Origin of the sequence: Martelella alba (assembly GCF_006516955.1) — a bacterium.
GTDB lineage: Bacteria > Pseudomonadota > Alphaproteobacteria > Rhizobiales > Rhizobiaceae > Martelella > Martelella alba.
In genome coordinates, this window is record NZ_VHLG01000001.1 from 457586 (window position 1) to 515256 (window position 57671).

Below are 57671 nucleotides of genomic sequence, written 5' to 3' on the forward strand. Positions count from 1 at the left end.
CGAGAATACCAACGCTGAGGATCAGGCGAGGATCGATCGTCTCGCTCGCCTTGCCGACAATCGGGGCGGAGATCAGCGCCAATATGCCCATGATCCCTGTCGCATAACCGGCCCAGGTTGCCGTATAGCCCATATTCTGCTGCAGCCAGAGCGGCAGAATCACGATGGCGGCAAAGAAGGCCCCGAACCCGCCGGCAAAGGTGACAGCCGCTGCGGAAAAGCCGCGATAGCGGAAGATCTTCAGATCGACGATCGGATTGTCATCGGTCAGCTCCCAGATCAGGAAACTGGCGAAGCCGATTGCCGCGATAATCGCCAGAATGACGATTTCGCGCGAGGCGAACCAATCATGGTTGCGGCCCTCATCGAGCACGATCTGCAACGCCGCGACCCAGACGACAAGCAGGGCAAGCCCGACCTTGTCGATCCGTGCAGGACCACGCGGATCGGACAGTCCCCGCGTCAGCGAGAACACCAGAACGCCACCGACAAGCGCAATTGGTACCTTGATGAAGAAGATCCACTGCCAGCCGAAACTATCACAGATGACGCCGCCGAGGATCGGCCCGGCAATCGGACCGATCAGCGTCGTCATGGCCCACAAGACTGCAGCACCGGTGGCCTGTTTCGGCGGGAAGATCCGCATCAGCAGCATTTGCGACAGCGGCATGATCGGCCCGCCGCACAGGCCAAGCATTACGCGACCGGCGATCAGCATGCCCAGCGATTGCGACATGCCGCAAAAGACCGAGACAAGACCGAAGGCGAGGTAGCAGAAAATGAAGACCCGCAAGGCGCCGAATTTACGCGCCAGCCAGCCGGTCAACGGCACGGTGATGGCCTCGGCGACGGCATAGGAGGTGATAACCCAGGAGCCCTGGGACACCGATACGCCAACCGAGCCGGCAATCGTCGGCACCGAGACATTGGCGATCGTGCTGTCCAGCACCACCATGAAATTGCCGGTGCCGATCGCCAGCGCAGCGGCAATCAGCGCGAGGCCCGAGAGCGGCCTTACATCCGTCATTGCTTGTTCTGACATGGTCGCGCCGGGCTCAGAGATGAATGTCGACGTTCATCGACAGGCCAACCGCAAGCGGATGTTCCGTCAACTGTTGCGGCTCAAGCGCGATCCGCACGGGAAGCCGCTGCACGACCTTGATCCAGTTACCCGTCGCATTTTGCGCCGGGACCACGGAGAAGGCCGAACCGGTTCCCCCCGTGAAACCTACAACCGTACCATCATAGGTGACGTCAGAACCATAAAGATCAGCATGAAGCGTCACCTGCTGCCCCGGCTTGACGTCACGCAGCTGGATCTCCTTGAAATTGGCATCGACATAGACATCATTGACCGGCACCACAACCATGATGCGCTGCCCCGGCTGAACCCGCTCACCGATCTGCACCGACCTTTCGGAAACGATACCGTCAACCGGCGCCTGAATGACGGTCCGATCGAGATTGACCTTCGCCTGATCGCGGGCAGCCTTTGCTGCGAGAACTTCTGGATTATCGTCCACGCCGGTGCCTTCGATCAGCGTTGCGTTGACCTTCTCATTGCCAACAGAGGCGTCGATGGATGCTGCGGCAACGGCGAGACCGGCTTTGGCTGCCGCAAGATCGGCTTTGGCTGTCTTCATGGCTGTTTCACTCGCCGTCAATTCATCGCCAGAGACAGAGCCGCGCTCCACCAGATCCTTGCGGCGCTCATAGTCGATTCTGGCCTTGTCATAGCCGGCCTCCGCCGCCTCCAGACTGGCTTTTGCCTTGTCCAGCCCCGCCTCCTGAGCGGCTGTCTGCGCCTGAAGCGCCCTGTCACGCGCCTGATAGCCCTGGACCCGGCGGATGGCGCTCTGATAATTGGCCTCAGCCATGGCAAGCTGAAGCTTCGCATCGGTATCATCAAGACGGACAAGCACGTCGCCCTTTTTGACATGTTCGGCGTCGCTGACCAGAACCTCGGCTACCGGGGCTGCGACGAGCGGCGTGATCTCGGCCGTCTCAGCGCCGACATAAGCGTTGTCGGTGCTGACATGCTCGGAAGCATAGAACCGGTCATAGGCGGCAAAACCACCGGCGCAGGCGACAACGACGATCAACAGGCCGGCAAAGGCGGGCCCCCTGCGGGAGCGCTTGGGGGCTGCGGCTTCCATAGCCTGGGCTTCGGAAAGATTGGGCTCTTCGTTCTGGTTCATTTCGTCGTCTCCGTTGCGCTGTAGCCACCGCCAAGAGCGCGTATCATATCGATGTCGAGTGCAAAGCTGCGGGCAACCAGCGCTGCTTCAGCAGCTTCCGCGTCAATCAGCTGGTCCTGCGCCGTCAGCACTTCGAGATAATTGGCAAGCCCGCCCTCATAGCGGTCCTTGGTGACCTGCCAGGCCTTGCTGGCGGCCGTCACGGCGCGCTGCGTGTCAGCAATGCGCAGGCGAAGCTGTCGCTTGCTGACGACGGCGTCGGCCACCTCTTTCAGCGCCTCGGAAAGCGTTGCATCATAATTGGCAACGGCCAGATCATGATTGGCAACCGCCCTGCCCTTGGCCGCCTCAAGCCGGCCGCCCTCAAAGATCGGCAGCGAGATTGCCGGCCCTGCCGAACCAAAGGTCGAATCGGGATTACCGAAAAGATCAAGTCCCAGCGCCTGACGGCCAATCACCGCTGCAAGATTGATGTTGGGATAGAAATCAGCCTGGGCGACCTTGACCCGCTCACCCCCAGCCTCCACGCGCATGCGGGCAGCGATGATGTCCGGACGGCGGCCGACGAGCTCGAGCGGCAGATCAGCAGGAACGCCGCTCCAGCTCTTGCCCGAGACTTTCGGGGCCGTGATCGAAAGACCACGATCCGGCCCGGCACCGACCATGGCGGCAAGCTGGTTGCGGGTCAGGGCAATCTGCTCGTCGATGGCATCGAGATGGGCTTTGGTTGAAGCTTCGGCGGCACGAACACGCTCAAGCGCTGAATCATTCTCAAGACTTTGCTGCGTCCGGTCGGCAATCAGTGACACCGTTTGATGCCGCACATTCAGCGCCCGGCTCGTGGTATTGCGTTCGGCATAGAGCGCATCAAGCTTGGCATAGACGCCGGCAATGCCGGTGGAAAGCGCCAGTCTGGCAGCATCAGCCTCGGCGGCCGATGCCGCTGCATCACCCTTTGCCGCGGCAAGAGCTGCACGGTTACGGCCCCAGAAATCGATCTGCCAGTTGAAGCTGATGGCGGCAAGCCCGCCGTCATTCCAGCCCTTTGGCACGAAATCCGAGCCGATCAGATAGTTGTAGCTCTGGCGTTCGGTATCGACTGAAGCATTGGCGTTGAGGCTCGGCAGAAGCGCGCTTTTCGCCGTGCCGATGCCCGAATCGGCGATCGCAAGCCGGGCTGCAGCGGCACGCATGTCAGGCGCATCGCGAAGCCCCTCCTCAATCAGGGCGGAAAGCTGCGGATCGCCATATTGCGTCCACCAGCCTTCGCCTGGCCAGACAGAGGTTCCAGCCTTCAGCGACTGCGCCGTCTGATAGCTCGAAACGGGTTTTATCGTGGCGGCTGGAGGCTCGCCGCTGGTGGTGCAGCCGCCGGCAAGCCCGGCAACAGCCACAAAAAAGGCGGCTCTACCCAGAGTCGCATAATGACAATCAAGCATTGGCATTCCTATAACTAAACTGTACGGTTTAGTTATAACACGATTGCATTTGCGTCAATCCTGATTCAGATGCTAGAGCCAGTGCGTTTCGGGAGGCTGCCATGCGCGTGCGGACGGATGAAAAGAAACATGAGATCCTGCATGCGGCAGGTGAGCTTTTCCGTGAGCTCGGCCTTACAGGTGTGAGCATGGCGGCGATTGCTGGCCGTCTCGGCATCTCCAAGGCCACGCTTTACGGCTATTTCAGCTCCAAGGAGGAGCTCTTTGCCGAGGCGATGGTTTTCATCGTTCGCGATCGCGGCGAGGAAATGCTGTCGACGCTGAATAGCGATGAAGATGTGCGGCTTGTTCTCAGGCGTTTTGCCCGCGCCTATCTGCCCTTCGCCACCCAGCCGGATATCATCGCCCATGCAAGGGTCGCCATCGGCGACGGACCGCGTTCGGAACTGGGACCGATGCTCTACCGGCTGGGACAGCGCCGCGCGCTTGGCGCCATTGAGGGCTACCTCACCCGTGCGACGGCTGCCGGGATGCTGAACTGCCCCGATGTGGCGATCGCCGCCCAGCATCTGAAGGGCATGCTGGAGGCCGGCACCGTCATCCCCATGCTCTACGGTACGAAGCCGCAGCAGCCGTTCGACACGCTCGCCGATGCCGCTGTCGATGCGTTCATCAAGATCTACGGAAAAAGCTGAGCGCACCCACGCCATTGCACCGCGATATCGTCGCATCGCATCGGTCTTTGCGATGAAGAAAATCAATGAATTTAATAAATTAGCCCTGCTGCCTGTGGATGATTTCAAACTTCGTGACATTTTTTTTGAAAAGGGGCTTGGCAAATCGCCAAAGCATTTGTATTAACCCGCTCACACCGCGCAACACGGTTGTTCCCTGGTAGCTCAGCGGTAGAGCACTCGACTGTTAATCGATAGGTCGTCGGTTCGAATCCGACCCGGGGAGCCATTTTCCTTCATAAGTTATTTTTTATGACAAGGATTTGGCTACACTTCCGCTGAAGTATAAGCTCTTTCATAGTCGCACTCTCTGTTGACACTCTTGTCTATCCACAGCTCTTGAATTGATCGAGAGCTTCAGAGAAGCGATAATGCATGCGTCGGAAACAGAGGGCCGAACATGCATAAGAGCGAAAACCCTGCAATCATTCAGCAGAACCGTGAATATCGCGAGCAGCTTTTTTCACAGATCGATGATTTGCAACAAGATGTCGATGAAATGAAAGCTGGAAGACTCATACTTCGGAGGGGAACAGATGAAGGCTTCGAGCTCGAAGATGTAACCCAACTATGGATTGAGCGGAACACTAAGCACATAGAGAGCTTAAGAGTGATCATTGCCAGTATAGAAAATACCTATGACTTTGAGGCAATCTCTCGCTAACAACCGGCCCGTGAGTTCCACTCTTTGCCTTTGCCGCCACGTTAGCCTCACTGTGGACACGTCAACATTCCGGCTTTTTCAGCGCTCACCGACTGACCGGGTTCTTTTGAACTCAATCGCTAAGCGCGGGTGACCAGCTCAAATTATTCAGTCGAACTGACCAGATTCAGAGCATCGACAGGATCGATACCTGCCGCCATAATCTGCGCCAGTACTTGAGCTATCATAGAGGCGGCCTATTCCCTGCTGTCAGCGTTCTGAGTCTGTCGCAAACGCATTACATCGATGCGTAGCCGGCTGCCCCCGAGTTACCGAGCTATTTCTCGCTAACTGCGGCATCAACTGGAAACCTCCTTCGCCCTAAACCATCTGTACATTTCGATGCGCTATAAATGCTTCCGACACGAAGTCGCATAAGCATTGGGCAACACAGAAAATGACGCTTTCCTTTTCCGTAACAGACAATCCAGACAGCCGTGATTCGGATTTCATTGCCGAATCGCTCACAGCCTTTAACGATGCCGATGTCGGCAGCTCAAAACGGCGCGAGATCGCCGTTTTCGTGCGCGACGATTCGGACGCGATCATCGCCGGGCTGACTGGCTACACCGCCTGGGGCTGGCTGTTTGTGCAGCGCCTGTTTGTCAGCGAGGCGGCCCGCGGCCAGGATCTCGCCGGGCGCATGCTGCGGCAGGCAGAAGAAGAAGCGCTGCGCCGCGGCTGCAAGGGAGCCTTCATCGACACATTCAGCCCGACGGCTGAGAAAGCCTATACCCGCCAGGGCTACCGCCCGTTTGGCGCCATGGAGGATTTCCCGATCGGCTCCGGCCGCCGCCGCGTCTATCTGCAGAAGCGGCTGTGACGCAAGGAGGCGCAGACCTTTGCCAGCCTGCGCCTGCCTATTGTGAAAGACCGGTTGTTCTCAAAAGGACCTAACGCACCACCTTGCCGCCGGTCATCGCCACCGGTACCCCGGTGGTCGTCGGATAGCTGATCGGCAGGCCGCGCAGGGTTCTGACGGCGAGGAAGGCGAAGCATTCTGCCTCGATCGCATCCCCCCGCCAGCCGACCGCCTCTGCCGCGACAGCTTCGACACCGGCTCTTTCACCCAGCATCTTCATGATCGCCGGATTGCGGCGGCCGCCGCCGCAGACGATCAGCCGTTCAGGCCGCGCCGGCAAGAGATCGAGCGCCTTGCCGACGGCACTTGCCGTGAACGCGGTCAGCGTGGCAACACCTTCCTCAACCCCAAGCCCATCCGCCATGGCAGCGAGAAAATCGAAGCGGTCTAGTGACTTCGGATAGGGTGCCGTCAGATAGGGATGTTCGAGCAGTTCGTTCAGCCGCGCCTCATTGACCTTCGCCGAAAGCGCAATCTTGCCGTCGCGATCCATCTCGCCCAGGCCATGGGCCTTGACGAAATCATTGATCGGCGCATTGGCCGGGCCGGTATCAAAAGCGATCAGCCTGTCTGAACCATCCCACCAGGTGACATTGGCAACGCCACCGAGATTGAGCACTGCTGTCTTTCCACTCTCATCCAGCCCCTTCAGCAGCGCGCGGTGATAGACCGCCGAAAGCGGTGCGCCCTGCCCGCCGGCACGTACATCGGCTGTGCGGAAATCATAGACGACCGGGCATCCGAGAATGTCATGCATCAATTGCCCGTCGCCGAGCTGGCGGGTGTCACCGATCCGCATTTTCGTCGGCGCGCGGTGCAGGACCGACTGGCCGTGAAAGCCGACAGCGCCGATATTGGCCATCTGCAGCCCCTCGTCCTCCACCAGCGCCCGCACGGCTTCCGACTGCGCTCTGGTCAGCACCGCTTCGGCTTCAGCGAAGATGTCCGGTTCAGGGCCTTCGAAATTCCATTTGCGGGCAGATGCAAGCGCGTCTTCCAGAAGCATGCGGGTTGAGACCGGATAGGGCGCCAGTGTGTATGCACCGAAGCGCTCCACCGTCTCGCCATCGGTCTTCAGCAGCGCAACGTCGATATTGCCGTCCAGCACGGTTCCCGTCATCAGGCCGACGGCCCAGACAGGTGCGAAATCTTCTGTCATCTCAAGCTCCGTTGATGGCGTCGCTGACGCCGCGCCGCAGGGCCATGATGCCGCTGTCGAAATGCCGTGTGGGATGCACCCGGTTGGTCAGCAGCGTCCAGCCATAGCCATTGTCGAAATCGATCCACAGCGCCGTGCCGGTAAAGCCCGTATGGCCGATTGTGCCGGGCGAACAATGCCCGCCGCCGGACCACATTTCGAAAGGCCGCTCCCAGCCATGGGTGCGGTGGCCCTCAATCGGCGTCCGCATCAGTTCGACCACCTGGTCGCCCGCTTTGTCGCGTATCAGCATATCTGCGGTGAAATCGAGCACCGCACCGACCGTGCCGAACAGGCCGGCATGACCGGACCCCTGAAGCGCATAGCAATTCTCGTCATGAACCTCACCGGAGAGCACGCGGTGGCGGAACGCGCAGTCTTCCGTTGCAGCCGCCCTGTCCGGATCTGCGGAGAAGGCAAAGCCGGGGCCGGGATCCATCGCGCGGATCCATTTGCCCGCAAGCCGCTCCAGCGCGATGCCGAGCAGGATATAGTTGATATCGGAATAGACCGGCGGATCCTGATAGCGCCAGTCGCGCTGCAGCACGAATGTCCGCAAGAGATCGGGATCGCTGCCATAGGTGTAGATCGGCTCAACAGCGGGAAAATGCGTCTGATGGCCGAGGCACTGGCGGAAGGTCACCTTGCGCTGCCAGGCGTTCGGATCATATTGATTGAAATCCGGAATGACCGATGTCACCGGCGCATCAAGATCGATCACACCATCAACGGCAAGCTGAAGAATGCGGCTCGTGGTGAAGATCACCTTGGAGACGGATGCAAGGTCAAACCAGGTGTCCTCCCGCATCGGCCGGGGTTCAGGCTTCAAGGCCGCCTGACCCGTTGCCCGTGTGATGCGGCTGCCATCGGCCATGGTCAGCCCCAGCACGCCGCCGGGAATGCGCTTTTCATCGATCGCTGCCTGCAGCAGTGCGAAAGCACGATCGAACCGTGCGGAAAAATCCGTCATTCAAGCCTCCTCACGCACCAGATGATCAGCACTGAAACGGGTAAAGCGCGCCGGTTGCGGTTCAAAGCCCAAGGGACGAACCAGCGAGGGCACATCGGTCGTATCCACCCGGTAGTCAAGCCGTCGTCGGTCGATATTCGGCACCGCCTCAATCAGCCGTTTGGTATAGGGGTGCTGTGGCGCTGACAGGATCGATGCCGCATCGCCGATCTCGACGATCTGCCCGGCATAGACCACCGCGATCCGGTGGGCAATCCGCTCCACCACCGCCATGTCATGGGTGACGAACAGATAGGAGAGGTTCATCTCCCGCTGCAACTCGACCAGAAGATCGAGCACCATGGCCTGAACCGAAACATCAAGTGCCGACACCGCCTCGTCCAGCACGACGATCGAGGGATGCAGCATCAGCGCGCGGGCAATGCACAGACGCTGCCGCTGACCGCCGGAGAACTGATGCGGGTAGCGCAGCAGCGCCTCTTCCGGCAGACCGACGCGCTTCATGAGCTGCACCATCCGCTCCCGTGTTTCCGCATCGAGCCGCCCACCGGCGGCAATCACCGGCTCGGCCAGGATAGCATCAACGCGCAGGCGCGGATTGAGCGAGGCATAGGGGTTTTGAAACACCATCTGCACCGGATCGGCGGCAGCCCCGAGACTTGCGCCATCAATCAGCGAGAACGCGCCGCGCGTCGGCTTCACCAGCCCCATCACTGCACGCGCGGTGGTGGATTTGCCCGAGCCGCTCTCGCCGACAATGCCCAGCGTTTCCCCCGGCATAAGATCGAAATCGATCCCGTCAACCGCGTGGACCGCGCCGGTGCGCCGCTTGAAGAAGCCGGCCGTGACCGGAAAACGGACCGTCAGATCCTTCACCGCAAGCGCTGGCTTTTCCGTGCCATTGCGGCGATGGTCATCGCGAACCGCGCGGCCTGCCGAAAACAGCGGAACAGCACTCAACAGGTGTTGCGTATAGGGGTGCTGCGGATGATCGAGAACGTCATCCGTCGCCCCCTGCTCCACCACTTCGCCATTCTGCATCACCATCACCTTATCAGCGATGCCGGCAACAAGGCCGATATCATGGGTGATGAAGATCAGCCCCATGCCGGTCTCGCGTTTCAGCTCTGTCAGCAGCGCCAGGATCTGCGCCTGAACCGTGACATCCAGCGCCGTGGTCGGCTCATCGGCAATCAGCAGGCGCGGATTGCAGGACAGCGCCATGGCGATCATCACACGCTGCAGCATGCCGCCGGAAAGCTGGTGCGGATGTGAGGCAAGCCGGCGCGCGGCATCGGGGATACGCACCCGTTCCAGCGCCGCACGCGCCGCCTCCATCGCCGCTTTGCCCTTCAGCCCGTGATGCAGGCGAAAGCTCTCGGCGATCTGCTCACCGACCGTCAGCACCGGATTGAGCGAGGTCATCGGCTCCTGAAAGATCATGCCGATTTCCCGGCCCCGGATCTTTTCAAGCCGCGTTTCCTCAGTCGCGGCCAGATCGATGGTCTCACCGGAACCAAGCGTGAATTCGATGAGGCCGGAGGTCACCCGGCCACCGCCGAAATCGACGAGGCGGTTGACCGAAAGCGAGGTGACCGATTTGCCGGATCCGCTTTCGCCGACGATCGCCAGCGTTTCGCCGGGCGCAAGATCGAAGCTCACGCCATGCACAACCTCGTTTTTGACCGGATCCTTGCCGAAGCCGACATGCAGGTCAGTGACTGAAAGAAGTCCGCTCATGCTGTCACCTTCCGTGTGCGGGGGTCGAGGATATCACGCAGCGCATCGCCCAGGAGATTGAAGCCGAGAATGCCGATCATGATGGCAAAGGCCGGAAACACCAGCAGCCATGGCGCCATTTCCATCAGGTTGCGGCTGTCCGACAGCATCAGCCCGAGCGAGGCCTTGGGCGGCTGGGTGCCAAGCCCGAGGAAGGAAAGCCCCGCCTCGGTCAACAGCGCCCAGGCGAGCGCCAGCGTGATCTGCACCGTCAGCGGCGCAACGAGGTTCAGCATCAGGTGGCGCGTCAGAATATAGGAGCGCCGGGAATGGAAGGTTCGCGCCGCATCGACGAAATCACGCGTCTTGATCGACAACGCCGGGCCGCGCACCACGCGGGTGAAGATCGGCGTATAGACGATGGCAATCGCCATGACGCTGGTCCAGGTTCCCGGGCCGACAATGGCGATGATCAAAAGCGCCAGCAGGATCGCCGGAAAGGCTAGCAGCACATCCATGAAGCGCATCACCACGCCATCCCACCAGCCGCCGAACCATGCGGCCGTGAGCCCCAGCAGGATGCCGATCACCGCGGCAATGGCGACGGAGGAAAAGGCGACGATGAAGGATTGCGCCACGCCGATCATCAGCCTGCTTGCGACATCGCGGCCAAGCAGATCGGTGCCCATCCAATAGGTCATCGAAGGTGCATGAAGCCGGTCGATGCGGAACTGCATCAGCGGATCATGCGGCGTGACCCCGACAAGACCCAAAACGGCAATGACAAGATAAACGAGGACGATCGTGCCGCCGATGCGGCCGCTCGAATGCGAGAAGATGGAGCGGATGAGCGACATCAGTTGCCTCCGAGCCGGATGCGTGGATCAAGCGCGGCATAGGCGAGATCCACCAGAAGATTGACGATCATGAAATTGAGCGCAATGAACAGGACACTGCCCTGCACCAGCGCATAATCGCGTTGAAGGATGGCATCCAGGACCGTGCGGCCAAGCCCTGGCAGGGCGAATATCTGCTCGACAATTACCGCTCCGCCGAGAAGATAGCCGAACTCGACGCCCGAGAGCGTGACCACCGGGATCAGCGCATTGGGCAGCGCATGGTGCCAGATCACCTTGCGGGCGGGCACGCCCTTGGAACGCGCGGTGCGGATATAGTCGTCGGAGAGGATATCGAGCATGGCCGAACGCGAGATCCGGGTGACGGCTGCGGCAAAGGCAAAGCCGAGCGTGATCGCCGGCAGGATCAGCTGCCCCAGATTTTCCAGCGGATTTTCCCAGATCGGCGTGAATGCGCCCATGGTCGGCAGAACGCCGAAACCAACAGACAGAACGTAGATCATCAACAATGCAACGACGAAGCTTGGCGTCGACTGGCCGATCATGGCGATGATCCGGACGCCAAGGTCCTGCGGCCGCTCATTGCGGGTTGCAGCATAGATTCCGAGCGGCAGCCCGACAGCAATCGCGATGATCATCGACAGGATCGCCAGTTCCAGCGTCAGCGGAAAGACCTTGAGGATCACTGCAAGCACCGGCTTGCCATAAATGACGGAAACACCGAGATCACCGTGCAGCGCATCGGTCAGCCAGCTCCAGTATTGGGCAAGCCAGCCCTTGTCGATACCGAAATAGGCTTCCAGCGATGCCCGCTGGGCCGGCGTCAGAAGACCAGCCTCGGTCCCCAGCATCGCCGTGATGGCGTCACCGGGAATAAGGCGGATCGAGATAAAAACGAGGATGGAGACGCCGAGCATGACCAAGGGAAAGGTCAGCAGTCTCCGAGCGAGATAATTCATGGGCGTTCCATCCCCGGAATATCAGCCCCGGCCGGAAGCCGGGATGCATCGAGAGGGAAATGGCGGCATCCCGGTTCTTGACGGGCCGGAATGCCGCGGGATGTTATTTTGAAACCGTAACCTTGGTCAGGCCGAACAGCGAACCGGTCGGATCGGCCACAAAGCCTTCGACACTGTTCTGCTGGGCGGTGTAGCTGTAGCCGGTATAGAGCCAGATCCACGGCGACACTTCGGTGATGTGCTTGGAGAATTCGGCAAAGATTGCCTTGCGCTTGGCCGGATCGGTTTCAACGCGGCCCTCCTGCATCAGATTGTCGAGATCATCATCGATGTAATGCGCGACCTTCTGCAGATTGCCTGCCTTGGTCCAGTAGCGGTTATACATGGTATAGGGGTCGGTGCGGCCGCCATTCAGCGCCACCGCCATGTCGAAATCACCCTTCAGCCAGCGGTCGACATAGACGTTGAGCTCCATGGATTCGATATCGAGCTTGATGCCGATCTTGGCAAGCTGCGACTGCAGCACCTGAGCCTCGGCAATTGCCGTCGGCGGCTCGCCGGTGGCAACGATCACCTTGGCATCAAACCCATCCGGCGAAGAGGATTCGGCCATCAGCTGCTTGGCCTTGTCGAGATCCGGCGTGTAGCAGAACAGCGTCGACGGATCGGAGGCATAGGCCGGCATGGTCAGCGGGCCGGTCACTTTGCCCTCGCCCAGAAGCGCTGCATCCAGCACATCCTGGCGGTCAACGGCGCAGGAAATTGCCTGGCGGACCTTCACATCCTGCATCGCGCCGCGATCGGCATTGAGCTGCAGAACATGGTAGGACAGAACCGGTTCGCGGTTCAGCGTCAGGTTCTTTTCCTTCGGCACCAGCGTTGCCACAAGCGGGTCATTGATCAGCGCGAAATCGACCTGATCGGTGCGCAGAGCCGCAAGGATCGCGGTTTCGTCCGGCAGAACGGAGATGTCGATTTCGTCAACACCGGTCTTGCCGCCGGCCCAGTTCGGGTTTTCAACCAGCACTTCCTTGGCATTCGGTTCCCAGTCCTTCAGCTCGAACGGCCCCGAGCCAAGCGCTGCGGTGCCGATTGTGCCATCGGCGATTGCCTTGGCCGGAACGATGGCGGCATTAATCGAAGCCATGGCCGTCAGAAGCGGCACGTCCGGCTGCGACAGATTGAAGACGACGGTCTCGTCATCCGGCGTATCGATGCTCTCGATCGACAGGAAGTTCGAACGCGCCGAAGCGCCTGTTGCTTCGTCGAGAATACGCGTGAACGAGGCCTTGACGTCAGCCGGCGTTACCGGGCTTCCATCGGAGAACTTGGCGTTGGGATCAAGCTTGAAGGTCAGCGTCTTGCCGTCATCGGAGAAGGCCCAGCTCTTGGCAACAGCCGGCGCCAGATTGAGATCGCTGTCGGTGCGCAGCAAAGGCTCGTAGACGAGCTCGAGAAGGCGGATCGACGAAAAGGCCGTCTGCTTGTGCGGATCAAGACCCGTCGCATCCTGCGACCAGGCCATACGCAGCGTGGCCGCAGAGGCGGGAAGCGTTGCCGCACCCAGCGCGATGGTAATCGCCAGAGCGGAAACAATATTATGTTTCAGGAATTTACCCATGTTCTTTCCCTCAAGAGATGAAAGCGCTTCTGATGACATTTCATCGCCGCAGCGCCGGTTTTGAATTTGCGTCTTCGGTGCGGCTTCACGCCGTCTTGTTACTCAGTGCCAACCGCAGGAAGCCATTGGCGCGTTCAAGCGCCTGACGGGCCTCCTCCAGTTCCATGCCAGTCAATGCGATCAGGATCGCAAGCTTTACATTATTGCCGGTTTCATTCAGCAGGGCCTCGGCTTCACCGGCGGAAATGCCCGTCGCCTCGGTGACAATCCGCACGGCGCGGATGAAGAGCTTCTCGTTGCTCACCGAAACATCGACCATCAGATTCTGATAGACCTTGCCGGAGCGCACCATGCTGGCGGTCGACAGCATGTTCAAGACGAGTTTCTGTGCCGTGCCGGATTTCATCCGTGTCGATCCGGTCAAAACCTCCGGACCGACAACCGGCGAAATGGCGATATCGGCCATGGCGGCGATCGCCGAGCCGGGATTGCAGGAAAGTGCCACCGTCGTCGCGCCGACGCCGAGCGCATAATCCAGTGCGCCAATGACGAAGGGTGTGCGCCCGGAAACGGCAATGCCAACCACGACATCCCTGTCGCTTAGGCCAATCTGTTCCAGCATGGCCCTGCCCTCGGCGCGATTATCCTCGACGCCTTCGACGGCATTGGTCAGCGCATGTTCACCACCGGCCATCAGGCCGATGACCATGCCTTCGGGCACGGAAAAGGTCGGCGGGCATTCGGATGCATCCAACACGCCGAGCCGCCCGGATGTGCCTGCGCCGATATAGACAAGGCGCCCGCCACGCGAGAAAGCCTCGACAATGCTGTCAACGGCTCTGGCAATCGCCGGCAGCTCCGCTTCGACCGCAAGCGCGACCTTCTTGTCTTCACTGTTGATCAGGGAAAGGATGTTCGGGGTCGACAGAAGATCAAGCTCCGAAGATCCCGCATTGCGGCCCTCAGACACGAGTCCGTTCAATTCAGCCATCAAAGTCTGTTCTGTCATACCCCTCACACCTTCTTTAAGACAGCCATCTGGACTGTCTGGCGCACCGCCGGTTATCCGGTCATTTGCAGGGAGCGTAAAATTGATAATTCCAACTGTCAATCAATTTTCAGAATAATTTATTCCATATTCAGATTTTCCCACCAGGATTACACGGGAAAAGAAAGCGTTCGATTTTCGCAAAATTCCATTGTATTCCTTGAATCGGAATAGATTATTCCGCCCGCGGAGAGAAGGAATGTCATGTCGGTCCTGAAAGTCATAGAAGCCCAGCTTGACGGCATGGCCCCTGCTGACCGGCAGATCGGCTCTTTCATCCTGGAAAATCCCAGCAGCGTCGTCCGGCTATCCTCGGCCGAGCTTGCGACCCAGACCGGCCGCAGCCAGTCGAGTGTGGTGAAGTTCTCACAGAAGCTTGGCTTTGCCGGCTATCAGGATCTGAAAATCGCCATCAGCAAGGCCGAAGCGCGCGAATGGCACACGCCGCCGGGCATGATCCATGCGACGATCCAGCGTGGCGACGGTCCTGCGACCATTGCCCAGAAGCTGCTGGCCAGCAAGATCCAGTCGATGCAGCAGACGATTGCCGCCAATGACGAGCGCGAAATCACCCGCGCGCTCGACCTGATCGATAAAGCGGGGCGGATTTCGATTGCCGGAGTCGGTGCATCATCACTGGTGGCGCGGGATTTTTCCTACAAGCTGCAAAAGCTCGGCCGTTTCGCCCTGCATGACAGCGACAGCCATGTGCAGATGGCCAATGTTTCGGCCTCACGCGAGGGCGACCTGCTGTTCGCCCTGTCGCAATCCGGCACCAGTATCGAGACCGTGCGCATTGCCGAACTGGCAAAGGAGCGCGGTGCCACAGTGATCGCCGTGACCGGCCCGCAACAGAGCCTTCTGTCGCGGATTGCCGATTTCTGCCTCTATACCATCGCCGACGAAGACCGGGTGCGCTCCTCCGCCATCACCGCCCGCGATGCCCAGCTGACCCTGCTCGATTTCCTGTTCATCCTGCTGCTGCAACGCCAGGCTGACGCCAACCGCTATGTCAGCAACAGCGAAGCGGCCGTCGCCGCCCTCAAGTTCAGCTGAGCGTCTTTTCCGCGAGAAGACGCGTTCTCTCCGGTGCAGATCGCCCCGGAAAATCTGGCAGAGTAAACGGCAGCACTCAGGCGGCGTCGCTCGTTTCCGTCTTGTTGCCCGGCACATAGTTCAGCACCGGCCCGAGCCAGCGCTCGACCTCTTCGACGCTCATGCCCTTGCGGGCCGCATAATCTTCGACCTGATCGCGCTCGACCTTTGCGACACCGAAATAATAGCTGTCGGGATGGCCGATATAGATACCGGAGACGGACGACCCCGGCCACATGGCATAGCTTTCCGTCAGCGTCACGCCTGTGGCATTTTCCGCGTCCAGCAGCTTGAACAGCGTCTTCTTTTCGGTGTGATCGGGTTGTGCCGGATAGCCGGGTGCGGGCCGGATGCCATCATAGGCCTCGCCGATCAGTTCGTGATTGGCAAAAGTCTCGTCCGGCGCATAGGCCCAGAATTCCCGGCGAACGCGCTGATGCATGCGCTCGGCAAAGGCCTCGGCAAAGCGGTCGGCCAGCGCCTTGACCATGATCGAGGAATAATCGTCATTGGCACGCTCGAAACGTTCGGCAATGGCGATTTCCTCAAAGCCTGCGGTCACGACGAAGCCGCCGACATAGTCCGGCTTGCCGCTCTCAACCGGCGCAACGAAATCCGACAGCGCCACATTCGGCCGGTCACCGCGCTTGGACAGTTGCTGGCGGAGCGTGAAGAAGGTTGCAAGCTCTTCCGAACGGCTCTCATCAGTGAACAGGCGGATATCATCGCCCACCGCGTTGGCCGGCCAGAAGCCGATGACCGCACGCGGACGGAACCATTTTTCGTCAACGATCTTTTTCAGCATCGCCTTTGCATCGGCAAAAAGCTGACGCGCCGTCTCGCCCTGTTTCTCGTCCTCAAGAATATCAGGATAGCGCCCCTTCAGTTCCCAGGTCTGGAAGAAGGGTGTCCAATCGAAATATTCGGCAAGCTCGGCCAGATCATAATCGTCAAACACCTTCGTGCCAAAGAAGGTCGGCGCGACGGGCTTATAGGCATCCCAGTCCACCTTCACGTGATTGGCACGCGCTGCCGCCAAGGGCAGACGCAGTTTGGCAGCCTCCGCGCGGGCATGGGCGTCGGCGACCTTGGCATATTCCTCACGGATGCCGGTGACGTAATTGCCCTTCAGCTCCGGCGTCAGCAGATTGTTGACCACGCCGACAGCACGGCTTGCATCCGTCACATAGATCGCCTGCCCCTTGTCATAGGCGGGATGGATCTTGACGGCCGTATGCACCCGGCTGGTGGTCGCCCCGCCGATCAGAAGCGGCAGATGGAAGTCCTGGCGCTCCATCTCGGCTGCCACATGCACCATCTCGTCGAGCGAGGGAGTGATCAGGCCTGACAGGCCGATGATATCGGCATTGTGCTCCTTCGCGGCAGCAAGGATCTTTTCCGCCGGCACCATGACGCCGAGATCGATGATCTCGTAATTGTTGCAGGCCAGCACAACGCCGACAATATTCTTGCCGATGTCATGAACGTCGCCCTTCACCGTGGCCATGATGACCTTGCCGGCCGATTGCGCACCCTCGGCACCGCTGAGGCGCTTTTCCTCTTCCATGTAGGGCAGCAGAACAGCAACGGCCTGCTTCATCACGCGGGCGGACTTGACCACCTGCGGCAGGAACATCTTGCCGGCGCCGAACAGATCGCCAACCACATTCATGCCGGACATCAGCGGCCCTTCAATCACGTGCAGCGGCCGCTCGGCGGCCAGACGCGCCTCTTCCGTGTCGGCCTCGATAAATTCGGTAATGCCGTTGACGAGCGCATGTTCCAGCCGCTTTTCAACCGGGAATTCGCGCCAGGCCAGATCCTGCTTGCGCTCCTCGGTCTTGCCCGTGCCGCGGTAGCGCTCGGCAATGGCCAGCAGCCGCTCGGTGGAATCCGAACGCCGGTTCAGGACCACATCCTCGCAGGCTTCGCGCAGTTCAGGGTCGATGCTCTCATAGACGATCAGCTGACCGGCATTGACGATGCCCATATCCATTCCCGCCTGAATGGCGTGATAGAGGAACACCGCATGCATTGCCTGACGCACCGGCTCATTGCCGCGGAAGGAGAAGGACAGGTTCGAAACACCCCCGGAAATATGCGCATGCGGCAGTGTCGCCCGGATCTTCTTCGTTGCCTCAATGAAGTCAACGCCGTAGTTGTCATGCTCCTCGATACCCGTTGCAACAGCAAAGATATTCGGATCAAAAACAATATCTTCCGGCGGAAATCCAACCTTCTGTGTGAGGACGTTATAGGCCCGCGTGCAGATCTCGACCTTGCGTTCAAACGTATCGGCCTGGCCCTGTTCGTCAAAGGCCATCACCACGGTTGCCGCACCGTAATTGCGGATCAGCCTTGCCTTTTCGATAAACTGTTCCTCGCCTTCCTTCAGCGAGATCGAGTTCACCAGCGCCTTGCCCTGGGTGCATTTGAGGCCCGCCTCGATGATCTCGAACTTGGAGGAGTCGATCATCAGCGGAACGCGGGCAATGTCCGGTTCGGCTGCGATCAGGTTGAGGAATTCGACCATCGCCTTTTCGCTGTCGATCAGCCCCTCATCCATATTGATATCGATGACCTGGGCACCGGCCTCCACCTGATCACGGGCGACGTCGAGTGCGGTCGCGTAATCGGCATTGGTGATCAGCTTGCGGAATTTGGCCGAGCCGGTGACGTTGGTACGCTCACCGACATTGACGAAGGGGATATCGCTGGTCAGCACGAAGGGTTCGAGGCCCGACAGTGCCAGGAAAGGCTTATGCTCCGGCACCTGGCGCGGCTTGTATTGACCGACCGCCTCGGCAACGGCGGCAATATGTTCCGGCGTCGAGCCACAGCAACCGCCGACAATGTTGACCAGCCCCTGACGGGCAAAATTACCGACCTGACGCGCCATGTCATCCGGCCCCTGATCGTAAAGACCGAATTCATTCGGCAGACCGGCATTGGGATAGGCGCAGATGAAGGTATCGGCAACGCCGGAAAGCTCCTGCAGATGCGGCAGCATGGCGTCCGCGCCGAGCGCACAGTTGAGCCCGATGGTGAAGGGATCGGCATGGCGCAGCGAATACCAGAAGGCAGACGGTGTCTGGCCCGACAATGTGCGACCGGAAAGATCGGTAATCGTGCCGGAAATCATCAGCGGCAGTTCGATGCCCTTTTCCGCAAATGCCTCTCGCGCGGCGAAGACTGCAGCCTTGGCATTCAGCGTATCAAAGATGGTCTCGATCAGGATCAGATCGGAACCGCCATCAATCAATCCATTGATCTGCTGACGGTAAGCGACACGCAAATCATCAAAGGAAACAGCGCGAAAGCCGGGATTATTCACGTCCGGTGAGATCGACGCCGTCCGGTTGGTCGGGCCAACGGCACCGGCAACGAAGCGACGGCGGCCATCTTCCTTTTCGGCTCTCAGCGCCGCGCGGCGAGCCACGCGGGCGCCATCGCGGTTCAGCTCATAGACGATATCTTCCATCTGGTAATCAGCCTGGGCAATCGTCGTACCGGAGAAGGTATTGGTCTCGATAATATCCGCACCGGCGATGGCGTAGCGATAGTGGATCTCCTCCACCGCATTCGGCTGCGACAGGATCAGAAGGTCATTATTGCCCTTAAGCTGGCACGAACAGCCGATGAAACGGTCGCCGCGAAAATGATCCTCATCAAATTCAAGCCCCTGGATCTGCGTTCCCATGGCGCCATCGAGAATGAGAATGCGTTCACGTGCGGCCTTTTCAAGCGCGGCACGAATTTCTGCACCATCGCGCTTGGGCGCAACATCCCCGAACAGTTCATCCAACATCAGACAGGCTCCTGAATTTCTTCGCCACTGCAAATCACATAAAGATATCTTTATGTCAATATATGGCTTGAATTTGTGGGTGATGATTGCCAAAAATCGACGACCGCCAAAGAGGGCCACCCACGCTGGCGCCATGCGACAAGCCTGGCGGCAAAATCCACTTTTTACGGTCAACTGACTTGACCAGCATCAACAAAGTCTCACTCTAGGCCGATATGATGGCAATCGGTTCGCAAGGCAAGATGTTCCGCCACCAGCGCTTGCCGAAACGATGTTTTCGCGAGAAAAACCGTAAGCATTTCATTTCAGAATCGGCGCAGGCAATAAAATACCGGGACGCCGTCGGATTCGCAAAAATTGGAGGAGTTTCATGCAGCCCAAAGTCAACACAATGATCGCCCCGCCCCGCTGGATCCGTCGCCCCTATCATCGCGACTGGCTGATGGGCCAGGCCAATAACCTGTTCGACTATTTCCAGTATCGTTCGATCAACCCGAAGGGCGGTTTCTTCGAATTCGATGCGGATGGCAATCCGCTGGGTGGCGACAACCCGGTGCGCGGCATCCATACCGCCGCCCGCATGGTGCACTGCATGTCCATGGGCCACCTGCTTGGCCGGCCAGGCTGTGATGACCTGCTCGACCACGGCATGAAGTTCCTCTGGGAGCGCCATCGCGACAACGAGCGTGGCGGTTATTTCTGGCAGGTCGACAATGACGGCCCGCTGGGCGAGCCGACCAAGCAGGCATACGGCCACGCCTTCGTGCTACTCGCCGCCTCATCCGCTAAATTTGCCGGACACCCACAGGCCGATCAGATGATCGCTGACGTGACCGAAGTGATCGAGAAATATTTCTGGGAAGAGCAATACGGCGCTGTTGCGGAAGAATTCCAGACCGACTGGACCCCGGTTCCGGGTTATCGCGGCCAAAACTGCAACATGCATATGACCGAGGCGCTGATGGCGGCCTATGAGGTCACCGGCAAGGTGGAATATATCACCAAGGCCAAGCAGATCGCCGAGCTGATCATCAACAAGCATGCGCGGTCCTGCAATTTCCGCGTTGCCGAACATTTCACCGAGAACTGGGAAATCGATTACAACTACTCGGGCAACGAGATGTTCCGCCCCTCAGGCACCACGCCCGGCCATTGGCTGGAATGGTCACGCCTGCTGCTGCAGCTTTTTGCGCTGACCGGCCGCGCCCATGACTGGATGCCCAAGGCTGCCCAGGAACTCTTCGTCTCGTCGTTCAAATATGGCTGGGATCATGACAAGAAGGGCATGTATTACACGCTCGACTGGAGCAACAAGCCGCTCAACCGCTCGAAACTGTGGTGGCCGCATTGCGAAGCCATCGGCGCCACCCATTGCCTGTCCGAGCATTTCGGCGGCGATTTCCACATGCTGGCCTATCGCCGGCTCTGGAGCTTCATCACCAACCATCTGATCGACCACGAAAAGGGTGGCTGGCACGAGGAGCTGACAGAGGACCTCGTCCCGGCAAACAGCCTCTTCGCCGGCAAGGGCGATATCTACCACGCGCTTCAGGCCTGCCTGATCCCGCTCTACCCCACCACCGGCTCGATCGTTCAGATGATCTATAACGAGATCAAACACTACTAATCACTGTCCGGTAACAGCCATCCGCAACGATATGACGGGCAGACCTTCTGCCCGTTCTTTTTCGCTTTCTTCGCTCCGGGCGATGACGTTCGTTGCAAAGCACCGTCGACGAGGCACCATCAATGCATTTGATAGATCGATCTCAAGAAAGCGACAAAACTGCTCCTTTCGCGCCTGCATCATTATTGTGAGTAACGGCGCGAAGCCTTATAAGAAGGCGAAATCCGCCCCTTGAGACGAAACGGGACAACGAAAATGGCAGCAAAAATCTTCATTGACGGCGAACACGGAACCACGGGCCTGCAGATCCGCACGCGCATGGCCGAGCGCCGTGATGTCGAATTGCTTTCGATCCCGGCTGAGGAGCGCCGTAATCCGAAAATGCGCGAGGATCTGCTCAATAGCGCCGATATCGCCATTCTCTGCCTGCCGGATGATGCCTCGCGTGAGGCAATCTCCATGCTGTCAGGCAATAACAGCGTGCGGGTTATCGATACCTCCACCGCCTATCGCGTCAATCCCGACTGGGTCTATGGTTTTGCCGAAATGGACAAGACGCAGGGCGAAAAGATCCGTGCTGCACGCTTTGTTGCCAATCCGGGCTGCTACCCGACCGGCGCCATCGCGCTTTTGCGCCCGCTGCGTGCCAGCGGACTGATCCCGGACAGCTATCCGGTCACGGTCAATGCTGTTTCCGGCTATACCGGCGGCGGCAAGAACCTGATCGCCCAGATGGAGGACGAAGCCCGCGATGACCATATCGACGCGCCGCATTTCCTCTACGGCCTCAACCTCTCGCACAAGCACGTGCCGGAAATGACCGCCCATGGAATGCTGGCCCGCCCGCCGATCTTCTCGCCTTCGGTCGGCCGCTTCCCGCAGGGCATGATCGTGCAGGTGCCGCTTTACCTTGATGACCTGTCCGGCAGTCAGACGCTGGAAAGCATTCACGCGCTTCTGACCGACTATTATGCCGGTCAGGACATTGTCAGCGTCGTGCCACTTTCGGAAAGTGCTGCCCTTGCCCGCGTCAATGCGATTGAACTCGCCGGTAAAGACACAATGAAGCTTTTCGCCTTCGGCAAGCCCGGCAGCCCATATGTCAATCTCGTTGCCCTGCTCGACAATCTTGGCAAGGGCGCATCGGGCGCTGCCGTTCAGAATATGGATCTTATGCTTTCTGCCTGAAACGCATTTTGGTGAACAATCCGTCGCCGAAGGGCCGGTCGCGAAACGACCGGCCCTTCGCTATATTGCTGTCAACACACGAATTTATCGAGGTTTGACATGAGCAATTCCCGTCTTCCCGTCTATTTCATTCCCCATGGCGGCGGCCCGTGGCCGTTCATGGAAGATCTTTCCGGCGTGCTGCGCGACGATGATCCGTGGAAACCGCTTGAGATCTTCCTGCGCAGCGTCGATGCCGATGTCGGACGCCGTCCGAAAGCCGTCCTGGTGATCTCCGCCCACTGGCCGAACGTGCCGAAATTGACCGTTTCCACGGCCGCAAATCCGGGCATGTATTATGACTATGGCGGCTTCCCGGCCCATACCTATCAGCTGAAATACCCTGCCCCCGGTGCGCCAGATATCGCCGAACATGTGCGTAACGTACTGAAGGCCAAGGGCATCGATACGGAGGCCAATGACAGCCGCGGCTATGACCACGGCGTCTTCGTTCCCTTCATGCTGATCTATCCCAAGGCCGATGTGCCGATCGTGATGATGTCTCTGGATCCAGACCTGTCTGCCGAAACGCATTTCAGGATCGGTCAGGCGCTTGAGAGCCTGCGCGACGAGGATATCCTGATCGTTGGATCGGGGCTTTCCTATCACAATATGCGCATGTTCTTCCGCCGCAACGCCGAGCATGAGGCACAGTCAGCCAGATTTGACGAGTGGCTTGCCGATGCGCTTGCGATCAAGGACCCGGAAGAGCGGATCGCAAAGCTTGCGACCTGGACGGAAAATCCCGATGCCGTGGCGAGCCACTTCCCCGATCACGACCATCTCGTTCCGGTCTTTGCGGCTGCAGGTGCCGGCGGTGCAGACACTGGCGTGCCGGTGTTGAAAACCGATTTTTTCAACAAACGCTATTCAGCCTACCGATTCGGCTGATTCCCTGAATAGAGAAGGCCCGCTTCGCGCGGGCCAGACTGCTGACAAAGTCATTCAGATTGCCTATTTGGGGTGGAATAGCTCCCCTCCGTCGTCATCCCCGTGCTTGTCACGGGGATCCATGTTAGTCAGGGCATCTGATTATAAGAGTCTCTCGCCGCGCTGACGCGCGTCAGCTGGATGCCTGTGACAAGCACAGGCATGACGTTAGAGAGGGGCTTAGACTTCGTCAGCAATCTGAGGCCCGCTTCGCGCGGGCCTTTATTTGTCTGTTGCTATCAGTTCAGGACAGGACGAACATCGGCGGACGATAGCCACGCGCATGGGCGACCACTGCCGCCAGCACGATCAGCGCCATACCCTGATGGCTGAGCGCCAGCAAGAGCGGCACCTGAAACAGGAGCGTGAAAATGCCGAGGCAGGCCTGAACCAGCACCAGAATGAAGATCAGCAGTGCACCGCGCGCGTGCTGCGACAGTTCCAGATCAAGGCCTTTGGCAACGGCGCCGCGCCATTCAGCAACCATATGCAAAGCAGCAAGAATGAACACGGTATAGCCGCCACAGCGGTGAATGAACTGCACGGTCTTGGGATTTTCGAAGAAATTCAGATAGGCCGGATGCTGAACGAGAAGGCCGCCGGGTACCAAAGCGCCGTCCATCAGCGGCCAGGTATTATAGCTGAACCCGGCATCAAGCCCGGCAACCAGCGCGCCAAGATAAATCTGCACCAGAACAGCCAGCACCAGAATACCGGCAAAACTGCCCGAACCAAACGCCGGTGACGGCTGGACTTTGCGTGGCTTCAGTCCAGCGGCGATATAAACACAGGCCGAAAAGATCAGACAGGCGGTGACGAGATGGATCGCCAGCCGGTACTGGCTGACATCGGTGCGCACCGACAAACCGGACGAGACCATCCACCAGCCGATAAAGCCCTGAAAACCGCCAAGCAGAAAAACACCGAAAAGCGGCAGACGCAGGCTTTTGGCTAGCCGGCCAGAAAGCCAGAAATAGACCAACGGCACGAAGAAAATCAGCCCGATGGAGCGGGCCAGCAGCCGGTGCGCCCATTCCCACCAGAACAGCGCCTTGAAGCCGGCAAGGGTCATGCCCTTGTTCAGAAGCTGATATTCCGGGATCTGCTGATAGAGCGCAAACTCTTCCTGCCAGTCCTTGAGCGAGAGCGGCGGAATCACGCCATGAATTGGCTTCCATTGCGTGATCGAAAGACCGGAATGGGTGAGCCGGGTCGCGCCGCCGACCAGAACCAGACAGAACAGTGTCAAAACCACCAGATAGAGCCAATAGCGGACCAGCGCTGCATTGCGCCGCTCCCGTTCATCCCCCGGTTTTATCGCTGTTGCTGCAACCATGCCTGTCTTCTCCGTTCCTGGCGGCCGCAAGACACATGGCCGCCCTTTTCAACGCTGGCGCAAAGGCCTAATCTCTTGCCATCACCTTGACAAGCGGGAGATGGAAGGTGCCGGTCAGGCTGCGCAAATTCGTCGGAACCATCCTTATCATCCTTCTGGTGATCGTCTATGCGCTCGCGGCGACGCTTATTGCCACATATACGCTCGGCGACAAAGCCTGGTGGGTCGCGCTCATCTATTTCGCGCTTTCCGGCCTGCTGTGGATATTGCCTGCCATGGTGATCATCAAATGGATGGCCGGGCCGGTCGCCAAACCGGCAGACCAACGGACCGTAAAATAACACGACTATTTGCCAATGCCGCTACGGCCTGGGCGGGCAAAAGCAAGAAACGCTTTCGCGTTCGACCAAGGAGCCGCTTGCCTTTGCCTGCAAACAGGACGAGCATTGCAGGCGATGACAGCGCGCCAGCGGGTGTGCGCTGGCCATCGACCAAAGAGCGAAGGAGAAGACCATGATCTCACCTCAGCAATTGCGCGCGGGCCGCGCCCTTCTCGGTCTCAGCAAGAACGAGCTCGCGCGTCAGGCTGGCCTGCCGGTCGAAGCCGTAGACAGGGCAGAAATGGAAGGAACGGAGTGGGACGACGTCATGAATCTCAGAAAATTCCTCGAGGGTGCCGGGCTCGCCTTTATCGCAAATGGCGATGATGGCGGCGGACCCGGCGTTCGTCTGATCCGCCCGCAAGGTGCCGCAGATGGCATCAGGCCCGAAAATCTCAACGCCACCAATGACGGCTAAAAAACATGACTTGCAGACAGGGTGACGGAACCACCGCCACCCATAAAAAACCGTTCTATTTCAATACATTAATTGAAAATTATAACACTTCGATCAATCTCAAAAAAAGAGAATTACGTATATTTTTCGTATAGTTATAAAGAACACCTAATAATTAAAGAAAAAATCACGAATAAAAATATGTAAATTATTGATTTTAAGCTTTTTTTGACCACCGTCCATCCATCCCCTGCTGCCAGTAGGTCAACGCATGACCTTCGTCGCGCAGGCGCTTCCATTCGCTTCTGGCGAGCATAAGCTCGTCATTGTCATGACCATCGAACATCACCACAACGCGCTGATACCCTTCGACAGGATCAACCGTCGCACCACCGACAAAGAATCGGATGTCGGCCTGATTGCGATTTTCGGATCCTGTTGTCAGCAGGATCGGCTCCCCCTGACAATCTTCTTCATCATCGCGCCCATGCGGCAGAAAACTTGTGTCGCTATAGGTCCACAAAAGCCCGTCAAAATGCTCACAGCTTTCATCGTCTTTCAGCTTCAGACCGATACGCCAGCCGCGTTCGATGCTTTTTTCGATCAGCGGCGGCAAGGCATCGTCGCAGCGCGTTTCCGTCAGATGATAAAACAGGACTTCAGTCACATGAGGCTCCGCTCGAGATGATCGACATTGACTGCACCATGATAGTTTGCCGAGCGAGATGATGGCAACACCCCACAGGCGCTGCGAGCGGCCATGTTTTTTCCAGATTTTTCACGCAAAGAGGCGCATCTCGGAAAAGGCGTGATGTTGCATATCACGCGGTTTTCATATCCGCGGGAGTTGACCGAAAGGAAGGCTTCCATGAAAAAGCTACCGATAACTGTTGTTTCGGGAATCGCGTCCCATCTGCCGGGATCTGGAGATTTCGCTTGCCCCATACCACCCCGCCCAGCTCCAGCCCCAAGGGATATTCGACGTTCCTGGATGCAGGCCGCGCCCGGAAGGCCTTCTGGGCGCTCCTGGCCGTCTGGATTCTGCTACTGGCGCTGTTCTATTTTGATCCGCAGATCGACAAAACCATAACCGGCTACTTTTTCCAGCCGGCCCAATGCAGCGCAGACAGCATGCCCTTTGCGGTATGCGGCATTTTTCCCTATGCCCAGAACGCATTCTTGAACCATCTGCGCGACCTGTTCTTTTACCTGCCGCCGGTATGCGGCGTTTACTTGCTCATTCGCCTGATCGTCATACAGCTGAGGCGGGGCCGCGGTTACGATTCGGCACTGGCGCGACGGATCATGGCGGGAATTGTTTCACTGCTGCTCGGTCCGGCGCTTCTGGTCAACGGGATTTTGAAAGAATTCTCCCACCGGCCACGCCCGCGCAATACCGACCTTTTCGGAGGAACGCTCGGCTTCGTTCCCGCAGGTGATTTTTCCGGCGCCTGCGGATCCAATTGCTCTTTCATTTCGGGCGAAGCGGCGGGGGCGGGATGGGTCTTCTGCTTTGCGCTTTTCCTGTTGCCGTCACGCGTGCGCACAGCGCTTATGCCACCGTTAATAGCTGCCGCATTGATAGCGCCAGCAATGCGCGTGGCGTTCGGCGGACATTATTTCTCCGATACCGCACTTGGATGGCTTTCATCTGTCGTTATCTTCCTGGGAATCTGGTATCTTTTCACGCGAAATGAAGCAGAACGTCCGGTTTCGCGGCCAGCACATCTGAAATAGTAGCTTTATATGAGAGCTCCCGGTTATATGGGACTGCTCAAAAAGGGACATTCGGTTCGGCGCCTATGAAAATTCTTGAACGCTATATCATGGCCCGGACCTTTCGCATGGTACTGGCGGTACTGCTGCCGGTGATGGCGATTCTGTGGCTTACCCAGGTGCTCGGCCGCATCAATCTTGTTACAGACAGTGGTCAGTCAGCCTTGTCATTTCTGACGCTGGCAACACTCATTCTGCCGACGGTGGTGCCGACGGTCCTGCCCTTCGCCATTGTTCTTGCTGCAGCACAGACTCTGACCGCGATGAATAATGATTCCGAGCTGGCGATCATGGATGCCGGCGGAGCACGGCGCAGCATTATCTATCGTCCGATCCTTGTCCTGGCAGCGATCATGTGCGTCTTTTCATTCTCGCTCATCAATTATGTGGAGCCAGCATCGCGTGGCGAAATCAGAAAGGTGATTGCAGCCGTCTATGCCGATCTCCTGTCTTCCGTGATCGAGGAAAAGACCTTTCGCGAAGTCGATAACGGCCTCTATGTGCAGATCTCCGAACGCCTTTCAGGCCGCGTGTTGCGCGGGCTCTTTGTCGCCGATTACCGTGATCCGGCCAACGCCTACATCTATTATGCCAAGGAAGGTGCCGTTGATTCCACCGGTGGCCAGCTGATCATGAAAGACGGACAGGTTCAAAGGGAGGATTCAACGGGCGATGTCTCCATCGTCCAGTTTGATTCCTACAGCTTCGACCTTTCCGAACTGACGAAGGACCGCAGCCAGACCGGCCGCCGCCCGTCCGATCGAGATCTGAACTTCCTGCTCAATCCGGGAGATGATCCGGATTATCTTCGACGCCCCGATGTCTACAAGGCGGAACTGGCGCGCCGGTTGACGGACTGGACCTTGCCCTTCATCTACGCCATTTTCACCATCGTCATTGTCGGCGATGCCCGCTCGCACCGTGAGAAGCGTGTTCCACCGATGGCAAGCGCTTTCGGTCTGACGCTGTTGCTGCGGCTGATTTCCCATTTTGCAGCAAATGAGGCTGAAAACACACCTGCCCTCATCTATCTCATTTATGGGCTTCCGGTGATCTGTCTGGTGATCGGCGTCGCGCTTCTGCTCAGGCCACACAAGCTCAGGATCAAGCCATCTTGGTCGCAGCGGCTGCAGGACCGCAGACACAAGAGCGACAAGGCAACGGGAGCCGCGCCATAATGCTGTTCTCAACACTCGGCCGCTATTTCCTCAGGCGCTATATCATCACCATTCTCTGGTTCTTTGGTGGAATCACATCGCTGATTCTGCTGATCAACTTCAGTGAGACCGTCGGCAGCATCGGCAACAATGTCGATAATGGTATGCTGATCGCACTGGCAGTGACCGCATTGCAGCTTCCCGCCATGCTGCAGCAGACCATTCCCTTCATTGCGCTTTTTGCCAGCATGGTGACCCTGGTTGCCCTGAACAGAAAATACGAGCTTGTCGTAACGCGCGCCGCCGGTATCTCTGTCTGGCAATTCATGCTGCCATTCGTGTTTGGCTCCTTTCTTCTCGGACTCATCAGCGTCATGGGCCTCAGTCCGCTCAATGCCTGGTCGCAGCCAAAAGCGATACAGCTGCAGGCCACGGCATCAGGCACGTCGAATCAGGACAGCAAGATGGTCCCCTGGCTGCGGCAGCGCACAGGCGATCAGGATACCATTATCGGTGGCCGACAAATCATTGACGGCGGCACAGGCCTTGCCGATGCGGTGGTGATCTATTTCGACAAAAACAACCGAATCACACTCCGGCAGGATGCGAAGATGGCCCGCCTGGGCGATGGCTGGTGGACGCTTTCGGATGTTACGGAATTCCGTCCCGGTGAAATTTCCGTGCACCGTGATACCGCGCGCGTGCAGACGAATCTGGAGAAGGAATTCGTCCAGCAAAGCCTTGCCCAGCCTGAAATGGTGAGCTTTTTCGACCTGCCGCGCAAGATTGACGCGGCCAAACAGTTCGGCATTTCAACCAAGGGTCTTGAGACGCAATATAACTATTTGTTATCCTTACCGATACTTTTGATCGCCATGTCATTGATCGCGGCGACGGTTTGCCTGAAATTCTCTCGGTTCGCACAGTCACCTGTGGTGATTTTTGGTGGAATCCTGTCGGGCTTTCTGCTTTATGTGGTCAGCGTGCTTGTGAAGGCATTTGGTAGCAGCGGCGTTCTTCCGCCGATTTTGGCGGCGTGGATTCCGGTGATTGTAGCAATGGCGTTGGGTTTGACCATTTTATTGTATCAGGAGGACGGTTAGCAGTGGCTCTGCGTATTTTGAGCAAACACCGTCTTGCAGGCCTTCTTGTCACATCCAGCCTTGTTGCGCTGTCGATGGCGACGGGCGGAATTGTCAATGCAGCCTTGGCGCAGGAACTGCCTGCGCTTCCCTCGCCCTCCTCTGACGGTCAGGCGCCTTTTCTGCTGACTGCCAATGAGCTTGTCTACAATCATGACAGCCAGAAGATCATGGCGATCGGTGGTGTTCAGATCGCCTATAACGGCTATCGCATGGTGGCACAGCAGGTCGAATACGATCAGGCGAGCGGCCGGCTGATTGCCTCCGGCAAGGTCGAGATGGTCGATAGCGCCGGCAACAAGATGCATGCCGACCGAATCGATGTGACCGATGACTTTGCCAATGGCTTTGCCAATTCGATCAGCATGCGTACAGCGGACAATGTCGCCATTGCCGGGCAGAAGGCCGAGCGGCTCGACGGAAACAAGATGATCGTTGACAAGGGCGTCTACACGGCCTGCGTCCCCTGTTCGGAAACCCCGGACAAGCCGCCGCTCTGGCAGATCCGAGCCGAGCGCGTGATCCAGGATGGCGTAACCCACACCGTGCGGCTGGAACATCCGAGCTTTGAGATATTTGGCAAGCCGATCGCTCTGCTTCCCTCCATTTCTGTACCTGATGGAACAGTCAAGCGGAAAGCCGGCTTTCTATTCCCCTCGATCAATTCGAGCAGCAATCTGGGAATATCCTATTCCCAACCCTATTATCTGCCGCTAACGCCAAGTTCCGACATTACCTTTACCGGAACCGGATATTCCCAACAGGGCTTCATGCTCGAGGCGGAATATCGCCAGCGCTATGCGAACGGCACCCATACACTTCGCGTCGCCGGCATCTCGCAGGCCAATCCGGACAAATTCGACGCTGGCACAGCGGATCGGAGCGTCACGGATCGCGGATTTATCGCCTCCAAGGGCAGTTTTTCCATCAATCCGCGCTGGGTCTTCGGCTGGGATGTGATGGCTCAGAGCGACAACGATTTCGCCAGCACATATGATATAGCCGGTTACAACGACGATACATTCAACAACCAAGTCTATCTGCAGGGGCTTGGCAAGCGCAATTCCTTCTCCATTACGGCGAATTATTTCGACGTGCAGGACGCCGACACGCATGATGCCAGCGAAAAGAAGCAGGCAATTGCCCTGCCAACAGTCGATTACCAGTATTTCGCGCCGGAGCCGGTTTTTGGTGGCGAGCTCTCGGTCACCAGCAATCTGACCAACATTACGCGGCGTCAGTCCGACATCGACAATACCTCTGTCAACACCCGCTTCCTTGGCCTTGAGGGCGACAACACGCGACTCACGACCGAAGTTCAGTGGCAAAAATCCCTGATCGGGCCGGCCGGTCTCGTCATGACACCGCTTCTGGCCCTCCGGGCCGACGGCTATTACATGGATGTCACCAATCCCGATTCAGTGAGCGGTGTCACTTATCCCTATACGGGCAATTTCGACAATTCGAACACAGCTGCACGCGGCCTTGCCACGGCCGGTTTTGAGGTACGCTATCCCTGGCTGCTGACAGATGGCTCCAATTCGAACATCATTGAGCCGATTGCCCAGATCTACGTTCGCAACGACGAACAATATGCTGGCGAATTGACCAATGAGGATGCCCAGAGCCTGGTCTTTGACTACACCAACCTCTTCAGCCGCGACAAGTTTTCCGGCTATGACCGTGAGGAAGGCGGAACACGCGCCAATGTCGGCTTCCGTTATACCGGGTCCTTTCAGTCCGGGGTTCTTGTCAACGGCGCATTCGGCCAGTCCTATCAACTTGCCGGACTCAACTCTTATGCAGCCGACGATCTGACTGGCGTTGGCATCAAATCCGGCCTTGAAGATGATGTCTCCGATTTTGTCGGTGGCGCTTCAGTGAGCCTCCCCCAGGGGATTTCGCTCAATGCAGGTGCACGTCTTGATAAGGATACACTTGCACTTAATCGCACGGATGCCGGCCTTTCCTTTGACGGCGACTGGCTTGCAACAGCGTTTGATTACAGCAGTGTTCAGGCCCAACCCGGCTATGCCTACGAAGAAGACAACCAGGAAATCAAAACGACCGGCAAGGTTAAGCTCAACAGCAACTGGTCAGTTGCGGGGTCATTCACCTGGGACCTTGAGAACGATGTGATGACCCGGCGATGGGTTGGTCTGACCTATGAAGATATCTGCACGTCATTCGCGATTGTGTACCGACAGAAGTGGGATACCAGCAGCGCATCCGCCGCGACCTGGCAGATCGGCGCCCAGCTGACCCTTCGCACGCTTGGTGACATCGGATATGGCAGCACCGACGGAAACAACTTTGACTAGCAATAAGTGCAATTATAAATTGTGTTCGCTCGTCTTGCTTTTGCCGCTGTATTTGGGCATTTGATTGTGACGTAGTTTCACGGATCTTCGGCACTTTTCTGCCCAAGTCCTGAAGAAAGATCGTCGGCACGCCGCAAAACATTGCCGACAGAACGGTTCCAGGAAAGGAAACGCTATGAAAACCGCTTCATTTGGCCTTGGCGCGATCACCGCCGTGCTGATCGCAATCGGCGGTATGACGGCCGCTCCCGCTCCCAGCCGCGCCGCCACGGTCGATATCGCCGTCATCGTCAACAATGTCCCGGTCACGAACGACGATATTCGCCGCCGCGCGGCACTTCTGCGTGTCATGGGTGAAAAGGGCGACCTCAACAAGAAAGCCCGCGAGGACATGATCGACCAGGCGCTGAAGCAGTCGGAGATCGCGTTTCGCGGCATGTCCGTCACCACGGCAGATGTCGACCAGTATTATCAGGGTTTTGCCAAGGCGAACCATATGACGACGGCGCAGCTGACCCAGGCCATGAACCAGATCGGCGTCGGCGAAGCGCACTTCAAGTACTACATCGCCATCACCCTGAGCTGGCAGCGCATTGTCGCGGCGCGCTACGGGCAAAGCTCGACGCTGACGGATTCGCAGTTTATCCCCCAGTTGGAGACCCTGGAAAAGGAAGGCAAAAAGCCCGAAACCACTGAGTACCAGCTGAAGCGGATCGTCTTTGTCGTTCCCGAAGCACAGCGCAACAGTCTGCTGGCCAAGCGTAAACGAGAAGCTGAGCAGGCACGTCCGAAATTCCCCGGTTGCGATGGGGCTATCACCTTTGCCGCTGGCATGAATGATGTGACCGTCGTCGATGTCGGCCGTTATCTTGAGCCGCAGCTGCCTGAACCCTGGGCAAAGTCGCTGAAGGGGGCCAAGGGTGATACGGGCTCGGTCTTCACTACGCCTGCCGGTGCGGAATTCCTGGCCATCTGCGCGAAGTCGGTTGCCAATGACGATTACACCGCCCGCCTTCTTCTCAGCCAGAAGGAAGATGTAAGCATGGAAGACCGCAAGAATGAGAGCGAGACCTACCTGAAGGAACTTCGCGACAAGGCACAGATTGTCACGCCGTCGAAGTAATTGGTGACATGGAATGGATAGCAAGCTTCCGCTCGCTCTGACGCAGGGCGATCCTGCCGGGATCGGTCCTGAATTGGCGGCGCGTCTGTGGTTAGACCGTCGGGAAAACGGTGTGGCGCCCTTCATCTATCTTGGCGATCCGCGCATTCTTGTCGAGCGCGCCCGCATGATCGGGATTGAGCTTCCCATCGCCGTCTCCGCCCCTGAAACCGCACTCGCCACATTCGATACGGCCTTGCCTGTGTTCACCATCGATGCCGGGGTTCCCGTCAAGGCCGGCGCGCCGGATCCGAAGTCGGCGCCCGGCACGATCAGCGCTATTGACATGGCCGTGCGCTTTACCATGCGCGGCAAAACAGCCGCCGTCGTTACCAACCCGATCGCCAAATCCGTGCTCTACCAGTCCGGCTTTTCCTATCCTGGCCATACCGAATTTCTGGCGGCCCTCGCCGCGCGCGAGACGGGTATTCCCGTTACGCCGGTGATGATGCTTGCCTGCCCGCAGCTGCGTGTCGTGCCGATCACCATTCACATCGCGCTCTCGAAGGTGCCGGAAAGCCTGACAAGCACGTTGATTGTCGAGACCGCCCGCATCACGGCGCATGACCTGCGCAGCAGATTTGGCATAGAAAATCCGCGTCTCGCCTTTGCCGGGCTTAACCCGCATGCCGGAGAGGATGGGGCAATGGGCACGGAAGAAGAAACAATCATCAGCCCCGCTCTCGATATTCTGCGTGCAGATGGTATCGATGTCATCGGGCCCCTTCCGGCTGACACGATGTTCCATGCCACCGCGCGCCAGAACTATGATGTCGCACTTTGCATGTATCACGATCAGGCCCTGATCCCGGTCAAGACACTCGGCTTCGATGACGGCGTGAATGCCACGCTTGGTCTGCCCTTCATCCGCACATCGCCTGATCACGGCACGGCCTTCGGCATCGCCGGCAAGGGTGTCGCGCGGGCCGAAAGCCTGCTTGCCGCCATCACCATGGCCGCAGCCATGGCGGAGGCATCAAAATGAGCGCCATTGACGATCTTCCGCCGCTGCGCGACGTGCTTGCCGCCCACGGGCTGAATGCGAAAAAGGCACTGGGTCAGAATTTCCTTCTCGACCTCAACCTCACGCAGAAAATTGCCCGCACGGCCGGTGATCTAGAAGGTGCACATGTGATCGAAGTCGGACCGGGCCCCGGCGGGCTCACTCGGGCAATCCTGTCGCTCGGGGTGAAGAAACTGACCGTGATCGAGCGCGATTCGCGCTGTCTGCCCGCACTTCAGGAGATTTCAGACCACTATCCGGGCAAACTCGACATTATTGAAGGTGACGCGCTGAAGACCGACTTCGCAGCGCTTGCCGGCGGCGCAAAGGTCAAGATCATCGCCAATCTGCCTTATAATGTCGGCACCCAATTGCTGGTGAACTGGCTGCTGCCTGAGGCCTGGCCGCCCTACTGGACGTCGCTCACACTGATGTTTCAAAAGGAAGTGGCCGAGCGCGTCATCGCTGAGGCGGGAGACGGCGCCTATGGCCGTCTCGGGGTTCTCGCTGGCTGGCGCACGGATGCAAAGATTGCCTTCGATGTTCCGCCTCAGGCCTTCACGCCGCCGCCAAAGGTGACCTCCAGCGTTGTCCATCTGACGCCGCTTGCATCCCCCATAGCCATCAGAGCGCACGCTTTGGAACGCGTGACCCATGCCGCGTTTGGACAAAGACGCAAGATGTTGCGCCAGAGCCTCAAGAGCCTTGGCGGCGAGGTACTGCTGGCCCGCGCCGGAATTGACCCGACGCGGCGCGCGGAAACACTGGATGTTGCAGAGTTCTGCCAGCTGGCTGCGATGCTCGAAGAATAGGGCTATTCGCCCTTCAGCAGCATTTCGACATGGCGCGGGATGACATTTTGATAGGTCCGCTTGGCCCGTTCAGCAATCATGATTGAACGCACCTGATCATAGGCTTCGTCGAGATTGTCGTTGATGACGACATATTCGTAGTCACGCCAGCGCCCGATCTCGCCGATCGCGTTTTTCAGCCGAACCTCCATGGCCGCCTTACTATCTTCCGCACGCGCCTGAAGCCGCGCCTTGAGCACCGGCATTGACGGCGGCAGAACGAAAATACCAACGACATCTTCAGGCATCTGCCGCTTCAGTTGCTCGGCACCTTGAACATCAATATCGAAAAGCACGTCTCGGCCAGCGGCCAGCGATTTCTCGACCGCAGCCCTGGGCGTCGCGTAATAATTTCCGTGAACTTCGGCCCATTCAAGAAAGGCGCCCTCATCACGGCGGGCCTTGAAAGCGTCCTCACTTAAGAAGAAGTAGTGCACGCCCTCCTGCTCGCTTCCGCGGATCGGCCGTGTGGTCGCACTGATGGACAGGTCAATCATCGGATCTTCGGCAAGCAACCTCCGGGCGATCGTCGACTTTCCGGCACCGGAAGGTGCGGCGAGGACAAGCATCACGCCACGACGTTTAACAGTTTCGCTCTGGTCGGCCATTCAGACACCCATCCTATTCGACATTTTGAACCTGTTCGCGAAGCTGGTCGATGACCACCTTCAGCTCGAGACCGGCCGTTGTCACGGCGACAGCATTCGATTTTGAACAGATTGTGTTGGTTTCGCGATTGAACTCCTGCGCCAGAAAATCGAGCTTACGTCCACAGGGCCCACCCTCGGCCAGAAGTGCGCGTGCTGCGGCCACATGCGCGTGCAATCGATCGATCTCTTCCTGCAGATCGGCTTTCGTTGCCAGCAGTGCCGCCTCGGCATAGAGCCGGTCCGGGTCAAGCGAGGGCTGCCCCTCAACAAGGCGGGCAACCTGCTCTTTAAGCTTCTCGGCGATGGCCTTTGCACTGCGCGAAGGGTCCTGTTCGACCCGGACGGTCAGCTGCTCGATCTTGTCGATCTGCCCCGAAAGCACAGCAGCGATCTTCTCCCCCTCGGCCCGGCGCATATCGACCAGCCGCTCAAGCGCGGCATCAAATCCTGAAAGAATCGATACGTCACGCGCCGCAAGGGCAGCCTCTTCCTCTTCGGTCTCCCGAAAATCGGCAATACCGCGAATTCCAAGCAGGCCATCAATCGTCAGCGGTGCCTGATCGATCTTGTCACCCAGGCGCTCCTTCAGCGCCAGAACCGCGTTCAGCACGGTCTCATTGACCACCAGTTCCAGCCGGCTGTCGGCCAGCGAAACGGAAAGCGCAACCTGAAGATTGCCCCGCGTCAGAAATATGCCCGCGCGGCGTCTCAATTCGCCCTCAAGATGTTCGAAACCGGACGGCAGGCGAAGACGAAGATCAAGCCCCTTGCCATTGACCGAGCGGAGCTCGAAGCTCCAGCGATAGCGCCCTTCCAGGCCGCCCGTACTCGCAAAGCCGGTCATCGACTGAACAGCCATATCTTCACCTCCCGACACAAGCGCCATAACGGCGCAAAACCACAGCACTTGCGAATCATCGTCGCTGCAGCCCGGATCATACGCAGTTTCAGTGTTTCCGCGAATGGCGGCGCGGCAGGCTTTGCCGCGCCTTTCAGCCGAAACCCAACTTAGTTCTGCTGTTTGTCAGCCTCAAGCTTGCGCCACTTGGCCACATTGGAATTGTGCTCTTTCAAAGTCGCGGCAAAGGCATGGCCACCGCTTCCGTCCGCAACAAAGTAAATGTCCTCGGTGCGCGCAGGATTGGCCACCGCCTCAAGCGAAGCCCGTCCGGGGTTGGCAATCGGCCCCGGAGGCAAGCCCTTGATGACATAGGTATTATAAGGCGTATCCTTCTCCAGATCCGACTTGTAAATGGGTTTGTCGGACGGCTTTCCATCACCGCCATAGATCCCGTAGATCACGGTCGGATCCGATTGCAGGCGCATGCCCTTTCGCAGCCGGTTGATGAAAACGGCTGCAACCCGAGGCCGCTCATCGGCAATGCCGGTTTCCTTCTCGACGATCGAGGCCAGCGTGACAAACTCGTTCTTGTCCTTGATCGGCAGATCGGCATCGCGCTTGAGCCAGATCGAATCAATCAGTGCAGACTGCCCTTCCTCCATCTGCTGAATGATTTCTTCGCGGCTGGTTCCACGTGAGAATTTATAGGTCTCCGGCATCAAACTGCCTTCCGGCGGCAGTTTTGCCGGCAGGTCGCCGCTCAGATCCTCATCCGCAGCAAGCCGGTCAAAGACCTGCTTGACCGTTAATCCTTCCGGAATCGAAATGCTGTAGAGGATCGTTTTGCCCGACTGGAGAAGATCGGCAACCTCCTCCATGGAAGAACCAGCCTTGATCTCGTAATCACCGGCCTTCAGCGTCTCGCCATCACGGAAACGCGCAGCTGTGACATAGCGGAACACACGCGAATCGGAAACGACACCGTTTCTTTGCAGCGCCATCGAAATTTCCGCCAGACCTGCGCCTGATCGCACGGTAAAGGTTGCATTGGCCTTCAGCGGCCCGGCCTCGCGATAGGTCGAGCTTGCATAAAAATAGACGCCAACCCCGCAAATACAGGCCAGAACGGCTATCGACATCAGGAAATTCAGAAAAATAACCAGCTGGCTCTTGGCGCGGCGCGAGTGCTTCGCCGTTGGCTGAGGCACTTTCTCAGGACGAAGCGCTTCCCGTGCAGACTTGGGAACGATCGGGCGCTTGTTCCGCTTCGGCTCATCGCCGCTATTGTTTCCGGGCTCGCTCACCGGATCTCCTTCATAATGTCACCAAAAACGCACCCGGCCCTAAACGGGCCGGCATGCATTTTCGTATTTCGATCTCACGAGGCAGAAGGGATTATGCGCTCAAAACGGCGTGAACATGTCGTCGGCGCAACAAAATCCTGTCACGCACTCATCAATCGACAAAACGCTTCAGGACCAGCGATGCGTTCGTGCCGCCAAACCCGAAGGAATTGGACAGCGCAATGTCGATCTTGCGCTTGCGCGCAACCTTGGGAACCAGGTCAATCTTCGTTTCACGCTCGGGATTATCGAGATTAAGCGTTGGCGGGGCAACATTGTCGCGAATGGCAAGCGTGGCGAAAATTGCCTCGATCGCACCCGCCGCCCCCAGAAGGTGACCGGTCGCCGATTTCGTCGACGACATGGAAACCTTGTCGGCATCCTCGCCCATCAACCGCTCGACGGCACCAAGTTCAATCGTATCCGCCATGGTCGAGGTACCATGAGCATTGATGTAATCAACATCGGCAGGCTTGATGCCAGCGCGCTTCAGCGCCATGGTCATGCAGCGCAGAGCGCCCTCACCATCCTCACTGGGTGCGGTGATATGATAGGCATCGCCAGAAAGGCCGTAACCGACCACCTCGGCATAGATCTTTGCGCCGCGCGCCTTGGCATGTTCCAGCTCTTCAAGCACCACAACGCCAGCGCCCTCGCCCATAACAAAGCCGTCACGGTCGACGTCATAGGGACGCGATGCACGCAGCGGATCATCGTTAAAATCGGTCGAAAGCGCCTTGCAGGCGGCAAAGCCGGCGAGCGCAATACGGCAGATCGGCGATTCGGCACCGCCGGCCACCATGACATCAGCGTCGCCGAGGCCGATCAGGCGGCTGGCATCACCAATGGCATGCGCACCGGTCGAGCAAGCGGTTACAACCGCATGGTTCGGCCCGCGCAGCTTGTGCTTGATCGAGACATGGCCGGAGGCCAGATTGATCAGGCGACCGGGAATGAAGAATGGGGAAATACGCCGCGGACCGCGATCGCGCAGCGTATAACCTGCCTCGACTATGCCTTCGAGACCACCAATACCAGAACCGATCAGCACACCGGTCGAAATCTGGTCTTCATCGGCCTGAGGATGCCAGTCGGCATCGGCAAGTGCCATGTCGGCGGCTGCTACGGCATAGGTAATGAAGGGATCGACCTTGCGTTGTTCCTTCGGCTCCATCCAGTCATCGGCATTATAGGTGCCGTCAGATCCATCACCGACAGGAATGCGGCAGGCGATCTTGGCTGGCAGGTCCTCGACCTCAAACTCGGTTACCCGGCGAGCGCCGTTAGCGCCCTCAATCAGCCGTGACCATGTGGTTTCGACACCGCAACCAAGCGGGGTTACCATGCCAAGGCCGGTGATAACGACTCGTCTCATCGTCGGATCCACCCTCGTTTCTAAGGGGCATCAAACAACGGCCCTACACGCCGTCCTGGCCCCTCATGTCGTTTTGCTATTATGTCTGCACATAAACGGCCAAGCCAGCCATGCCAACCCTCCGCCTATGAAAAAGGCCCGGCAAAGCGGGCCCGAAGGGGTAGATTTCCACTGAATTGGAAACCTACCCAAAACATTCCTGAACGATCAGGCCTGTGCCTTCTCGATGAACTTGATGGCATCGCCAACGGTCAGGATCGAGTCAGCAGCGTCATCCGGGATTTCAACGCCGAACTCTTCTTCGAAAGCCATAACCAGCTCAACAGTGTCCAGCGAGTCAGCGCCCAGATCGTCGATGAAGCTTGCGCCTTCGACAACCTTGTCGGCGTCAACGCCCAGGTGATCAACTACAATTTTCTTAACGCGTTCTGCGATATCGCTCATGTCGGTTTCCTCGACCTGTCTCAATTTCTCAAGGGATGCAAACGCATCCGCCAACGTTACGCCAGCCTTTCCCTTTGGAACGGAAGACACGGCAGCCTAAAGAACCATTCTCGATTTACCTGCCCGGAACATGTTCCAACACGGTAGAAGAAGAAAGGTTCAATCCAGTCTCGGCCCGCTTACCATGGTTTATTCACGGCGCAAAGCCTAAAAAGTGCCCCAAAGCCGCCTGCACAGGCAAATGCCCGAATTCAGCAGGCGGCACGGGGCCGCTTTGATCAGATCATCGCCATTCCGCCATTGACGTGCAAAGTCTGACCGGTGACATATCCGGCCTCATTCGAGGCGAGATAGGACACAGCAGCGGCGATATCGTCGCCGCTACCCATCTTGCGCATCGGGACTGCGGAGAGAATCGCTTCCTTCTGCTTGTCATTCAGCTTATCCGTCATTGCCGTTTCGATGAAGCCCGGTGCAACACAGTTGACCGTAACATTGCGCGGCGCGACTTCCTGCGCCAGCGACTTCGAAAAGCCGATCATGCCTGCTTTCGACGCGCAATAATTCGCCTGACCGGGATTGCCGGTAACACCGACGATCGACGTGATATTGATCACGCGGCCGAAACGGCGACGCATCATCGGATGCATGATGGTCCGGGTCAGCACAAAGGCCGCAGAAAGATTGACAGCCAGCACGCTGTCCCAGTCGGCATCGCTCATGCGGACAAAAAGGCCGTCCTTGGTGATGCCGGCATTATTGACCAGAATATCAACGCCGCCGAGATCAGCTTCCGCCTTCTCGCCAAGCGCCTTGACGGCATCGCGATCAGACAGGTCTGCCGGAAAGGCAAAGGCGCGCTCTCCAAGTTCAGCAGCCAGCGCCTCAAGCTTTTCAGCCCGCGTGCCGTGCAGGCCGACCGTTGCACCCTGACGATGCAGCATGCGGGCGATTGCCTCACCAATGCCACCGCTGGCACCAGTTACGAGAGCCTTGCGGCCGGTAAGATCCAACATGGATATCTCTCCCGTTTGGGTGTTCCTGACGCGCTTCACGCGCGATTTCGTTCAGCCGAGAATGGCCGTCAGCGCCGCATCGATATCACCTGGCGCACCGATGGCAGCCGTGGCAAGCGACTTGTCAATCCGGCGGGCAAGCCCGCTCAGAACCTTGCCTGCGCCGACTTCATATAGCGTATCGACCCCGTTTCCGGCAAACCAGCTCACCGTTTCGCGCCAGCGCACGCGCCCGGTGACCTGCTCGACCAGAAGCCGCGCAATCTCGTCGGCATCTTCGACCGGAAGAGCACGAACATTGGCAATGACCGGCACGATCGGTGCTGTTTTGGCAACAGCAGCCAGCGCTTCTTCCATCGCCTTTGCCGCCGGTGCCATCAGCGCCGAATGGAAGGGCGCGGAGACAGGCAGCAGCAATGCGCGTTTCGCACCAGCCTCGGATGCAAGTTTGGCGGCAAGCTCTACAGGCGCCTTGGCGCCGGAAATCACGATCTGGCCACCGCCATTATCATTGGCGATCTGGCAAAGCCCCGTCCGGGCCGCTTCCGCACAGACGGCTTCGACCTGTTCGAATTCCAGCCCGATAATGGCCGCCATTGCGCCCTCGCCGACCGGAACCGCTGCCTGCATGGCATTGCCACGGATCCTGAGCAGCCGTGCCGTATCGGCAAGCGAAAAGGTTCCGGCAGAGCAGAGCGCGGAATATTCGCCGAGCGAATGACCCGCCACATAGGCAACATGCGTTTTCAGGTCAACGCCCTTGGCCTCAAGCACGCGCATGGTTGCGATCGACACCGCCATCAGCGCCGGCTGGGCGTTGGCCGTCAGCTGCAATGTCTCTTCCGGGCCTTCCCAGATGGTCGCCGAGAGCTTCTCGCCAAGCGCTTCGTCGACTTCTTCGAAAACGGCGCGTGCCTCGGCAAAGCTTTCGGCCAGGGCCTTGCCCATGCCGACTGTCTGGCTTCCCTGGCCTGGAAAGGTGAATGCGATGGTCATTTTCCTGATCCTTCCGCTGAATTTGCCTTCCAATTCACACATAACGGCTGCAAGTCAAGTATTAACGCCATGCGCCCTGCCCGCGCTCGCCTGTTGGCGCGATACATTTTTGCCGCACTGGCCGGTTGCCTTGGCGAAAAGTCCGGTTACAGTCGCGCCAAAGCTCCTTCAGACTATTTCCAGGGAATATCCATGAAAACCAAAACCTTAGGCCGCACTGGCATCGAAGTTTCCGAAATTTGTCTCGGCACGATGACCTGGGGAACGCAAAATGACGAAGCCGAAGCCCACGCCCAGATGGATTATGCGGTGGATAATGGCGTCAATTTCATCGATACAGCCGAACTTTATCCCGTGAACCCCGCGGGACCGGAAACCTATGGCCGCACCGAAGAATATATCGGTACCTGGCTGGAAAAGACCGGCAAGCGCGGTGACATCATCCTGGCGAGTAAGGTTGCCGGTCCCGGTCGCCCATGGATCCATGGCGGCAAGCCGATCACACCGCAGGTGCTGCGCGAGGCACTGGAGCAGAGTCTGACACGGCTGAAAACCGACTATCTCGATCTCTACCAGATCCACTGGCCAAATCGCGGCCATTTCCATTTCCGTCAGAACTGGGGCTACACCCCCTTCGATCAGGATCGCTACCAGGCACTGATCGACATCACAGAAACACTCGAAACCCTTGGCGACTTTGTTCGTGAGGGCAAGGTGCGCACAATCGGCCTCTCCAACGAGACTGTCTGGGGAACGCAGAAATATCTTTCCATCGCCGAAGAACGCGGTCTGCCGCGCGTCGCCACGATCCAGAACGAATATTCGCTGCTCTACCGCCATCACGACCTCGATATGGCGGAGATGACCCATTATGAAGATGTCGGCTTGCTCGCCTATTCACCGCTGGCAACGGGTCTTCTGACTGGTAAATATCTCGGCGGAAAGATCCCGGAAGGCTCGCGCGCCTCTCTGTCACCCGATCTTGGCGGGCGCCTGACCGAAGGCCAGGAGCCGGCGGTTGAAGCCTATTGCGCCGTCGCGGAAAAATATGGGCTCGACCCGGCTCAAATGGCGATCGCCTTCATTCTGACGCGGCCGTTCCTCACATCGGCGATTACCGGTCAAACCTCGCTCGAACAGCTGAAGACCAATATCGGTGCTGCCGACATCCACCTTTCCGACGAGGTTCTGAGCGAGATCGGTACGATCCACCGACTTTATCCTGTCCCTTACTGAGCCACGGCCGGACGCCAGACGCTCTTTTTATATAAGACCGCCCTGCCAGACATTGCGATTGCCGATCCGGCCACCATATGTCTGGCAGGGCGCAGCCTCACCCGTTCGAGGTGCCAGCCGTAAATCTGACTGACACTGATGATGCGAACGGGAAGGCAGGACATTTTCACATGGACTACATACTGATCGGCGTCGGACTGGCTGGTCTCTATTTTGGTGCCGAGTGGCTTGTGCGCGGCGCCGTCGCGACCGCTTACCGTTTCGGCATATCGCCGCTTATCGCTTCTCTCGTCATTGTCGGCTTCGGCACGTCGCTGCCGGAGCTTCTGGTCTCGGTTCGCGCCGCCCTGTCCGGCGCGCCGGGTCTGGCACTTGGCAATGTTGTCGGCTCCAATATCGCCAATATCCTGCTGATCGTCGGTCTGTCGGCGGTGATTTTCCCGATCGGTGGCTGGGATAAATCCGTGCGCCGCGATGCGGTTGTGCTTGTTCTGTCATCGGCCGTGCTTTTCCTGCTCGTGCAGATGGCCGTGATCAGCCGCGTCGATGGGCTGATGCTACTCGGAATGCTCGCCCTTTATCTGATCATTACCTATTACAAAGCCCGAACCGCCAGACATGATGCAGAAGATCTGCCGCATGAGCAGCTATCACCATTCATCATGACCTTGCTGATCCTCGGTGGGCTGGCGACCCTGTTGATCGGTGCAGAAGCACTGATCCGCGGCGCAACGACGCTTGCCAGCCATCTTGGCGTGTCGGATGCGGTCATCGGCCTCACCGTGGTTGCTATCGGCACCAGCCTGCCGGAACTGGCAACCGCAATCGTTGCCGCCATGAAGCGCCATTCCGATGTGACCATCGGCAATGTCACCGGCTCCTGCATCTTCAATACATTCTGCATTGTCGGTGCCACTGCCGCTATCAAACCGCTGCCTGTCGATCCGGGCTTTGCCGCAATTGATGTGCCGATGATGCTGGCGGCATCGGTCTTTTTCGCCGCCATGCTGATCTTCACCCGCAAGTTCAATCGCGCAACCGGCGTGATCATGCTGGGTGTCTACGCGTTTTATATTGGTTTTCTGGTCTGATTCCTGCCGATTACCCGCCTGAAACCACCAAATTGCGGGACAGGGACTTGCCACAGGCAGGAAAACGCGTATAAGCACGCCATTCCGAACGCCCGGTCTTCTGGCTGGTGGCTGAACGGAGGGCCGTTTTCTGGCTTTTGCCGGTAACGTCTGACGCGAAAATCGTGTCGCCTCCCGTGTCGCCGCTCTCGACCGTCTCGTCAAACGCTTTTCTTGCTGGGGCTTTCCCGTCAGGAGCAGTCGTTGAGGCTTAGCCGCCGAAACCGGGTAGGAAAACGCAAGAAAGGCTTATTCAATGGCACTCTACGAACACGTGTTCCTGGCCCGCCAGGACGTCACGCCGCAGCAGGTCGAAGGCATCGTCGAGCAGTACAAGGCTCTGATCGAAGGCGCCGGCGGCAAGGTTGGCCGTACCGAATTTTGGGGTCTGCGTTCGCTGACCTACCGCATCCGCAAGAACCGCAAGGCTCACTACACGCTGATGGACATCGAGGCTCCGGCCGCAACGATCCATGAAATGGAACGTCAGATGCGCATCAACGAAGACATCCTGCGCTACATGACCATCAAGGTCGAAGCGCATGAGGAAGGCCCGTCTGCGATGATGCAGAAGCGCGACCGTGACGACCGTCCGCGTCGCAATGACCGTGGCGACCGCCCTGACCGTGGCGATCGTGGTGACCGCGGCGACCGCCGCAATCGCGATTGATCCGGCTCTAGAAGGAGAACAAAAAAATGGCAGCTATCGCATCCATCCCGACGCGCCGTCCGTTCAACCGCCGCCGCAAGACGTGCCCCTTCTCCGGCGCCAACGCACCGAAGATCGATTACAAGGACATCCGTCTGCTGCAGCGCTACATTTCCGAGCGCGGCAAGATCGTTCCGTCCCGTATCACCGCCGTCAGCCAGAAGAAGCAGCGTGAACTCGCCCGTGCTATCAAGCGCGCGCGTTTCCTCGGCCTTCTGCCTTACGTCGTTTCCTGATACGAAACGCATTCCGGAACAAGGCGGTTTAACCGCCTTGTTCTTTCAGGCTCCGGCGCGGTGGGCGCGCAGCAGCCTCAAGACACGAAACCCAGGTTGAGAGCGGCATTTCCGCCAGCCCTCTAACTGCTTGAAAGCAGGACAGCGAGATGAAGACCTTCAACGGCAAGACATTGCTGCTCGGAGCACTGGCAGGGTTTACAGCCTTCATGCTGGTCATGGGCGCGAGTGCGCAGCCGTTCTTCTCAACCTTCCTCTATGCCGCCTCTGCATTGCCGATCCTGATCGTCGGGCTCGGCTGGGGCAACCTTGCCGCGATCATCGCCATCGCCGTGGCCGGCATTCTCGGCGTCTCCTTCGCCTCCCCCGATTTTGCACTGATCATGATCGTCGTCACGCTGGCACCTGCCGGCTGGCTCAGCCATCTCGGCAATCTGGCACGGCCGGCAAGCGAGATCGGCGGCCCTGAAGGACTTCTGGCCTGGTATCCGCTGTCTGACATTTTGCTGCATCTGACCATCATCGTCACGCTGGCGCTGGTGATTGTCGGCTATCGCACCGGCTACGGCCCCGGACTGACGGATCAGATCGTCGATGCGATGATGGAAACCCTGCGCAGCCAGGACCCAGCGCTGGCCGTGACCGCCGCAGATGTCGACAAGATCAAGCAGATGATTGTGCTTCTGCTGCCACTGGTTCAGGGCGCGACCTGGGTTCTGCTGCTGTTCGTCGCCTTTCATTTCGCCACCCGCATAACGGCCGCTGCCGGCATCAGCCTGCGCCCGCGTGAGGATGTGGCGCTGGCGCTACGCATGCCGCGGCTCGGCCTGGTCTTTATCGTCGTCGCTGTTGTGGCGACATTCCTCGGCGGCACGATCGCGATGATCGGCGCTGCTGCAACCGGCGCCTTCTGCGGCGGTTTCCTGCTTGCCGGCCTTGCCCGGCTGCATACAGCTGCACGCGGCAAGAGCTGGGCCACACCGGCCATCATTCTTGCCTATCTGTCGCTCATGTTCGGCTTTCCGGCGCTGATTTTCATCGGCCTTGGCATTACCGACACGCGCCGTGCGCTCTCAATGACGCCCGCTTCGGGCAAGACTGACAATAGAGAACATTAAGAACAACCGAGACATCAGATAAGGAACATCAACATGGACGTTATTCTTCTTGAACGTATCGCCAAGCTTGGCCAGATGGGCCAGGTCGTAAAGGTCCGTGACGGCTACGCCCGTAACTACCTTCTGCCGGAAGGCAAGGCACTGCGCGCCAACGCCGCTAACAAGGCCCGTTTTGAGGCCGAACGCACGGTTCTGGAAGCCCGCAACCTTGAGCGCCGCTCCGAAGCCCAGCAGGTTGCCGACGTACTGGCCGGCAAAAGCTTCATCGCCGTTCGTGCCGCTGGCGAAACCGGCCAGCTTTACGGTTCGGTCGCCAGCCGCGACATTCTTGAGATTCTGGCTGCCGCCGGCTTCACCGTTGCCCGCAACCAGGTGGTTCTGAACCACCCGATCAAGACCATCGGCCTGCACCAGGTTGAAATTCACCTGCATGCCGAAGTCGAAATCGCGATCGAACTGAACGTTGCCCGTTCGGCTGAAGAAGCAGAACGTCAGGCCAAGGGTGAAGACCTCACCTCCGCTGAGGCCATCTACGGCGTTGACGAAGATGCCCTGCGTCCGGAAGACTTCTTCAACCCCGACGAAGATTTCGACGCCGACGAGGAAGAAGAGGCACCGGCCGAAGACGAGGCTGAAAAGTCCGAATAATTCCGGATCCCATCTGGTTTTCAAACGCCCGGCCTTAGCGCCGGGCGTTTTTGTTTCCCGCTCTGCCAGCCTTCGTCATAAAATAGATCCAGCGTTTGCGATTCGTCCGTTGCACCCTGTCTGATGACAGCAGCGGCTGTGAACAACGGTGGAAAATACGCAAAGCTCATCACTTGTTATTGTTTCACGGTGAGCCGGCATGTCATTGCCACGCGCGATGCGTTATCCTCTGTCTCAGACCCCAAGCCTGAAGAGATCGAACCTATGAACGAAATTGCGCCGACCTTCTCTCTGGCCAGCAACCAGGCAGCCAAGCCGCGCGAAGCGCCCAACAATCTGGAGGCCGAACAGGCGCTCCTGGGCGCCATTCTCGTCAATAACAGCGCGTTTTATCGTGTTTCGGACTTTCTCAAGCCGGAACATTTTCATGAGCCGCTGCACCGCAAGATCTATGAACTTGCCGGTGACACGATCCGTATGGATAAGGTCGCCAATACGATCACGCTCAAGACCCACCTGCCGAGCGAGCTGAAGGTCGGCGACCTGACCGTTGCGCAATATCTTGCGCGCCTTGCGGCCGAAGCCGTCACCATCATCAACGCAGAAGATTATGGTCGCACGATCTATGATCTGGCGCTGCGCCGCTCGCTGATCAATATCGGCGAGGAAATCGTCAACACCGCCTATGATTCGCCGATCGATCTGCCGCCCGTGCGCCAGATCGAGGATACCGAGCGCAGGCTTTTCGCGCTCGCCGAAACCGGACGCTACGAGGGCGGGTTCCAGAGCTTTGGCGACGCCATGACCACCGCCATTGAAATGGCGGCCAAGGCCTTTGAAAATGACGGGCATCTTTCGGGTGTTTCCACCGGCTTGATGACGCTTGATGCCAAGATGGGCGGGCTGCAACGCTCTGACCTTATCATCCTTGCCGGACGCCCCGGCATGGGCAAGACCTCGCTCGCCACCAATATTGCCTGGAATGTCGCCTCCTCCTATGAGCCGGAAGTGCTGGCGGATGGCACGATCGAAGCCAAACAGGGCGGCGTCGTCGGCTTCTACTCGCTGGAAATGTCCGGCGAGCAGCTCGCCACCCGTATCATTTCCGAGCAGACCGAGGTCTCCTCCTCGAAGATCCGTCGCGGCGACATTACCGAGGCCGATTTCGACAAGCTGACCGCCTGTGCCCAGACCATGCAGAAGACGCCGCTCTATATTGACCAGACCGGTGGTATCTCGATTGCCCAGATGTCGGCTCGCGCCCGCCGCCTCAAGCGGCAGCGCGGCCTTGATCTTCTGGTAGTCGACTACGTTCAGCTGATGACCGGCTCGAAGAAGGCGGGTGACAACCGCGTGCAGGAAGTGACCGAAATCACTACGGGTCTGAAGGCGCTGGCCAAGGAACTCAATGTTCCGATCATCGCCCTGTCACAGCTTTCCCGACAGGTGGAAAACCGCGACGACAAGCGGCCGCAGCTCTCCGACCTTCGTGAATCGGGCTCGATCGAGCAGGACGCTGACGTGGTGCTGTTCGTGTTCCGTGAGGAATATTACGTCCAGAGCCAGGAGCCACGCGACCCCGACGATCCGAAATATGACGAGTGGAAGATGAAGATGGAAAAGGTGCGCGGCACTGCCGACGTCATCATTGCCAAGCAGCGCCACGGGCCGACAGGTACTGTCAATCTTGCCTTCCAGGCCGCCTATACGCGCTTTGCCGATCTTGCGGATTCCTCCTTTACCGCATACGAAGAGCAATAGGGTGTGATTTTGGCGGAATACGCTAAGATTGACCAATAAGGTGCAACAAACGGCGGTTCCATGACTGATATTTCGAATATTGAAGAAGAATTCGAGGAAGAAATCGACGCTTTTGAAGCCGCGCCCGCGCGGCTGACCGTCGATCTCGGTGCGATTGTCGATAATTGGAAGACCATGCGGGCGCTGTCCGGCAATGCCCGCACGGCTGCTGTCCTGAAGGCTGATGCCTATGGTCTTGGCGTCGAGGATGTCGGCGCCGCGCTTTACGAGGCAGGCGCGCGCGATTTTTTCGTTGCCGTGCCGGAAGAAGGCGCGACGCTGCGCAATTACGCACCCGACGCGCGGATCTTCGTGCTGTCGGGCATGTGGCCGGGGTCTGAACATTTCTTCTTCGAGGCAGAGCTGGTGCCGGTGCTGATCAGCGCCGAGCAGATCGCCTTTTTCATGGGCGCGATTGCCGAGTTCGGTGATCTGCCCTGCGCGCTGCAGGTTGATACCGGATTCAACCGCCTCGGCCTGTCGGTCGAGGAAGCGATCGAGCTTGCTGAGGACACCTCCCGTCCCGCCAGTTTCTCACCGGTCCTGATCCTGTCGCATCTGGCCTGTGGCGATGATGCCGCCCATCCGATGAACCGCCAGCAGCTGGAGGCTTTCCGCGTCGTGACGGCGGCTTTTGAGGGGATTGAGGCAAGCCTGTCAGCCTCCGCCGGTATTTTTCTAGGGTCTGAATACCACTTCGACCTGACCCGCCCCGGTATCGCGCTTTATGGCGGCGATTCGGCGCCCGGAACGTCTGCAAAGCTCAAGAATGTTGTCACGGCAGAGGCGCGCATCCTGCAGGTCCGGGAGGCCAAAGCCGGTACGACAGTGAGCTATGGCTGCACGCTGACGCTTGACCGCGACAGCCGTTTGGCCATCGTCTCGGCCGGTTATGCCGATGGCTTTCACAGGGCGCAATCGGGTTCCGGCGTGCCGCTACGCGACGCCGGCAGGCCAGGCGGCTATGGCTTCATCGCCGGGCACAAGGTTCCCGTCGCCGGCCGCATCACCATGGATCTAACGATTTTCGACGTCACCGATGTTCCCGAAAGTGCTATCCGCGCCGGTGACTATATCGAGCTGATCGGTCCGCATGTTCCGGTGGATGTCGCGGCAGAGGCTGCCGGCACGATCGGCTATGAGTTGCTGACAAGCCTTGGCTTGCGTTATCAGCGGCGTTATATCCAGCCAACCTGATTTCAAGATAAAGCGATCTTCTTGGCCAAAACGAAAACCCAGTTCATCTGCCAGAGTTGCGGCGCGGTCCATCCGAGATGGGCCGGACGCTGTGACGCATGCGGCGCCTGGAACACGATCATCGAGGACAATCCGACCGCCGGCATTGGCGGCGGTCCGGTACAGCGCGCACCGCGCAAGGGCAATCCGGTCGCGTTGGTTGCGCTTGATGGCGAAAGCGAAGAAGCGCCGCGCATATCAAGCCGTATTGCGGAGCTGGACCGGGTGACCGGTGGCGGCTTTGTGCGCGGCTCTGCCGTGCTTGTCGGCGGTGATCCGGGCATCGGCAAATCGACGCTTTTGATGCAGGCTGCCGCCGCGCTCGCGCGGCAGGGCAACCGTGTCATCTATGTGTCAGGCGAAGAAGCAATCGCACAGGTGCGGCTGCGTGCCAAACGCCTTGGTGCAGCCGATACCCAGGTGCTGCTGGCGGCTGAAACAAACGTCGAAGATATTCTGGCGACGCTTTCGCAAGGCCCTCGTCCCGATCTCGTCATCATCGATTCGATCCAGACACTGTGGAGCGACCTTGCCGACAGTGCACCGGGAACGGTGACGCAGGTGCGCACCGGCGTTCAGGCAATGATCCGCTTTGCCAAGCAGACGGGTGCCGCCATGGTGCTGGTCGGTCATGTGACCAAGGAGGGCCAGATTGCAGGGCCGCGCGTGGTCGAGCACATGGTCGATGCCGTTCTCTATTTCGAGGGCGAGCGCGGCCACCACTATCGCATTCTGCGTACCGTCAAGAACCGTTTCGGCGCAACCGACGAGATCGGTGTTTTCGAAATGGGCGATTCGGGGCTGAGGCAGGTTGCAAACCCGTCCGAACTTTTCCTCGGTGAGCGCAACGAAAAAGCGCCCGGCGCGGCCGTTTTCGCAGGCATTGAGGGAACCCGGCCGGTGCTTGTCGAGGTTCAGGCGCTGGTCGCCCCCACAGCGCTCGGCACACCGCGCCGCGCCGTCGTCGGCTGGGATTCGGCCCGTCTTTCCATGGTGCTTGCTGTGCTGGAGGCCCATTGCGGGGTCAGGCTTGGCAATCATGATGTCTATCTCAATATTGCAGGCGGCTACCGCATCAGCGAACCGGCGGCCGATGTCGCGGTCGCTGCCGCGCTGATTTCGTCGCTCGCCGGGCTTGCCCTGCCGGTGGATTGCGTCTATTTCGGCGAGATCAGCCTTTCGGGCGCGGTGCGTCCGGTTGCCCATGCATTGCAGCGCCTTAAAGAAGCCGAAAAGCTCGGCTTTGGCAGAGCCTTTCTTCCTACGGGTTCAGCGGAGATTGGCAAGCGTGGCAGCGCTGGCCTGAACGAGCTGAGCGGACTGCCCGATTTGGTGGCAGCTATTGCGGGTTCCAAGCCGTCGTCGCCTGAAGGCCATGGCGCGGACTGAAATGATCTGGCGCGTTCTGACCCCGGACCGGCTCCCCCGGCAGGACAACAGCGCTTTGGCCCAAGCTATCTGGAGCAATGGAAACCGATTACTATGTTCGACCTGATCGTCATCGGCGTTTTGCTGTTTTCCGCTCTTCTCGCCATGGTGCGCGGGTTTTCGCGTGAAATTCTTTCAATCGCCGCCTGGGCCATTTCGGCCGCCGCCGGCTATTTCCTCTATCCAATGCTGCAACCCGCCGTGTCCGGTTTCCTGAACGATCCGCGCCTTGCCATTGCCGCCGCCTTCGCCATCATCTTCCTTGTCGTGCTGATCATCGTTTCCTTTGTGACCACGCGCCTGGCTGACTACATTATCGACAGCCGTGTTGGCGCACTTGATCGTTCGCTCGGTTTTGTCTTCGGCCTTCTGCGCGGCCTTTTGATCCTGGTTGTAGCCGTCGCATTCTGGAACTGGCTCGTTGGCGACGCGCAATCGCCCGACTGGGTGCGCAATGCCAAGTCCAAACCCGTGCTGGATGCGCTGGCCTCCAAGCTTGAAGCCCTGCTTCCCGGCGGCAGCAACCCCGCCACGCAGGGCCAGGCATCGGCGAAAAATATGCTCTTCGCTGCCACTGACACCTATTTCTTTGCCGTTCCGCAAAATTTGATACGCGGAGTATGAGGCAAAAGCGCAAAAACACGCTATATAGAGCCCTGCCCTTCCCCCTGACGCCGGATCGAGACATGAACAGCAGACCGCAGATTGAAGACGATTTCAGTATCGATGATGACACGCTTCACGAAGAGTGCGGCGTGTTTGGCATTCTGGGGCACAGTGATGCCGCGGCCCTAACCGCGCTTGGCCTGCACGCCCTGCAGCACCGTGGACAGGAAGCCGCCGGTATCGTCTCCTATGACGGGCAGCAGTTCCGCTCCGAGCGCCATATGGGCCTGGTCGGTGATCACTATACCGACCCCGCCATGCTCGCCAATCTGCCGGGCGCCATGGCGATGGGCCATGTGCGCTACTCCACCACCGGCGGCACGATCCTGCGCAACGTCCAGCCGCTTTTCGCCGAGCTGGAAGTCGGCGGCATTGCCATTGCCCATAACGGCAATTTCACCAATGGCCTGACCATGCGCCGCCGCCTGATCGCCGATGGCGCCATCTGCCAGTCAACCTCCGATACCGAGGTGGTGCTGCATCTGATCGCCCGCTCGCGCGCCAAAACCTCGTCCGACCGCTTCATCGACGCCATCAGCCAGATGGAAGGCGGCTACTCGATGATCGCCATGACGCGCACCAAGCTGATCGCCGCGCGTGACCCGAACGGCATTCGCCCGCTGGTGATGGGCGAGCTCGACGGCAAGCCGATCTTCTGCTCGGAAACCTGCGCACTCGACATTATCGGCGCGAAATTCGTCCGCGACGTTGAAAATGGCGAAGTGATCATCTGTGAAATCCAGCCCGATGGCTCGATCACCACCGATGCGCGCAAGCCGGAAAACCCGACGCCCGAGCGTCTCTGTCTGTTCGAATATGTCTATTTTGCCCGTCCGGACTCGGTCGTCGGTGGCCGAAACGTCTATCAGACGCGCAAGAATATGGGCTTTAACCTCGCCAAGGAGGCGCCAGTTGATGCCGATGTCGTGGTTCCGGTGCCCGATGGCGGCACGCCGGCGGCAATCGGCTATGCCCAGGAAAGCGGCATCCCCTTCGAGCTCGGCATTATCCGCAACCACTATGTCGGCAGAACCTTCATCGAGCCGACCCAGCAGATCCGCGCCTTCGGCGTGAAGCTGAAACATTCGGCCAACCGGGCCGTCATCGAGGGAAAGCGCGTTGTGCTGGTTGACGATTCAATCGTGCGCGGCACAACCTCCGTCAAGATCGTGCAGATGCTGCGTGATGCCGGCGCCCGCGAAGTGCATATCCGCGTTGCAAGCCCGATGATCTTCTTCCCGGATTTCTACGGCATCGATACGCCCGACCGCGATAAGCTTCTGGCCAACAACCACGCCACGCTTGACGATATGAGCCGCTATATCGGAACCGATTCGCTGGCCTTCCTGTCGATTGACGGGCTCTACCGTGCCGTTGGCGGCAAATCGCGTGATCCGGCGGCCCCTCAGTTCACCGACCATCAGTTCACAGGTGATTATCCGACCCGCCTTCTCGACAAGGAACATGAGAACGAGTTCCGCAAGGTCGAGCTTCTGGCCGGAAACGGCTGATGCAAGGCACAGATCAACGCCCTCTTGAAGGACGGCTGGCGCTGGTGACCGGCGCCTCGCGCGGTATTGGCTATTTTACCGCTCTGGCGCTTGCCCGGGCCGGTGCCCATGTGATTGCAACGGCACGTACCGTCGGCGGACTTGAGGAGCTTGACGACGCGATCAAGGCCGAAGGGCTGGGATCTGCGACGCTGGTTCCCTTCGACCTTGCTGATATGGAAGCGATTGACCGCCTTGGCGGTTCGATTTTTGAACGCTGGGGCAAGCTGGATATTCTGATCGCCAATGCCGGCGTTCTCGGCTCAGTCTCACCGCTCGCCCACACGGAAGCGAAAATCTTCGAACAGGTGATGGCGATTAACGTCACCGCAACCTGGCGGCTGATCCGCTCGACCGAACCGCTTTTGATCAAGTCAGACGCGCCGCGCGCCGTACTGCTCTCATCTGGTGCGGCCCATAGCTGCAATCCCTTCTGGGGCCCCTACGCCGCATCAAAAGCGGCCGTTGAAGCCATGGCACGCTGCTGGGCCGGAGAGACCGCCCATCACGGCCTGAAGGTTACCAGCTTCAACCCCGGCCGCACACGCACCGCAATGCGGGCACAGGCAGCGCCCGGCGAAGACCCGATGACACTGCCCCATCCCTCGGAAGTCGCTGCCAGCATCATCCCCCTCGTCTTGCCGAGCTTTACCGAAAGCGGAAAACTCTATGTGTTCCGGGAAGGTCGGCTGATGGACTATCGCGAACCGCAATAACCATCCTACGGCGGCAGCAATGTTCGGCAATCGCAATGGCATTTCCGACATAATGCTGCCGCCAAACATGCGCCATGCACCACATTCAGAGCAAAAAAAACCGCGCAGGCCGCAAGCGGCGCGCGCGGATCAAGTTAGCCCCCATTGAGCCTCTTAGAATTTATAACCCAGGCCGACCATTGCCGCGCTCTGATTCATGTTCAGCTTCAAGCCATCAATCTTGAAGGTGTCGTTCGGTGATTCCGGATAATCGGTATAGCGATATTCAACCCGGCCAAACAGATTTTGGGTAAAGGCGAAATCGACACCCGCACCAAATGTCCAGCCATTGAAGTTCTCGCTCCGACTGTCATCTCCGACCTTCAACTCGGCATTGGTGATGGCCCAGCCGCCCGTGCCGTAGAAAAGTACACGGTCCATCGCATAACCAAGGCGCCCGCGAACACCGCCGCCCCAGTCCATCTGGACCTTCAACGGAACGCCAGCGATGTTTTTCGTGTCATCTGCCCAGTTGTAATTGAGTTCGCCCTCAACGCCCAGAACCAGATTATTCGAGAATTGATAGTCATAACCGGCGAAAATTCCACCTGCGAAGCCATCTGGATTGTATTTCGTAAATTTATCACCGCCAGATTTCGGTGTAATTTCCGTCCATGAAAAGTCACCCTGACCACCAAGATAAAATCCGGTCCAGTCAAAGGACGCAGGAAGAACTGGTGCAGGTGTTATAACGGCTGGCGTTACAACGACATCAGCTGCCATAACTCCGGCAGAACTCAAGAAATAGACTGCAAGCCCAGCTACGACTTTCTTCATAACATTAACCCCTGTGCAGACACATAATTCAATGGAGTTTTATCTACCAATATTAATTGAATATAACTATGATAAAAATGCAACACAATCATATTTTATTATTTTAATGCAATATTTACGTTATTTTTTACTAACATTACAGGAAATATTATTTTTCATTCAACATATACATTGGTTATTCGGATTTTTCTAAAAGTCGAACCGCCCCATCCAGCCATTCCGCTTTGACCAGGTGACCCGAGTTGTGCTCTGTGCCAAGCTGTCTATTGTCCAACTTCCCGAACCAGATGGAGAGATACATGATGACCTGGTTGAACGAGCCGGCCGAATGGGCTGGCGATGCCGGAGACCTGACCTTCATCACGGAAAAAGGCTCTGATTTCTGGCGGAAGACTTTCTACGGCTTCACCAGAGATAACGGTCACGGGCTGCTCTCGCCAGTCTCGGGCGATTTCTCGGCAAGCCTCACCGTGACTGCCGACTATTCCGCGCTCTATGATCAGGCCGGCATGATGCTCAGGATTGATGAGAATTACTGGGTCAAGGCTGGCATCGAATATACTGACGGGCTGATGCATTTTTCCACCGTGGTCACCAATGGCGTTTCGGACTGGTCTATCATTCCCCTGCCCCGGGCCACACCGGAAACACCTGTTTCCATCCGCATCACGCGTCATGACGACGCCGTGCGCATCCAGTTTCACCTTGGCGACGGACACTGGCAGATGGCCAGGCTCTCCCCGTTTCCTGCAACAGCCGCAGCCATTGGCCCGACGGCCTGCACACCAGAACGCGCGGGCCTGAAGGTTCATGTTCGCGATTTCGTGATCGGACCGCCAATTTCACGCGCGCTGCACGACTGAACGCCCCATGCCTCAGCAGTTGATGCTTTCGGGCGTCAGGCCATCATCGCCGCCGCTGTCACCGGCCTTCTGTCGACATGGCCACGCCAGGCGTAACCTTCAGATCTTGCGCGTCTGGAAGGCCAGCAGCGCAGCGCTCGACAGAAGCACAAAGGCCAGCGCTCCGACCGCCCCGAAGCCGAGCCCGCCATAAAGCACGCCCATCAGCAAAGGTCCGAAGAAGACCGCAACATATGTGGCGGTAATATTAAGGCCGAGCAGCGTGCCGCGCGCCGCCGGATTGAGACCGGCAAGTCGCAAGACGATGAGATTGAGACCAAAATGATTGCCGATCCCAAGCAGAAATGTCGCCAGGATCGCCGTCAGCATGCCCTGTGTTGCAACCGGCAGCGCACCATAGAGCAGCGCCGAAAAACAAAGAGCCACCGGCAGCACCCGTGCCGGGCCGATCCGGTCGACCAGACGGACGAGAATGCCTCCGAGGCCGAAGCCTGCACCATAGGAAATGACAACTGTACTGGCGAGCGTGGCATTGACTCCAAGTGCGGTTCGCACCTGATCGCCGAGCAGGGCGTAGCTGCCGTAAAATGAGGTCATGAAGCAAAGGCACGTACCGAGCAGCTTCTTGGCGCCACGATAATGCAGTGCCTCAAGGCGCGGCACAGCCGGCCTACGATCCACCGGCTTGCGATCCTTAAAGCCGGCATAGGTGAAGGCTGCGGCAATCGCCAGAACGGCCAGAAAGCCATAGGCCACCCGCCAGCTGAGAAAATCGGCCAGAAGTGCGGAGATCGGCACGCCGGCAATCATGGCGATCGACCAGCCCGACAGCACCAGCCCCATGATCCGCGATCCCTGGCCTTCCGGTGCGATTTCCACTGCCTCGCTGTAGATCGCCGGCAGCAGCATGCCGGTCGACAGGCCTGCCAGCGCCTGAAAGGCAGACAGCATCTGCCAGCTGCGGCTCATGCCCGAGCCGATAAAGGCAACCCCCATGGCAATCGCCGCGCCCATCAGCACCATGCGTGTTCCAATCCGGTCGATCAGCGCCGAGAGAACAAGTGCCGAAATCGCCGTCGCCCCGCCAAAGGCAGAGATGGCGCGCGCAGCAGCAACCGGTGTCGTATTGAGCGCAGCAGCAACATCCGACAGGATCGGCGACAGCACAAAGGAATTCGCGCCGATCAGAAACACACCGGTGATAAGCGCCGCAAGACGCAGACGGAAAAGAGTTTGGGAGGTCAGCACGGCAGGGCCCTGAAAGGATTGTTTGTAACCCTTACTAATCCTGATTGCCGGGCTTGATCAATGCAAGTTTTGCAAGGCACATGCCCGGCGATGGACGAGGTGAGCCAGTGCGCAAAGCTGCAGCGACGCCTTTTGTCTTGACCCCCGCAAGCCCGCAAGGCATAAGGGCAAGCATGAACACGGCCCTTTGCATTTGCTGCATCATTATTCGCTAGCTTTTCAGCTGGCCGGCCGTTCTTGTCCTCAAAATCCGAGATAACGACAGACGACCCGGCCGGGACGGCTGGCATTGGAAGTTGCATACCAACCGGATTTCGGGAGACAGACCATGGGCAATGCCCTGAAGCTCTACAACACACTGACGCGCGAAAAACAGGCCTTTGAGCCAATCGATCCCGAAAACGTTCGCATGTATGTCTGCGGCCCGACCGTTTACGATTTCGCCCATATCGGCAATGCCCGGCCCGTCATCGTCTTTGACGTGCTCTACAGGCTGCTGCGTCACCTCTATGGCGAAAATCACGTCACCTATGTGCGCAACATCACCGATGTCGACGACAAGATCAATGCGCGGGCCAGGCGTGACTTCCCCGATCTGCCGCTGAACGAGGCGATCCGCCGCGTGACGGAGAAAACCGCCGACCAGTTCCACAAGGATATCGCAGCGCTTGGCGCCCTGCCGCCGGATGTCGAGCCGCGCGCAACCGAGCATATCGACGGCATGGTCGCAATGATCCAGACGCTGATCGATGAGGGCCACGCCTATGTTGCGCAAGGAGCGGAAGGCCGCGAGGTGCTGTTCTCTGTGCCTTCGATGCCCAATTACGGCCGGCTTTCGAAGCGCAATCTCGATGATCAGCAGGCCGGCGCCCGCATCGCCGTGGAAGCGCACAAGAAGAACCCGGCCGATTTCGTGCTGTGGAAGGAAAGTGCCGCCGACGAGCCCGGCTGGCTGGCTGCATTCAGCGAACACGGCACCCCTGCCGATATTTACGGTCGACCTGGCTGGCATATCGAATGCTCGGTCATGTCGGAAAAGCACCTGGGCAAGACCTTCGACATTCACGGCGGCGGCCTGGATCTGAT

General features: G+C 58.6%; 53 protein-coding genes and 1 tRNA gene (2 of these 54 running past the window's edge). 31 read left to right on the plus strand and 23 right to left on the minus strand.

Annotated features, from left to right (window positions below):
• The 3 genes in view from FJU08_RS02100 to FJU08_RS02110 are tightly spaced (at most 28 nt apart) and all read right to left on the minus strand, a layout consistent with a single transcriptional unit that may run on beyond the window.
• Positions 1-1027 carry the 5' portion of a DHA2 family efflux MFS transporter permease subunit gene (locus FJU08_RS02100; protein ID WP_235890550.1) on the minus strand. 494 nt of this gene lie to the left of the window's left edge, so the window shows 1027 of its 1521 coding nt (coding positions 1-1027); it begins with the start codon at positions 1025-1027; its stop codon lies beyond the left edge, outside the window.
• A 28-nt stretch (positions 1028-1055) separates the two neighbouring features.
• Complete coding sequence (locus tag FJU08_RS02105; protein ID WP_141147313.1) at positions 1056-2198, minus strand: HlyD family secretion protein; 1143 nt, start codon at positions 2196-2198, stop codon at positions 1056-1058.
• Complete coding sequence (locus FJU08_RS02110; protein WP_181409718.1) at positions 2195-3637, minus strand: efflux transporter outer membrane subunit; 1443 nt, start codon at positions 3635-3637, stop codon at positions 2195-2197. Before FJU08_RS02110 ends, FJU08_RS02105 begins: the two co-directional genes overlap by 4 nt.
• A gap of 101 nt (positions 3638-3738) precedes the next feature.
• Here FJU08_RS02110 and FJU08_RS22675 point away from each other — a divergent pair, with 101 nt between their 5' ends.
• The 4 genes from FJU08_RS22675 (at position 3739) to FJU08_RS02130 (ending at position 5897) form a co-directional block, all read left to right on the plus strand.
• Positions 3739-4332: a TetR/AcrR family transcriptional regulator gene (locus tag FJU08_RS22675; RefSeq protein WP_181409719.1), complete on the plus strand. Its 594-nt coding sequence runs from the start codon at positions 3739-3741 to the stop codon at positions 4330-4332.
• A 193-nt stretch (positions 4333-4525) separates the two neighbouring features.
• Positions 4526-4600 (plus strand) — tRNA-Asn (locus FJU08_RS02120).
• 171 nt (positions 4601-4771) lie between these two features.
• A complete protein-coding gene (locus FJU08_RS02125; protein ID WP_141147315.1) occupies positions 4772-5035 on the plus strand; it encodes a hypothetical protein in 264 nt (87 codons plus the stop codon).
• Positions 5036-5471: 436 nt separating this feature from the next.
• A complete protein-coding gene (locus tag FJU08_RS02130; RefSeq protein WP_141147316.1) occupies positions 5472-5897 on the plus strand; it encodes a GNAT family N-acetyltransferase in 426 nt (141 codons plus the stop codon).
• Positions 5898-5967: 70 nt separating this feature from the next.
• Here the strand turns inward: FJU08_RS02130 and FJU08_RS02135 are convergent, their stop codons facing one another.
• The 7 genes from FJU08_RS02135 to murQ form a co-directional block, all read right to left on the minus strand.
• Positions 5968-7095: an anhydro-N-acetylmuramic acid kinase gene (locus FJU08_RS02135; protein ID WP_141147317.1), complete on the minus strand. Its 1128-nt coding sequence runs from the start codon at positions 7093-7095 to the stop codon at positions 5968-5970.
• Position 7096: 1 nt separating this feature from the next.
• Positions 7097-8104 carry a serine hydrolase domain-containing protein gene (locus FJU08_RS02140; RefSeq protein ID WP_141147318.1) on the minus strand — a complete coding sequence of 336 codons (1008 nt, stop codon included), beginning with the start codon at positions 8102-8104 and terminating at the stop codon, positions 7097-7099.
• On the minus strand, positions 8105-9844 hold the full coding sequence (locus FJU08_RS02145; protein WP_141147319.1) for an ABC transporter ATP-binding protein: 1740 nt from the start codon (positions 9842-9844) through the stop codon (positions 8105-8107).
• A complete protein-coding gene (locus FJU08_RS02150; protein ID WP_141147320.1) occupies positions 9841-10680 on the minus strand; it encodes an ABC transporter permease in 840 nt (279 codons plus the stop codon). Before FJU08_RS02150 ends, FJU08_RS02145 begins: the two co-directional genes overlap by 4 nt.
• A complete protein-coding gene (locus tag FJU08_RS02155) occupies positions 10680-11639 on the minus strand; it encodes an ABC transporter permease (protein ID WP_141147321.1) in 960 nt (319 codons plus the stop codon). Before FJU08_RS02155 ends, FJU08_RS02150 begins: the two co-directional genes overlap by 1 nt.
• A 103-nt stretch (positions 11640-11742) precedes the next feature.
• Positions 11743-13260: an ABC transporter substrate-binding protein gene (locus FJU08_RS02160; protein WP_141147322.1), complete on the minus strand. Its 1518-nt coding sequence runs from the start codon at positions 13258-13260 to the stop codon at positions 11743-11745.
• An 85-nt stretch (positions 13261-13345) separates the two neighbouring features.
• Complete coding sequence (murQ, locus tag FJU08_RS02165) at positions 13346-14269, minus strand: N-acetylmuramic acid 6-phosphate etherase (protein ID WP_141147323.1); 924 nt, start codon at positions 14267-14269, stop codon at positions 13346-13348.
• 243 nt (positions 14270-14512) lie between these two features.
• Here murQ and FJU08_RS02170 point away from each other — a divergent pair, with 243 nt between their 5' ends.
• Positions 14513-15364: a MurR/RpiR family transcriptional regulator gene (locus FJU08_RS02170; RefSeq protein WP_141147324.1), complete on the plus strand. Its 852-nt coding sequence runs from the start codon at positions 14513-14515 to the stop codon at positions 15362-15364.
• A 76-nt stretch (positions 15365-15440) separates the two neighbouring features.
• Here FJU08_RS02170 and metH read toward each other — a convergent pair whose 3' ends face one another.
• Positions 15441-19211 carry a methionine synthase gene (gene metH / locus FJU08_RS02175; protein WP_141147325.1) on the minus strand — a complete coding sequence of 1257 codons (3771 nt, stop codon included), beginning with the start codon at positions 19209-19211 and terminating at the stop codon, positions 15441-15443.
• A 370-nt stretch (positions 19212-19581) separates the two neighbouring features.
• On the opposite strand from metH, the gene FJU08_RS02180 reads away from it, so the two are divergent.
• The 3 genes from FJU08_RS02180 to FJU08_RS02190 all read left to right on the plus strand — a co-directional run bounded on the left by FJU08_RS02180 (position 19582) and on the right by FJU08_RS02190 (position 22956).
• The gene (locus FJU08_RS02180) at positions 19582-20838 is read left to right on the plus strand and encodes an AGE family epimerase/isomerase (RefSeq protein WP_141147326.1); all 1257 of its coding nucleotides are present in this window, start codon (positions 19582-19584) and stop codon (positions 20836-20838) included.
• 255 nt (positions 20839-21093) lie between these two features.
• Positions 21094-22026 (plus strand): N-acetyl-gamma-glutamyl-phosphate reductase, encoded by a 933-nt coding sequence (argC, locus tag FJU08_RS02185; RefSeq protein WP_141147327.1) that lies wholly within the window; start codon positions 21094-21096, stop codon positions 22024-22026.
• A 99-nt stretch (positions 22027-22125) separates the two neighbouring features.
• Positions 22126-22956, plus strand: a complete 831-nt coding sequence (locus FJU08_RS02190; protein WP_141147328.1) for a DODA-type extradiol aromatic ring-opening family dioxygenase — start codon at positions 22126-22128, stop codon at positions 22954-22956.
• Positions 22957-23239: 283 nt separating this feature from the next.
• On the opposite strand, the gene FJU08_RS02195 is transcribed toward FJU08_RS02190, so the two are convergent.
• Entirely contained in the window at positions 23240-24331 is a 1092-nt protein-coding gene (locus FJU08_RS02195; protein WP_141147329.1) for a COX15/CtaA family protein, read from the minus strand.
• 107 nt (positions 24332-24438) lie between these two features.
• On the opposite strand from FJU08_RS02195, the gene FJU08_RS02200 reads away from it, so the two are divergent.
• Positions 24439-24672, plus strand: a complete 234-nt coding sequence (locus FJU08_RS02200; RefSeq protein ID WP_141147330.1) for a DUF2842 domain-containing protein — start codon at positions 24439-24441, stop codon at positions 24670-24672.
• Positions 24673-24844: 172 nt separating this feature from the next.
• Entirely contained in the window at positions 24845-25129 is a 285-nt protein-coding gene (locus FJU08_RS02205; RefSeq protein ID WP_141147331.1) for a DNA-binding protein, read from the plus strand.
• Between the two features lie 196 nt (positions 25130-25325).
• Here the strand turns inward: FJU08_RS02205 and FJU08_RS02210 are convergent, their stop codons facing one another.
• Together FJU08_RS02210 and FJU08_RS02215 are read right to left on the minus strand one after the other, a co-directional pair.
• Positions 25326-25775, minus strand: coding sequence for a DNA polymerase III subunit chi (locus FJU08_RS02210; RefSeq protein ID WP_141147332.1), 450 nt, complete (start codon positions 25773-25775; stop codon positions 25326-25328).
• Positions 25772-26053 (minus strand): hypothetical protein, encoded by a 282-nt coding sequence (locus FJU08_RS02215; protein ID WP_141147333.1) that lies wholly within the window; start codon positions 26051-26053, stop codon positions 25772-25774. The genes FJU08_RS02210 and FJU08_RS02215 overlap by 4 nt, the downstream gene beginning before the upstream one ends.
• Between FJU08_RS02215 and FJU08_RS02220 the strand changes: the two genes are divergently transcribed.
• The 7 genes from FJU08_RS02220 to rsmA all read left to right on the plus strand — a co-directional run bounded on the left by FJU08_RS02220 (position 26045) and on the right by rsmA (position 34481).
• Positions 26045-26845, plus strand: coding sequence for a phosphatase PAP2 family protein (locus tag FJU08_RS02220; RefSeq protein WP_235890551.1), 801 nt, complete (start codon positions 26045-26047; stop codon positions 26843-26845). The two genes, FJU08_RS02215 and FJU08_RS02220, sit on opposite strands and share 9 nt — an antisense overlap.
• A 65-nt stretch (positions 26846-26910) precedes the next feature.
• Entirely contained in the window at positions 26911-28062 is a 1152-nt protein-coding gene (locus FJU08_RS02225; RefSeq protein WP_235890552.1) for an LptF/LptG family permease, read from the plus strand.
• Positions 28062-29144 (plus strand): LPS export ABC transporter permease LptG, encoded by a 1083-nt coding sequence (gene lptG / locus FJU08_RS02230; protein ID WP_141147334.1) that lies wholly within the window; start codon positions 28062-28064, stop codon positions 29142-29144. Before FJU08_RS02225 ends, lptG begins: the two co-directional genes overlap by 1 nt.
• Positions 29145-29218: 74 nt before the next feature.
• The gene (locus FJU08_RS02235) at positions 29219-31504 is read left to right on the plus strand and encodes an LPS-assembly protein LptD (protein WP_141147592.1); all 2286 of its coding nucleotides are present in this window, start codon (positions 29219-29221) and stop codon (positions 31502-31504) included.
• 175 nt (positions 31505-31679) lie between these two features.
• Complete coding sequence (locus FJU08_RS02240) at positions 31680-32627, plus strand: SurA N-terminal domain-containing protein (protein WP_141147335.1); 948 nt, start codon at positions 31680-31682, stop codon at positions 32625-32627.
• Positions 32628-32640: 13 nt separating this feature from the next.
• A complete protein-coding gene (pdxA, locus tag FJU08_RS02245; protein ID WP_141147336.1) occupies positions 32641-33651 on the plus strand; it encodes a 4-hydroxythreonine-4-phosphate dehydrogenase PdxA in 1011 nt (336 codons plus the stop codon).
• Positions 33648-34481 (plus strand): 16S rRNA (adenine(1518)-N(6)/adenine(1519)-N(6))-dimethyltransferase RsmA, encoded by an 834-nt coding sequence (gene rsmA / locus FJU08_RS02250; RefSeq protein ID WP_141147337.1) that lies wholly within the window; start codon positions 33648-33650, stop codon positions 34479-34481. Before pdxA ends, rsmA begins: the two co-directional genes overlap by 4 nt.
• 2 nt (positions 34482-34483) lie before the next feature.
• Here the strand turns inward: rsmA and gmk are convergent, their stop codons facing one another.
• The 7 genes from gmk to fabD all read right to left on the minus strand — a co-directional run bounded on the left by gmk (position 34484) and on the right by fabD (position 41185).
• Positions 34484-35128: a guanylate kinase gene (gmk, locus tag FJU08_RS02255; protein WP_141147338.1), complete on the minus strand. Its 645-nt coding sequence runs from the start codon at positions 35126-35128 to the stop codon at positions 34484-34486.
• 13 nt (positions 35129-35141) lie between these two features.
• Positions 35142-36029 carry a YicC/YloC family endoribonuclease gene (locus FJU08_RS02260; RefSeq protein ID WP_141147339.1) on the minus strand — a complete coding sequence of 296 codons (888 nt, stop codon included), beginning with the start codon at positions 36027-36029 and terminating at the stop codon, positions 35142-35144.
• A 149-nt stretch (positions 36030-36178) separates the two neighbouring features.
• Complete coding sequence (gene mltG, locus FJU08_RS02265) at positions 36179-37315, minus strand: endolytic transglycosylase MltG (RefSeq protein ID WP_141147340.1); 1137 nt, start codon at positions 37313-37315, stop codon at positions 36179-36181.
• Positions 37316-37466: 151 nt separating this feature from the next.
• Positions 37467-38729, minus strand: coding sequence for a beta-ketoacyl-ACP synthase II (gene fabF, locus FJU08_RS02270; RefSeq protein ID WP_141147341.1), 1263 nt, complete (start codon positions 38727-38729; stop codon positions 37467-37469).
• A 207-nt stretch (positions 38730-38936) separates the two neighbouring features.
• Positions 38937-39173, minus strand: a complete 237-nt coding sequence (locus tag FJU08_RS02275) for an acyl carrier protein (protein ID WP_141147342.1) — start codon at positions 39171-39173, stop codon at positions 38937-38939.
• 278 nt (positions 39174-39451) lie between these two features.
• Complete coding sequence (fabG, locus tag FJU08_RS02280) at positions 39452-40189, minus strand: 3-oxoacyl-[acyl-carrier-protein] reductase (protein ID WP_141147343.1); 738 nt, start codon at positions 40187-40189, stop codon at positions 39452-39454.
• A gap of 51 nt (positions 40190-40240) precedes the next feature.
• Complete coding sequence (fabD, locus tag FJU08_RS02285) at positions 40241-41185, minus strand: ACP S-malonyltransferase (protein WP_141147344.1); 945 nt, start codon at positions 41183-41185, stop codon at positions 40241-40243.
• Positions 41186-41377: 192 nt separating this feature from the next.
• Here fabD and FJU08_RS02290 point away from each other — a divergent pair, with 192 nt between their 5' ends.
• From FJU08_RS02290 to FJU08_RS02345, 12 genes are all read left to right on the plus strand, one after another.
• Positions 41378-42421: an aldo/keto reductase gene (locus FJU08_RS02290; protein ID WP_141147345.1), complete on the plus strand. Its 1044-nt coding sequence runs from the start codon at positions 41378-41380 to the stop codon at positions 42419-42421.
• A 170-nt stretch (positions 42422-42591) separates the two neighbouring features.
• Positions 42592-43512: a calcium/sodium antiporter gene (locus FJU08_RS02295; RefSeq protein WP_141147346.1), complete on the plus strand. Its 921-nt coding sequence runs from the start codon at positions 42592-42594 to the stop codon at positions 43510-43512.
• A 295-nt stretch (positions 43513-43807) separates the two neighbouring features.
• The gene (gene rpsF, locus FJU08_RS02300; protein WP_141147347.1) at positions 43808-44221 is read left to right on the plus strand and encodes a 30S ribosomal protein S6; all 414 of its coding nucleotides are present in this window, start codon (positions 43808-43810) and stop codon (positions 44219-44221) included.
• A 26-nt stretch (positions 44222-44247) separates the two neighbouring features.
• Positions 44248-44496 (plus strand): 30S ribosomal protein S18, encoded by a 249-nt coding sequence (gene rpsR / locus FJU08_RS02305; protein WP_141147348.1) that lies wholly within the window; start codon positions 44248-44250, stop codon positions 44494-44496.
• Between the two features lie 149 nt (positions 44497-44645).
• Positions 44646-45614 carry a DUF2232 domain-containing protein gene (locus FJU08_RS02310; RefSeq protein WP_141147349.1) on the plus strand — a complete coding sequence of 323 codons (969 nt, stop codon included), beginning with the start codon at positions 44646-44648 and terminating at the stop codon, positions 45612-45614.
• 33 nt (positions 45615-45647) lie between these two features.
• On the plus strand, positions 45648-46262 hold the full coding sequence (gene rplI / locus FJU08_RS02315; RefSeq protein WP_141147350.1) for a 50S ribosomal protein L9: 615 nt from the start codon (positions 45648-45650) through the stop codon (positions 46260-46262).
• 264 nt (positions 46263-46526) lie between these two features.
• Positions 46527-48023, plus strand: coding sequence for a replicative DNA helicase (locus FJU08_RS02320; RefSeq protein WP_141147351.1), 1497 nt, complete (start codon positions 46527-46529; stop codon positions 48021-48023).
• Positions 48024-48083: 60 nt separating this feature from the next.
• Complete coding sequence (gene alr / locus FJU08_RS02325) at positions 48084-49259, plus strand: alanine racemase (protein ID WP_141147352.1); 1176 nt, start codon at positions 48084-48086, stop codon at positions 49257-49259.
• Positions 49260-49280: 21 nt separating this feature from the next.
• Positions 49281-50687 carry a DNA repair protein RadA gene (gene radA / locus FJU08_RS02330; RefSeq protein ID WP_141147353.1) on the plus strand — a complete coding sequence of 469 codons (1407 nt, stop codon included), beginning with the start codon at positions 49281-49283 and terminating at the stop codon, positions 50685-50687.
• A gap of 93 nt (positions 50688-50780) precedes the next feature.
• Positions 50781-51350, plus strand: a complete 570-nt coding sequence (locus FJU08_RS02335) for a CvpA family protein (protein ID WP_141147354.1) — start codon at positions 50781-50783, stop codon at positions 51348-51350.
• Between the two features lie 62 nt (positions 51351-51412).
• Positions 51413-52903, plus strand: a complete 1491-nt coding sequence (gene purF / locus FJU08_RS02340) for an amidophosphoribosyltransferase (protein ID WP_141147355.1) — start codon at positions 51413-51415, stop codon at positions 52901-52903.
• On the plus strand, positions 52903-53658 hold the full coding sequence (locus FJU08_RS02345; protein WP_141147356.1) for an SDR family NAD(P)-dependent oxidoreductase: 756 nt from the start codon (positions 52903-52905) through the stop codon (positions 53656-53658). Before purF ends, FJU08_RS02345 begins: the two co-directional genes overlap by 1 nt.
• A gap of 153 nt (positions 53659-53811) precedes the next feature.
• Here FJU08_RS02345 and FJU08_RS02350 read toward each other — a convergent pair whose 3' ends face one another.
• On the minus strand, positions 53812-54474 hold the full coding sequence (locus FJU08_RS02350; RefSeq protein WP_141147357.1) for an outer membrane protein: 663 nt from the start codon (positions 54472-54474) through the stop codon (positions 53812-53814).
• A gap of 299 nt (positions 54475-54773) precedes the next feature.
• Here FJU08_RS02350 and FJU08_RS02355 point away from each other — a divergent pair, with 299 nt between their 5' ends.
• Complete coding sequence (locus tag FJU08_RS02355; RefSeq protein ID WP_141147358.1) at positions 54774-55337, plus strand: DUF1349 domain-containing protein; 564 nt, start codon at positions 54774-54776, stop codon at positions 55335-55337.
• A 99-nt stretch (positions 55338-55436) separates the two neighbouring features.
• Here the strand turns inward: FJU08_RS02355 and FJU08_RS02360 are convergent, their stop codons facing one another.
• Entirely contained in the window at positions 55437-56585 is a 1149-nt protein-coding gene (locus tag FJU08_RS02360) for an MFS transporter (RefSeq protein WP_181409720.1), read from the minus strand.
• Positions 56586-56913: 328 nt separating this feature from the next.
• Between FJU08_RS02360 and cysS the strand changes: the two genes are divergently transcribed.
• Positions 56914-57671, plus strand: the 5' portion of a protein-coding gene (cysS, locus tag FJU08_RS02365; protein ID WP_141147360.1) for a cysteine--tRNA ligase. 664 nt of this gene lie beyond the right edge of the window; 758 of the gene's 1422 nt are visible here — the first part of the coding sequence; it begins with the start codon at positions 56914-56916; its stop codon lies off the right edge, out of view.

Excerpts from the sequence above, each read along its gene's own strand:
- FJU08_RS02105 (WP_141147313.1), bottom strand. The coding sequence starts at position 2,198 with ATGAACCAGAACGAAGAGCCCAATCTTTCCGAAGCCCAGGCTATGGAA.
- FJU08_RS02110 (WP_181409718.1), bottom strand. The coding sequence starts at position 3,637 with ATGCTTGATTGTCATTATGCGACTCTGGGTAGAGCCGCCTTTTTTGTG.
- FJU08_RS22675 (WP_181409719.1), top strand. The coding sequence starts at position 3,739 with ATGCGCGTGCGGACGGATGAAAAGAAACATGAGATCCTGCATGCGGCA.
- FJU08_RS02125 (WP_141147315.1), top strand. The coding sequence starts at position 4,772 with ATGCATAAGAGCGAAAACCCTGCAATCATTCAGCAGAACCGTGAATAT.
- FJU08_RS02130 (WP_141147316.1), top strand. The coding sequence starts at position 5,472 with ATGACGCTTTCCTTTTCCGTAACAGACAATCCAGACAGCCGTGATTCG.
- FJU08_RS02135 (WP_141147317.1), bottom strand. The coding sequence starts at position 7,095 with ATGACAGAAGATTTCGCACCTGTCTGGGCCGTCGGCCTGATGACGGGA.
- FJU08_RS02140 (WP_141147318.1), bottom strand. The coding sequence starts at position 8,104 with ATGACGGATTTTTCCGCACGGTTCGATCGTGCTTTCGCACTGCTGCAG.
- FJU08_RS02145 (WP_141147319.1), bottom strand. The coding sequence starts at position 9,844 with ATGAGCGGACTTCTTTCAGTCACTGACCTGCATGTCGGCTTCGGCAAG.
- FJU08_RS02150 (WP_141147320.1), bottom strand. The coding sequence starts at position 10,680 with ATGTCGCTCATCCGCTCCATCTTCTCGCATTCGAGCGGCCGCATCGGC.
- FJU08_RS02155 (WP_141147321.1), bottom strand. The coding sequence starts at position 11,639 with ATGAATTATCTCGCTCGGAGACTGCTGACCTTTCCCTTGGTCATGCTC.
- FJU08_RS02160 (WP_141147322.1), bottom strand. The coding sequence starts at position 13,260 with ATGGGTAAATTCCTGAAACATAATATTGTTTCCGCTCTGGCGATTACC.
- murQ (WP_141147323.1), bottom strand. The coding sequence starts at position 14,269 with ATGACAGAACAGACTTTGATGGCTGAATTGAACGGACTCGTGTCTGAG.
- FJU08_RS02170 (WP_141147324.1), top strand. The coding sequence starts at position 14,513 with ATGTCGGTCCTGAAAGTCATAGAAGCCCAGCTTGACGGCATGGCCCCT.
- metH (WP_141147325.1), bottom strand. The coding sequence starts at position 19,211 with ATGTTGGATGAACTGTTCGGGGATGTTGCGCCCAAGCGCGATGGTGCA.
- FJU08_RS02180 (WP_141147326.1), top strand. The coding sequence starts at position 19,582 with ATGCAGCCCAAAGTCAACACAATGATCGCCCCGCCCCGCTGGATCCGT.
- argC (WP_141147327.1), top strand. The coding sequence starts at position 21,094 with ATGGCAGCAAAAATCTTCATTGACGGCGAACACGGAACCACGGGCCTG.
- FJU08_RS02190 (WP_141147328.1), top strand. The coding sequence starts at position 22,126 with ATGAGCAATTCCCGTCTTCCCGTCTATTTCATTCCCCATGGCGGCGGC.
- FJU08_RS02195 (WP_141147329.1), bottom strand. The coding sequence starts at position 24,331 with ATGGTTGCAGCAACAGCGATAAAACCGGGGGATGAACGGGAGCGGCGC.
- FJU08_RS02205 (WP_141147331.1), top strand. The coding sequence starts at position 24,845 with ATGATCTCACCTCAGCAATTGCGCGCGGGCCGCGCCCTTCTCGGTCTC.
- FJU08_RS02215 (WP_141147333.1), bottom strand. The coding sequence starts at position 26,053 with ATGGGGCAAGCGAAATCTCCAGATCCCGGCAGATGGGACGCGATTCCC.
- FJU08_RS02225 (WP_235890552.1), top strand. The coding sequence starts at position 26,911 with ATGAAAATTCTTGAACGCTATATCATGGCCCGGACCTTTCGCATGGTA.
- lptG (WP_141147334.1), top strand. The coding sequence starts at position 28,062 with ATGCTGTTCTCAACACTCGGCCGCTATTTCCTCAGGCGCTATATCATC.
- FJU08_RS02235 (WP_141147592.1), top strand. The coding sequence starts at position 29,219 with ATGGCGACGGGCGGAATTGTCAATGCAGCCTTGGCGCAGGAACTGCCT.
- FJU08_RS02240 (WP_141147335.1), top strand. The coding sequence starts at position 31,680 with ATGAAAACCGCTTCATTTGGCCTTGGCGCGATCACCGCCGTGCTGATC.
- pdxA (WP_141147336.1), top strand. The coding sequence starts at position 32,641 with ATGGATAGCAAGCTTCCGCTCGCTCTGACGCAGGGCGATCCTGCCGGG.
- rsmA (WP_141147337.1), top strand. The coding sequence starts at position 33,648 with ATGAGCGCCATTGACGATCTTCCGCCGCTGCGCGACGTGCTTGCCGCC.
- gmk (WP_141147338.1), bottom strand. The coding sequence starts at position 35,128 with ATGGCCGACCAGAGCGAAACTGTTAAACGTCGTGGCGTGATGCTTGTC.
- FJU08_RS02260 (WP_141147339.1), bottom strand. The coding sequence starts at position 36,029 with ATGGCTGTTCAGTCGATGACCGGCTTTGCGAGTACGGGCGGCCTGGAA.
- fabF (WP_141147341.1), bottom strand. The coding sequence starts at position 38,729 with ATGAGACGAGTCGTTATCACCGGCCTTGGCATGGTAACCCCGCTTGGT.
- FJU08_RS02275 (WP_141147342.1), bottom strand. The coding sequence starts at position 39,173 with ATGAGCGATATCGCAGAACGCGTTAAGAAAATTGTAGTTGATCACCTG.
- fabG (WP_141147343.1), bottom strand. The coding sequence starts at position 40,189 with ATGTTGGATCTTACCGGCCGCAAGGCTCTCGTAACTGGTGCCAGCGGT.
- fabD (WP_141147344.1), bottom strand. The coding sequence starts at position 41,185 with ATGACCATCGCATTCACCTTTCCAGGCCAGGGAAGCCAGACAGTCGGC.
- FJU08_RS02290 (WP_141147345.1), top strand. The coding sequence starts at position 41,378 with ATGAAAACCAAAACCTTAGGCCGCACTGGCATCGAAGTTTCCGAAATT.
- FJU08_RS02295 (WP_141147346.1), top strand. The coding sequence starts at position 42,592 with ATGGACTACATACTGATCGGCGTCGGACTGGCTGGTCTCTATTTTGGT.
- rpsF (WP_141147347.1), top strand. The coding sequence starts at position 43,808 with ATGGCACTCTACGAACACGTGTTCCTGGCCCGCCAGGACGTCACGCCG.
- rpsR (WP_141147348.1), top strand. The coding sequence starts at position 44,248 with ATGGCAGCTATCGCATCCATCCCGACGCGCCGTCCGTTCAACCGCCGC.
- FJU08_RS02310 (WP_141147349.1), top strand. The coding sequence starts at position 44,646 with ATGAAGACCTTCAACGGCAAGACATTGCTGCTCGGAGCACTGGCAGGG.
- rplI (WP_141147350.1), top strand. The coding sequence starts at position 45,648 with ATGGACGTTATTCTTCTTGAACGTATCGCCAAGCTTGGCCAGATGGGC.
- FJU08_RS02320 (WP_141147351.1), top strand. The coding sequence starts at position 46,527 with ATGAACGAAATTGCGCCGACCTTCTCTCTGGCCAGCAACCAGGCAGCC.
- alr (WP_141147352.1), top strand. The coding sequence starts at position 48,084 with ATGACTGATATTTCGAATATTGAAGAAGAATTCGAGGAAGAAATCGAC.
- FJU08_RS02335 (WP_141147354.1), top strand. The coding sequence starts at position 50,781 with ATGTTCGACCTGATCGTCATCGGCGTTTTGCTGTTTTCCGCTCTTCTC.
- purF (WP_141147355.1), top strand. The coding sequence starts at position 51,413 with ATGAACAGCAGACCGCAGATTGAAGACGATTTCAGTATCGATGATGAC.
- FJU08_RS02345 (WP_141147356.1), top strand. The coding sequence starts at position 52,903 with ATGCAAGGCACAGATCAACGCCCTCTTGAAGGACGGCTGGCGCTGGTG.
- FJU08_RS02350 (WP_141147357.1), bottom strand. The coding sequence starts at position 54,474 with ATGAAGAAAGTCGTAGCTGGGCTTGCAGTCTATTTCTTGAGTTCTGCC.
- FJU08_RS02355 (WP_141147358.1), top strand. The coding sequence starts at position 54,774 with ATGATGACCTGGTTGAACGAGCCGGCCGAATGGGCTGGCGATGCCGGA.